This window comes from Kitasatospora sp. NPDC059408 (genome assembly GCF_042751525.1).
In the GTDB taxonomy this organism is placed as follows: domain Bacteria; phylum Actinomycetota; class Actinomycetes; order Streptomycetales; family Streptomycetaceae; genus Kitasatospora.
Genome location: NZ_JBHYWI010000002.1, coordinates 57,672 through 115,342, shown reverse-complemented (window position 1 = coordinate 115,342; position 57,671 = coordinate 57,672). Strand labels below are relative to the sequence as shown.

42 protein-coding genes and 1 pseudogene (2 of these 43 cut by a window edge) are annotated in these 57,671 nt (G+C 71.8%); 22 read left to right on the top strand and 21 right to left on the bottom strand.

Features of this window, described 5'->3' with window-relative positions:
• Positions 1-154, top strand: the end of a protein-coding gene (locus ACFXDE_RS02980; RefSeq protein WP_380490261.1) for a LacI family DNA-binding transcriptional regulator. The gene continues 881 nt to the left of window position 1, outside the view; 154 of the gene's 1,035 nt are visible here — the last part of the coding sequence; the start codon falls outside the window, past its left edge; its stop codon occupies positions 152-154.
• Here the strand turns inward: ACFXDE_RS02980 and ACFXDE_RS02975 are convergent, their stop codons facing one another.
• Positions 155-1,663 carry a cellulase family glycosylhydrolase gene (locus tag ACFXDE_RS02975; protein ID WP_380490259.1) on the bottom strand — a complete coding sequence of 503 codons (1,509 nt, stop codon included), beginning with the start codon at positions 1,661-1,663 and terminating at the stop codon, positions 155-157.
• Between the two features lie 57 nt (positions 1,664-1,720).
• Entirely contained in the window at positions 1,721-3,748 is a 2,028-nt protein-coding gene (locus ACFXDE_RS02970) for a glycoside hydrolase family 6 protein (RefSeq protein WP_380490257.1), read from the bottom strand.
• 371 nt (positions 3,749-4,119) lie between these two features.
• On the opposite strand from ACFXDE_RS02970, the gene ACFXDE_RS02965 reads away from it, so the two are divergent.
• The 3 genes from ACFXDE_RS02965 (at position 4,120) to ACFXDE_RS02955 (ending at position 9,957) form a co-directional block, all read left to right on the top strand.
• Positions 4,120-7,104, top strand: coding sequence for a glycoside hydrolase family 48 protein (locus tag ACFXDE_RS02965; RefSeq protein ID WP_380490255.1), 2,985 nt, complete (start codon positions 4,120-4,122; stop codon positions 7,102-7,104).
• Positions 7,105-7,408: 304 nt separating this feature from the next.
• Positions 7,409-8,881, top strand: coding sequence for an endo-1,4-beta-xylanase (locus tag ACFXDE_RS02960; RefSeq protein WP_380490253.1), 1,473 nt, complete (start codon positions 7,409-7,411; stop codon positions 8,879-8,881).
• Between the two features lie 101 nt (positions 8,882-8,982).
• Positions 8,983-9,957: a glycoside hydrolase family 6 protein gene (locus ACFXDE_RS02955; RefSeq protein ID WP_380490251.1), complete on the top strand. Its 975-nt coding sequence runs from the start codon at positions 8,983-8,985 to the stop codon at positions 9,955-9,957.
• 64 nt (positions 9,958-10,021) lie between these two features.
• Here ACFXDE_RS02955 and ACFXDE_RS02950 read toward each other — a convergent pair whose 3' ends face one another.
• Entirely contained in the window at positions 10,022-10,822 is an 801-nt protein-coding gene (locus tag ACFXDE_RS02950; protein WP_380490249.1) for a FadR/GntR family transcriptional regulator, read from the bottom strand.
• A 365-nt stretch (positions 10,823-11,187) separates the two neighbouring features.
• Here ACFXDE_RS02950 and ACFXDE_RS02945 point away from each other — a divergent pair, with 365 nt between their 5' ends.
• The 11 genes from ACFXDE_RS02945 to ACFXDE_RS02895 all read left to right on the top strand — a co-directional run bounded on the left by ACFXDE_RS02945 (position 11,188) and on the right by ACFXDE_RS02895 (position 22,336).
• On the top strand, positions 11,188-12,549 hold the full coding sequence (locus ACFXDE_RS02945) for an ABC transporter substrate-binding protein (RefSeq protein ID WP_380490247.1): 1,362 nt from the start codon (positions 11,188-11,190) through the stop codon (positions 12,547-12,549).
• Positions 12,550-12,592: 43 nt separating this feature from the next.
• Positions 12,593-13,423: a carbohydrate ABC transporter permease gene (locus ACFXDE_RS02940; RefSeq protein ID WP_380490245.1), complete on the top strand. Its 831-nt coding sequence runs from the start codon at positions 12,593-12,595 to the stop codon at positions 13,421-13,423.
• Between the two features lie 55 nt (positions 13,424-13,478).
• Complete coding sequence (locus ACFXDE_RS02935) at positions 13,479-14,387, top strand: carbohydrate ABC transporter permease (RefSeq protein ID WP_380490243.1); 909 nt, start codon at positions 13,479-13,481, stop codon at positions 14,385-14,387.
• A gap of 35 nt (positions 14,388-14,422) precedes the next feature.
• Entirely contained in the window at positions 14,423-16,423 is a 2,001-nt protein-coding gene (locus tag ACFXDE_RS02930) for a hypothetical protein (RefSeq protein ID WP_380438384.1), read from the top strand.
• Positions 16,420-16,767: an L-rhamnose mutarotase gene (locus ACFXDE_RS02925; RefSeq protein WP_380438386.1), complete on the top strand. Its 348-nt coding sequence runs from the start codon at positions 16,420-16,422 to the stop codon at positions 16,765-16,767. Before ACFXDE_RS02930 ends, ACFXDE_RS02925 begins: the two co-directional genes overlap by 4 nt.
• Before the next feature lie 37 nt (positions 16,768-16,804).
• Complete coding sequence (locus ACFXDE_RS02920; RefSeq protein WP_380490241.1) at positions 16,805-17,689, top strand: amidohydrolase family protein; 885 nt, start codon at positions 16,805-16,807, stop codon at positions 17,687-17,689.
• Positions 17,690-17,717: 28 nt separating this feature from the next.
• Positions 17,718-18,761, top strand: a complete 1,044-nt coding sequence (locus ACFXDE_RS02915; RefSeq protein ID WP_380438390.1) for a zinc-binding dehydrogenase — start codon at positions 17,718-17,720, stop codon at positions 18,759-18,761.
• Complete coding sequence (locus ACFXDE_RS02910) at positions 18,758-19,519, top strand: SDR family oxidoreductase (RefSeq protein WP_380438392.1); 762 nt, start codon at positions 18,758-18,760, stop codon at positions 19,517-19,519. The genes ACFXDE_RS02915 and ACFXDE_RS02910 overlap by 4 nt, the downstream gene beginning before the upstream one ends.
• Positions 19,520-19,644: 125 nt before the next feature.
• Entirely contained in the window at positions 19,645-20,274 is a 630-nt protein-coding gene (locus ACFXDE_RS02905; protein WP_380490238.1) for a bifunctional 4-hydroxy-2-oxoglutarate aldolase/2-dehydro-3-deoxy-phosphogluconate aldolase, read from the top strand.
• Positions 20,271-21,308, top strand: a complete 1,038-nt coding sequence (locus ACFXDE_RS02900) for a sugar kinase (protein ID WP_380490236.1) — start codon at positions 20,271-20,273, stop codon at positions 21,306-21,308. The genes ACFXDE_RS02905 and ACFXDE_RS02900 overlap by 4 nt, the downstream gene beginning before the upstream one ends.
• Positions 21,309-21,343: 35 nt before the next feature.
• Positions 21,344-22,336, top strand: coding sequence for an aldo/keto reductase (locus ACFXDE_RS02895; protein WP_380490234.1), 993 nt, complete (start codon positions 21,344-21,346; stop codon positions 22,334-22,336).
• Positions 22,337-22,435: 99 nt separating this feature from the next.
• On the opposite strand, the gene ACFXDE_RS02890 is transcribed toward ACFXDE_RS02895, so the two are convergent.
• Complete coding sequence (locus ACFXDE_RS02890; protein WP_380490232.1) at positions 22,436-25,126, bottom strand: RICIN domain-containing protein; 2,691 nt, start codon at positions 25,124-25,126, stop codon at positions 22,436-22,438.
• Between the two features lie 542 nt (positions 25,127-25,668).
• On the opposite strand from ACFXDE_RS02890, the gene ACFXDE_RS02885 reads away from it, so the two are divergent.
• A complete protein-coding gene (locus tag ACFXDE_RS02885; protein ID WP_380490230.1) occupies positions 25,669-27,198 on the top strand; it encodes an alginate lyase family protein in 1,530 nt (509 codons plus the stop codon).
• Between the two features lie 209 nt (positions 27,199-27,407).
• Here the strand turns inward: ACFXDE_RS02885 and ACFXDE_RS02880 are convergent, their stop codons facing one another.
• On the bottom strand, positions 27,408-27,896 hold the full coding sequence (locus tag ACFXDE_RS02880; protein WP_380490228.1) for a hypothetical protein: 489 nt from the start codon (positions 27,894-27,896) through the stop codon (positions 27,408-27,410).
• Positions 27,897-28,576: 680 nt separating this feature from the next.
• Between ACFXDE_RS02880 and ACFXDE_RS02875 the strand changes: the two are divergent.
• Both ACFXDE_RS02875 and ACFXDE_RS02870 read left to right on the top strand, forming a co-directional pair.
• Positions 28,577-29,992, top strand: a pseudogene (locus ACFXDE_RS02875) (endo-1,4-beta-xylanase); the annotation flags it as partial.
• Between the two features lie 99 nt (positions 29,993-30,091).
• Positions 30,092-31,516 carry a non-reducing end alpha-L-arabinofuranosidase family hydrolase gene (locus tag ACFXDE_RS02870; RefSeq protein ID WP_380490226.1) on the top strand — a complete coding sequence of 475 codons (1,425 nt, stop codon included), beginning with the start codon at positions 30,092-30,094 and terminating at the stop codon, positions 31,514-31,516.
• Between the two features lie 50 nt (positions 31,517-31,566).
• Here the strand turns inward: ACFXDE_RS02870 and ACFXDE_RS02865 are convergent, their stop codons facing one another.
• The 4 genes from ACFXDE_RS02865 to ACFXDE_RS02850 form a co-directional block, all read right to left on the bottom strand.
• Positions 31,567-33,219 carry a hypothetical protein gene (locus ACFXDE_RS02865; protein ID WP_380490224.1) on the bottom strand — a complete coding sequence of 551 codons (1,653 nt, stop codon included), beginning with the start codon at positions 33,217-33,219 and terminating at the stop codon, positions 31,567-31,569.
• 216 nt (positions 33,220-33,435) lie between these two features.
• The gene (locus ACFXDE_RS02860; protein ID WP_380490222.1) at positions 33,436-34,686 is read right to left on the bottom strand and encodes an FAD-binding protein; all 1,251 of its coding nucleotides are present in this window, start codon (positions 34,684-34,686) and stop codon (positions 33,436-33,438) included.
• A 96-nt stretch (positions 34,687-34,782) separates the two neighbouring features.
• Positions 34,783-36,711: a phosphatase PAP2 family protein gene (locus ACFXDE_RS02855; protein WP_380490220.1), complete on the bottom strand. Its 1,929-nt coding sequence runs from the start codon at positions 36,709-36,711 to the stop codon at positions 34,783-34,785.
• 104 nt (positions 36,712-36,815) lie between these two features.
• Positions 36,816-38,177 carry a jacalin-like lectin gene (locus ACFXDE_RS02850; protein WP_380490218.1) on the bottom strand — a complete coding sequence of 454 codons (1,362 nt, stop codon included), beginning with the start codon at positions 38,175-38,177 and terminating at the stop codon, positions 36,816-36,818.
• 320 nt (positions 38,178-38,497) lie between these two features.
• Here ACFXDE_RS02850 and ACFXDE_RS02845 point away from each other — a divergent pair, with 320 nt between their 5' ends.
• The 4 genes from ACFXDE_RS02845 to ACFXDE_RS02830 are packed head-to-tail and all read left to right on the top strand — an operon-like array spanning position 38,498 to position 41,892.
• The gene (locus ACFXDE_RS02845; protein ID WP_380490216.1) at positions 38,498-39,427 is read left to right on the top strand and encodes an ABC transporter ATP-binding protein; all 930 of its coding nucleotides are present in this window, start codon (positions 38,498-38,500) and stop codon (positions 39,425-39,427) included.
• 5 nt (positions 39,428-39,432) lie between these two features.
• Complete coding sequence (locus tag ACFXDE_RS02840) at positions 39,433-40,170, top strand: ABC transporter permease (protein ID WP_380490449.1); 738 nt, start codon at positions 39,433-39,435, stop codon at positions 40,168-40,170.
• A 1-nt stretch (position 40,171) separates the two neighbouring features.
• Entirely contained in the window at positions 40,172-41,293 is a 1,122-nt protein-coding gene (locus tag ACFXDE_RS02835) for a sensor histidine kinase (protein WP_380490214.1), read from the top strand.
• On the top strand, positions 41,290-41,892 hold the full coding sequence (locus tag ACFXDE_RS02830; protein ID WP_380490212.1) for a response regulator transcription factor: 603 nt from the start codon (positions 41,290-41,292) through the stop codon (positions 41,890-41,892). The genes ACFXDE_RS02835 and ACFXDE_RS02830 overlap by 4 nt, the downstream gene beginning before the upstream one ends.
• A gap of 10 nt (positions 41,893-41,902) precedes the next feature.
• Here ACFXDE_RS02830 and ACFXDE_RS02825 read toward each other — a convergent pair whose 3' ends face one another.
• The 12 genes in view from ACFXDE_RS02825 to ACFXDE_RS02770 are tightly spaced (at most 55 nt apart) and all read right to left on the bottom strand, a layout consistent with a single transcriptional unit that may run on beyond the window.
• Positions 41,903-42,076: a hypothetical protein gene (locus ACFXDE_RS02825; RefSeq protein WP_380490210.1), complete on the bottom strand. Its 174-nt coding sequence runs from the start codon at positions 42,074-42,076 to the stop codon at positions 41,903-41,905.
• Positions 42,077-42,131: 55 nt separating this feature from the next.
• The gene (locus ACFXDE_RS02820) at positions 42,132-43,025 is read right to left on the bottom strand and encodes an ABC transporter permease (RefSeq protein WP_380490208.1); all 894 of its coding nucleotides are present in this window, start codon (positions 43,023-43,025) and stop codon (positions 42,132-42,134) included.
• Entirely contained in the window at positions 43,022-43,996 is a 975-nt protein-coding gene (locus ACFXDE_RS02815; protein ID WP_380490206.1) for an ATP-binding cassette domain-containing protein, read from the bottom strand. The genes ACFXDE_RS02820 and ACFXDE_RS02815 overlap by 4 nt, the downstream gene beginning before the upstream one ends.
• A 31-nt stretch (positions 43,997-44,027) precedes the next feature.
• Complete coding sequence (locus tag ACFXDE_RS02810; protein WP_380490204.1) at positions 44,028-45,134, bottom strand: thiopeptide maturation pyridine synthase; 1,107 nt, start codon at positions 45,132-45,134, stop codon at positions 44,028-44,030.
• Positions 45,131-47,533 (bottom strand): lantibiotic dehydratase, encoded by a 2,403-nt coding sequence (locus tag ACFXDE_RS02805; protein ID WP_380490202.1) that lies wholly within the window; start codon positions 47,531-47,533, stop codon positions 45,131-45,133. Before ACFXDE_RS02805 ends, ACFXDE_RS02810 begins: the two co-directional genes overlap by 4 nt.
• Positions 47,530-49,383 carry a TOMM precursor leader peptide-binding protein gene (locus ACFXDE_RS02800; protein ID WP_380490200.1) on the bottom strand — a complete coding sequence of 618 codons (1,854 nt, stop codon included), beginning with the start codon at positions 49,381-49,383 and terminating at the stop codon, positions 47,530-47,532. The genes ACFXDE_RS02805 and ACFXDE_RS02800 overlap by 4 nt, the downstream gene beginning before the upstream one ends.
• 11 nt (positions 49,384-49,394) lie before the next feature.
• Positions 49,395-50,810 carry a nitroreductase family protein gene (locus ACFXDE_RS02795; protein WP_380490198.1) on the bottom strand — a complete coding sequence of 472 codons (1,416 nt, stop codon included), beginning with the start codon at positions 50,808-50,810 and terminating at the stop codon, positions 49,395-49,397.
• Between the two features lie 3 nt (positions 50,811-50,813).
• Complete coding sequence (locus ACFXDE_RS02790) at positions 50,814-51,788, bottom strand: lantibiotic dehydratase C-terminal domain-containing protein (RefSeq protein WP_380490196.1); 975 nt, start codon at positions 51,786-51,788, stop codon at positions 50,814-50,816.
• Complete coding sequence (locus tag ACFXDE_RS02785) at positions 51,781-54,438, bottom strand: lantibiotic dehydratase (RefSeq protein WP_380490194.1); 2,658 nt, start codon at positions 54,436-54,438, stop codon at positions 51,781-51,783. Before ACFXDE_RS02785 ends, ACFXDE_RS02790 begins: the two co-directional genes overlap by 8 nt.
• Entirely contained in the window at positions 54,438-55,988 is a 1,551-nt protein-coding gene (locus tag ACFXDE_RS02780; protein ID WP_380490192.1) for a SagB family peptide dehydrogenase, read from the bottom strand. The genes ACFXDE_RS02785 and ACFXDE_RS02780 overlap by 1 nt, the downstream gene beginning before the upstream one ends.
• Before the next feature lie 11 nt (positions 55,989-55,999).
• Positions 56,000-57,649 carry a TOMM precursor leader peptide-binding protein gene (locus ACFXDE_RS02775; protein ID WP_380490190.1) on the bottom strand — a complete coding sequence of 550 codons (1,650 nt, stop codon included), beginning with the start codon at positions 57,647-57,649 and terminating at the stop codon, positions 56,000-56,002.
• A protein-coding gene (locus ACFXDE_RS02770; RefSeq protein ID WP_380490188.1) for a hypothetical protein crosses the window boundary here: on the bottom strand, positions 57,642-57,671 show its 3' portion. Its footprint extends 1,953 nt past the window's final position; 30 of the gene's 1,983 nt are visible here — the last part of the coding sequence; its start codon lies beyond the right edge, outside the window; the stop codon is at positions 57,642-57,644. The genes ACFXDE_RS02775 and ACFXDE_RS02770 overlap by 8 nt, the downstream gene beginning before the upstream one ends.

Genomic DNA, 57,671 nt, shown 5'->3' with positions numbered 1-57,671 from the left:
GCACACCGAGCCTCCGCTCACCAGCGTTCGCCAACCGACCGAGGAAATGGGCCGGTTGATGGTTCGGCTGTTGCTCAAGGAGATCGCCGAGCCGGGCCGGTTCCGCCGGCAGACGGTCCTGCCGACGGAACTGGTGGTGCGGGAGTCGGCCTGACTACGGGCCGGCCAGGTGGGTGCGGTAGCCGGCGCCGAAGGCCGTCGGAGTGCCGTCGTAGGCGCTGATCAGCGCCGGTCCGCTGCTGCAGTCCCAGGTGTTCCAGGCCCAGGCGAGGTAGGAGACGCCGTGCTGGTCCAGCCACGGCAGCAGGGCGTCCAGGTAGCCGTGCGCGCAGTCGTTCTCGCCCAGCTCTCCGGTCACGACGGGGACGCGGGCCGCCAGCGGGCCGATCTGCGCGTCCCAGCAGGAACTGCTGGCGCAGGCGTTGAAGTTGTACGAGTGCCAGGACGCGGCCAGGTTGTGCAGGGGATCGGTCGGCTGGTGGGCGGCCCACTGGGTGAGGTCGTTGGCGTACTCCTGGCCGCCCAGCATCAGGACGTTGTCCGCGCCGGCCGAGCGCACCGCGTCGACCATCGCCTGCATGCCGGCGACCTGGAAGCCGATCCCGGGGCAGCTGCCGCCGTCCCGCCAGCAGGCCCAGCCACTGGCCTCGCTCCCGGTGGCACGGGACGGGTACGGCTCGTTGAACAGGTCGAAGACGGTCGCGTCGTCGCCCTTGAAGGTCTGCGCCACCGAGGTCCAGAACGGGAGCGCACCGGCGGCGTCCGGCATCGGCTTCTGGCAGGTGGCGTTGGCGTCGGAGCAGCCGGCGGACGGTCCGGTGTACGCCCCGTCGGTCCAGTGCAGGTCCAGGATCGCCACCAGGCCGTTCCGGTGCAGGAGGTCGACGTAGCTTCGCACCGCGCCGATGTAGGCCGGGCCGGCGTAGGCGGGGTCGACGTTGGGACGGCCCAGCCAGCAGTCCTCGTTGAGCGGCACGCGGACGGCGTTGACGCGCCACGACTTCATCGCGGTGACGGACGCCTGGTCGGCCGGGCCGTCGAAGATGCCGTGGCCCTGGACGCACATGAACTCGGCCCCGGAGCGGTTGACCCCGTGCAGGGCGATCGGGGTGCCGTCGGCCTTCGCCAGCGTGCTGCCCGACACGTGTACGGCCGGGGCCGCCCCGCCCGGCGGCGGAGTAGTGGTCGTGGTGGGAGTCGGTGTCGGTGTGGGGGTGGGGCTCGGTGACGGGCTCGACTGCGGCCCGCAGGGGGTGCCGTTGAGGGTGAAGGTGGTGGGGGCGGTGTTGGGGCCGTTGTCGGTGAAGTTGGCGCTGGTGGTGTAGGTGGCGCCGGGGTTGATGGTGGGGGCGTAGGCGGGGTTGGTGGCGGTGACGGTCTGTCCGGTCTGGGTCCAGGTGCCGTTCCAGCCGTTCTGGAGGGTCTGGTTGCCGGTGTAGGCGTAGGCGAGGGTCCAGCCGTTGATGGGGGTGGTGCCGGTGTCGGTGATGGTGAGGTTGGCGGTGAACCCGCTGCCCCAGTCGTTGACGACGGCGTAACTCACACCGCAGGAAAGGCCGGCGGTGGGGGCGGCCGTTGCGGTGAGGGGGAGTACGGCCAGGGCGGCGCACGCGGCGGTGGCGGCCGCGAGGGCGGTGGTGCGGGGCGGGACGGTCCGGGGCATGCCGAGCTCCTCGGGGGTGGGGGCCGGGGCCGCCGCTGCGGCCCCGGCCGGCGGAGGTCAGCTCGCGGTGCAGGTCAGGGACGGGGCGGTGTTGCCGCCCGAGTAGGTCGCCTGGAAGCCGAAGCTGGTGGTGGCGTTCGGTGCCAGCGCGCCGTTGTAGGCCTGGCTGGCGGCCGTCACCGCGGTGCCGCTCTGGGCGGTGGTGGCGTTCCAGCTGTTGGTGACCTGCTGGGTGCCGCCCCAGCTCCACGTGACGGTCCAGGACTTGGTTGCCGTGGCGCCCGTGTTGGTAACGCTCACATTCGCCGTGAAGCCGCTGCCCCAGTCGTTGCCGACCGCGTAGGCGGCGGAGCAGCCGCTGCTGCCACCGCCGCCGCCCGACGCCGTCGTGGTGGCGCTCACCGCGGCGGAGGCGGGGGAGACGTTCCCGGCGGCGTCCTGCGCGGTGACGGTGTACTGGTAGGCGGTGGCGGCGGAGAGTCCGGTGTCGGTGTAGCTGGTGGTCGTCACGGTGGCGACCTTGGTGCCGTTGCGGTACACCGCGTAGCCCGTCACGCCGGCCGGGTCGGTGGAGGCCGTCCAGCTGAGCGACACGCTGCTGCTGGTGGTGCCGGTGACGGTCAGCCCGCTCGGCGCGGTCGGGCCGGTGTTGCCGCCGGTGCTGCCGAACGCCGGGTAGGCGTTCTGCACGAGCTGCCGGAACTGGACGGGGAACCACTGCCCGGCCGGGATGTTGGAACCGGGGATGGCGTCGGTGGGGTAGGTGTTGCTGTTCCCGTCGCTCTGGGTGCCGTTCGGGTCGCAGTGCGGGTCGCCGTGGGGGTGGGCGGCGTCCGGGTAGTCGCCGTCCGACTCACCCGGCGGCTTGACCCAGAGGAACGCGATGATCGGGTTGCCCGCGCCGTACGGCAGGGACTGCGGACGGGCGCCGATGCCCGCGCCGTTGATGTTGCACCAGTCGCCGCGGAAGGGCTTCTGGTCGACCTTGTTGGCCGCGACGTACGCGTCCACCGTGGTGGGGCTGGAGTTGAGCGCCGTGGGCCGGGCGGAGCCGCCCCAGCCGTTGCGCGAGGTGTCGACCAGCATGCCGATGCTGTTCGGGAACCCGTTGGACACCAGGGTGGAGTACATCGCGGTGTCGTAGTGGTACTCGTCGAACGCGGGGTTGTACTGGTAGAAGTCGGCCGACTTGAGCGGCTGCCCGCCGACGGTGAGGTCGGGGTTGGTCAGGAACGGCTCGGCCAGCGGCGTGGTGTTGGCGGTGTCGCTGATGAAGCCGTCGACGCTCGCGAACCCGGCGGTGGTGGCCTGGGCGACCTTCGCGTACTCCTTGCCCGCCGGCACCATGTTGTTGGACCAGCCGAGCCAGCCCGCGTGGCCGATGTCCAGGTAGTTGTACACGTTGGGGATCGCGTGCAGCTTGTCGAGCGTGTACTCGACGCCCGATTCGTAGAACGGGGTGGCCGTGGCGCAGGCCGGCTTGGACTGGTTGGTCACGGCGTTGGGCAGCGAGTCCGGCTCGATGACGGCCGCGATCCGGAGGCCGGCGTACTTCGGGTTGGCCAGGACGGCCGCGATCGGGTCGACGTACTGCGTCTCGTACGTGGTCAACCCGGCTGCGCTGGCGGGGAGTTCGCCGTTGGAGGCGATGGCGGCGCAGTCCCGTCCCGGCAGGTCGTAGACGACGACCTGGAAGACGACCGGCGTGGTGCCGCCCTGCTGCTGGGCCAGTGCGTGGTCCAGGTGGGCCTGGAGGCCGAGGTGGGTGGCGTCGCCGGCGATCGCGCCGATGTGGTCCATCCAGACGGCGGTGGGGTTGGCGGCGACCTGGGATTCCAGAGCGCCCAGGGAGCCGCCGTCGGCGGAGGCCTGGGCCTTGACCTCGGCCGCGAAGTCGGGGTTGAGGTAGCCGGTCGCACCGGCGAACGGGTTGGCGACGTGGACGGCGGCAGCGCGCGCGGGGGTGGCTGGAGCGGGGGTGGCGTGCGCGGAGGTGGCGGCTCCGATGCTCGGCAGCAGGCCGGTGGCGCCGAGCAGCGTGGCGGCCGCTGCCGTGCGCAGGCGACGCAGGACGGGATGGGGCACGTCCGGGTCCTTTCGGATGGGTGGGGAGTCCTGACGGGATCGCTGAAATCGGGTGGGAACGCGTCCACTTGGGGCCGCGGCGATCCCCTCCACATCAAGCCAGGGACCGAGAAACGGCGTCAATAGGCGCGGGAGCGCTCCCATAAGCCGCTGTAACTTACATGCCGTCGGGCCGGGCGGCCCGCTGCCCCCGGCCCGCGTTCCGCGCTGGTCGCCGCCCTGCTCCCGCCCCGCCGGGCCCGCCGGTCCGTGCCGCCGAGCCCGGCGGGCGCTTCCCAAGCCGAGCACACCACCCCACGATGACGCCACACCTCCGTCCGCCGCGCAGCCCCCACCCGCGCGGCGGTACCCCACCCAGCTGGAGGACGTACATGCGACGCAAAGCCCTGCGCTTCAGGGGCAACCGGCTCACCATCACCGCGACGGCCACCGCACTCGCCCTGATCGCCGCGGCGGGCGGCTCCCTCACCGTACCCACCGCAGCGGCGGCCACCGGCCTTTCCTGCAACGTGAGTTACGCCGTCGGCAACGACTGGGGCAGCGGCTTCACCGCCAACGTCACCATCACCGACACCGGCACCACCGCCATCAACGGCTGGACCCTCGGCTACTCCTACTCCGGCAACCAGACCCTCCAGAACGGCTGGAACGGCAACTGGACCCAGAGCGGGCAGGCCGTCACCGTCACCAACCCCTCCTACGCCACCATCATCAACCCCGGCGGCGCCTACACCACCAGCGCCAACTTCTCCTACAGCGGCACCAACACCGCCCCCACCGCCTTCACCGTCAACGGCACCCCCTGCCGCGGTGCCAACCAGCCACCGACCGTCTCGCTCACCTCCCCCACCGCCGGGCAGACCTTCACCCCGGGCTCCACCGTGACGGTGTCCGCCACTGCGGCCGACGCCGACGGCACCGTGGCGAAGGTCGACTTCTACGCCTCGACCTCGGCCGGCTCCAACACCCTGATCGGCACGGCCACCACCGCGCCGTACAGCATCGACTGGGCGAACGTGGCGGCGGGCGACTACTCCGTCACCGCCGTGGCCACCGACGACGCCGACGCCACCACGACCTCCACGCCGGTCGCGATCAAGGTGGCCGGTCCGAGCGTCCTGGTCAGCCCGGCCTCGCTCGCCGTCCAGCAGGGCGGCACCGGCACCTTCACCGTCGCGCTCTCCCAGGCGCCGAGCGCCAACACCACGGTGACGGCCGCCCGTTCGGGCAGCGACTCGGACCTCAGCGTCACGTCCGGGGCCTCCCTCACCTTCACCCCCGCCAACTGGAACGTCCCGCAGACCGTCACCGTCGCGGCCGGCACCGACGCCGCGCAGGTCGGCGGCACCGCCACCTTCACCGCCTCCGCGACCGGCTTCGGCTCGGGCGCCGTCACGGTGACCGAGGCGGCCAAGACCTCCGGCTACGACCGGTACTTCCTGGACCTCTACAGCAAGATCAAGAATCCGGCGAACGGGTACTTCAGCCCGCAGGGCATCCCGTACCACGCGGTGGAGACCCTGATCGTCGAGGCCCCCGACTACGGCCACGAGACCACCTCCGAGACGTACAGCTACTGGCTGTGGTTGGAGGCGGACTACGGCCGCGTCACCGGCGACTGGACGGGCTTCAACAACGCCTGGACGAGCCTGGAGACCAACCTGATCCCCAGCCACGCCCAGCAGCCGGGCCAGAGCACCTACAACCCGGCCAAGCCCGCCCAGTACGGCCCCGAGAAAGCCCAGCCGGACCAGTACCCGGCCAAGCTGAACGCCGGCGTGCCGGTCGGCAGCGACCCGCTCTCCGCCGAGCTGAACAGCGCCTACGGCAGCGCGGACGTGTACGCCCCGGCTTGGCTGCTGGACGCCGACAACAAGTACGGCTTCGGCCAGTGCGAGGACGGCACCAGCAAGCCCAGCCTGATCAACACCTTCCAGCGCGGCCCGGAGGAGTCGGTCTGGGAGACGGTGCCGCAGCCCGACTGCGACCTCTTCAAGTACGGCAACAGCAGCTCCGGCTTCCTCAGCCTGTTCAACGACGGCGGCGGCAACTACAGCAAGCAGTACAAGTACACCGACGCGCCCGACGCCGACGCCCGGCTGGTCCAGGCCGCCTACTGGGCCGAGCAGTTCGCCAAGTCGCAGGGCAAGAGCGCGGCCATCACCACGACCCTGGCCAAGGCCGCCAAGCTCGGCGACTACCTGCGCTACTCGCTCTACGACAAGTACTTCAAGCAGGCGGGCAACTGCCTCGGCTCCACCGCCTGCCCGGCCGGCACCTCCAAGGCGAACGAGCAACTCGGGCTGCTCACCTGGTACTTCGCCTGGGGCGGGGCGGCCGACGGCGGCTGGTCGTGGCGGATCTCCGGCTCCGCCGCCCACCAGGGCTACCAGAACCCGATGGCCGCCTGGGTGCTCGCCAACGACCCCGGCCTGAAGCCGCTCTCGCCGAGCGGCGCCACCGACTGGGCCGGCAGCCTGGACAAGCAGCTCCAGTTCTTCCAGTGGCTGCAGTCCACCGAGGGCGGCATCGCCGGCGGCGCCACCAACAGCTGGGGCGGGAACTACGGTGACGACGCGGCGCCGCCGGCCGGCAACCCGACCTTCTACGGCCTGTACTACGACTGGCAGCCCGAGTACCACGACCCGGCCTCCAACCAGTGGTTCGGGTTCCAGACCTGGTCGATGGAGCGGTTCGCCGAGTACTACTACACCACCGGTGACACCCGGGCGAAGGCCATCCTCGACAAGTGGGTCCCGTGGGCGATGTCCGTCGCCAAGGCCGACCCGGCCACCGGCACCCTCACCACCCCCGACAAGCTCTCCTGGACGGGCGCGCCCGACACCTGGAGCGCCACCAGCCCCGGCGGCAACGCCGGCCTGCACGTTACCGCGAGCGGCACCGCCACCGACGTCGGCGTGGCCGGCTCGCTCGCCAAGACCCTCTCGTACTACGCGGCCAAGTCCGGCAGCAGCAGCGCCCGGAAGTTCGCCCAGAACATCCTGGACACCCTCCACGCGAAGTACACCGACGGTCTGGGTTACTCGGCGGCCGAGACCCGCACCGACTACAGCCGCTTCACCCAGGCGTACTCGCCGACCACCCACCAGGGCCTCTACGTCCCGCCCGGCTGGACCGGCACCTACCCGGACGGCACCAAGATCAGCTCGTCCAGCACCTTCCTGTCCATCCGGCCCTGGTACACCAACGACCCGCAGTGGTCGAAGGTGCAGAGCTACCTCGACGGCGGTGCCGCGCCGGTGTTCACCTACCACCGGTTCTGGGCCGAGGCGGACATCGCCACCGCCTTCGACACCTTCGCCCAGCTGTTCCCGACGGTGAACCCGGGCAGTTGAGCAGACCCCGGCCCCGGCTCCGGCTCCGCGTGCGTGTGCGGAGCCGGGGCACGACCGTGCCGACTGCCTGGCCGCCGATTTTCCGAAACATCGTCGAAACTTTCAACCACGTATTGACGGGTCCCGCACACACCGAGTTATCTGGCCACGGGAGCGCATCCCCACCGGGCGCCGTTCTGCCGGACGGCCGCCGCAGCGCTCCTGTTCCCGAACCGACGGTGCCACCGCCGTCATCGCTCGTGCGCCACGACCCGCCGGTATCGCGGGTGTGCGCCTCCCCCTGGAGCGACATTGGAGGGCGACCATGCCTCTCGGAAAGATCCTGATCAGGATTCACCACGCCTGGGCCGCCGTGGTGGTCCTGGCGCTGGTGCTCGCGGTCGGCGTGACGGCCGCGACGCCCCCGGCCACGGCGGCCGGCGGCACGTTGAAGGCGGCGGCGCAGGCGGACGGCCGGTACTTCGGCACCGCCCTGACGGACGGCGACCTCGGGGTCGGCGGTGAAACCGCCGTCGCCGGCGCGCAGTTCGACATGCTGACCCCGGGCAACGAGATGAAGTGGGACACCACCGAGCCGGCTGCCGGCTCGTACGATTTCGGGCCCGGTGACCAGCTCGTGCAGTTCGCCCGGGCACACGGCATGCGGGTGCGCGGCCACAACCTGGTGTGGCAGAACCAACTTCCCTCCTGGGTGTCGAACCTGCCGCTGAGCCAGGTGCGCTCCGCCATGGAGGCGCACATCACCACCGAGGCCACCCACTACAAGGGACAGGTCTACGCCTGGGACGTGATCAACGAGCCGTTCAACGGCGACGGCTCCCTCGTCCCCGACGTGTTCTACCGGGCGATGGGAACGGACTACCTCGCCGACGCGCTGCGTACCGCGCACGCCGCCGATCCCGGGGCGAAGCTCTACATCAACGACTACAACATCGAGGGCGAGAACGCGAAGAGCATCGCCCTGTACAGCCTCGCCCAGTCGCTGCTCGCCCAGGGTGTGCCGCTGGGCGGCATCGGGTTGGAGAGCCACTTCATCCTCGGTCGGATCCCCGCCGACATGCAGGCCACCATGCAGCGGTTCGCGAACCTCGGCCTGGACGTGGCCGTCACCGAACTGGACGACCGGATCCAGCTCCCGGCGTCCGGAGCGGCCCTCCAGCAGCAGGGCAGCGACTTCGCCGCCGTGGTGCGGGACTGCCTGGCGGTCTCCCGCTGCGTGGGCGTGAGCCAGTGGGGCGTGGACGACGCGCATTCGTGGATCCCCGGCACCTTTCCCGGATACGGCGCCGCCACCATGTACGACGACAACGACCAGCCCAAGCCGGCCTACTCCGCGACGCTCTCCGCCCTCGGCGGTTCGAGCACCGGCGGTGGTGGCGGCACGACGGGAGAGTTGCACGCGGTCGGTGCCGGCAAATGCCTGGACGTGCCGAACAGTTCGACCGCGGCGGGCACCCAGGTGCAGATCTACAGCTGCTGGGGCGGCACCAACCAGATCTGGACGCACACCTCCGCCGACCAGCTGAGCGTCTACGGCGGCGCCGGCCGGATGTGCCTGGACGCCTCCGCGCAGGGCACGGGCTCCGGCACGAAGGTGGTCGTCTGGCCGTGCAACGGCCAGGCGAACCAGCAGTGGTACGTGAACACGGACGGCACCGTCACCGGTGTCCAGTCCGGCCTGTGCCTGGACGTGTCCGGCGCCTCCACCGCCGACGGCACCCTGGCCCAGCTGTGGAGCTGCAGCGGCCGCAGCAACCAGCAGTGGACGCTCGGCTGACACCGAACGGGTGCGGCCGGACGGCACCGGGGCTCCGGGACCGTCCGGCCGCACTGCGCCCGCGACTAATCCCCCCGCCCCCACCGAGGGAAGGAAGCACCATGCGCCGTGCGCTCCCCAAGCTGTCCCTGCTCCTGGCCCCCGCACTCGCCGGCCTGTTGGTTGCGGTCCACCCCGGCACCGCGTACGCCGCCGACCTCACCACCATGACCGGCGGCTTCTACGTCGACCCGGACTCCAGCGCGCAGCAGTGGCTCAACGCCAACCCCGGCGACGGCCGCGCCCCCGCCATCCGGTCGTCGATCGCCGACGTGCCGACGGCGCGTTGGTTCGGCAACTGGAGCGGCACCATCGGGACGGCGACCGGGTCCTTCGTCGGAGCCGCGGCCGCCCGCGGCAAACTGCCGATCCTGGTGGCGTACAACATCCCCGACCGGGACATCTGCGCCGGGCAGTCCGGCGGCGGCGCGGGCTCCGGCGCCGCCTATGCCAGCTGGATCGCGGCGTTCGCCGACGGCATCGGCAACCGGCCGGCGGTGGTCGTCCTCGAACCCGACTCGCTGGGAGACGAGAGCTGCATGACACAGACTCAGATCTCCGAGCGCAACGCCCTGCTGCGCAACGCCATCGCGCAGTTCAACGCCAAGGCCCGGAACACCTGGGTCTACCTCGACGCCGGCAACCCCGCCTGGCTGAGCGCCGAGACCATGGCCGAGCACCTGGCCGCGGCCGGTGTGCGCGGCGCCCACGGGTTCTCCCTCAACGTGTCCAACGTCTACCCCACCGCGCAGAACACGGCGTACGGCGACGCCGTCAACGCGGTCCTCGGGGCGACGAAGGGGTTCACCAAGCCGTACGTGATCGACACCAGCCGCAACGGCAACGGATCCGACGGCACCTGGTGCAACCCGGCGGGGCGCAGGATCGGCACACCCACGCGGGCCGGCGGCGGCGCCGAGATGCTGCTGTGGATCAAGGCGCCCGGCGAATCCGACGGCAACTGCGGCACCGGCACCGGATCGACCGCCGGACAGTTCCTGCCGCAGGTCGCCTACAACCTGGTCTACGGCTACTGAGGCGAGGAACCGACACGACGACGATGGAGGGGAAGCCGCCCCGCCGGGGCTTCCCCTCACGCCGTTATCCGAACAGGCGTCGCTGGATCTCCCGGCGGTAGTCCTCCAGCGTCCGGTCGAGGTGCACCGCCGTGGCGGCGGCCGCCTCGTCGGGTCGGCCGTCGCGGATGGCCCGGTAGATCGCCTCGTGCTCCTCGACCGCGGCCTTGGTGCCTTCGCTGAGCACGTCGTGGATGCCGATGGCGCTGGACTGGCGCTGCAGCCGACGTGCATCGCGCACGGCGCTGAGCAGGAAGGTGTTGTGCGCGGCGGTGGCCACGGCCGTGTGGAAGTCGTCGTCCGCCTGGTTGAACACGTCGACCTGGCCGTGGACGAACCCGTGCCGGCACTGCTGCATGGCGACCTCGATGGTGCGCAGCTCGGCGGGTGTGGCCCGGGTGGCCGCCAGGCTGCTCGCGGCCGTCTCCTGGACCTTGCGGAACTCGAAGAGCATGAGGACGTGGTCGAGGTCGACGGGGCGGAAGAAGCCGCCCCAGCGGCTGGTGATGAGCATGCCCTCGTCGTCCGCGACGAACAGGCCGCGCCCCTTGTGCGCCCGGACGCGGCCGAGGGCCGAGAGGATCTTCACGGCTTCCCGCACCACGGCCCTGCTGGTGTTCAGCGTCTTGGCGAGATCGTGCTCCGTGGGCAGCCGGTCGCCCGCCACCAGGCGCGCCTCGGCGATGTACTCGAGGATCTGCTCCGACACGATCTCGTACCCGGGCCGGTAGTCCCGGCGCTCCTCGCCCGCGCCGTTCGCCGCTGCCGCGACAGCGGGGGAGGCCTGCGCGGGCATGGCCGTTCCGGTCGTGGGCGTGTCGTTCATCTGTCCTGCCTCCGTGTGACTGGCGCGAGGGGCGACTGATCGCGGTGGAGCCGACTCATCGTAGCGCAGACAATCATAAGTCGTACTCATTTGGCGAGGGGGGCTGACGAGGACCTGCGGATAAAAACGGATAAATACGGGCTCTCTTCGCACGAGTAAGCCCTGGCAGTGCACCGGCGGTCCGAAATTGCCGCGAATAAGGCTGCGTGAACCCTTGACGGTCGTCTCGATAGGGCGGCTAATTTATCCGGCGAGGGCGGCAACGGAACGGCGGCCCTCGCGGTACCGACGCCCGAGCCGCACGGCCCGGCGTCGCCCCACCCCCACCTCCCGACCTGTTCGGGGCCTCTGCAGTGGAGTCGCTCATGACCGTCAACAAGCCTCCGGTCGGCCGGGAAGCAGTGTCCGGCAAGAGACGAGCGGTGCTGCTCGCAGCCTGCGCGGCGACCCTGGTGATGACCGTGGCCGCCTGCGACAGCAGCTCTCCCGCGAAGACCACCAAGGACGGCTTCGCCCAGGCGGCGCAGACCGACGGAGCGCTGACCGTCTGGGTCGACGCGACCCGGGTGGCCGCCGCGAAGCAGTACCAGGAGCTGCACCCCGAGGTGAAGCTGGACATCGTCACCTACGACGGCGATGCCAACGGCTCGAACTACCTCCAGACCAAGGTCCAGCTCTTCAACCGGACCGGCAAGGGCTGGCCCGACGTCGTCTTCAGCTCCCAGAACAACGAGGCGACCTGGGCGGTCGACGCGGGCTTCGCGGCGCCGCTCGACAAGGGCCTGGTCCCGGCGGACACCCTGAGCGGCTTCGCCAAGGGCGCCAACGACGTGTGTACGGTCAACGGCACCGTCTACTGCCTGCGCAACGACCTCTCGCAGGCGGTGCTCTGGTACAACGCTCCGCTGATGCAGCAGTTCGGCTACACCGTCCCCAAGACCTGGGAGGAGTACCAGCAGCTGGGCGAGAAGGTGGCCGCCGAACACCCCGGCTACCTGGTGGGCGACGCGGGCGACTCCTTCACCCCCGAGATCTACCTCTGGGCGAGCAAGTGCGGGGCCAACCACATCACCGGTCCCAAGGCCGTCTCGGTGAACACCACCGGTGAGAACTGCACCAGGATGGCCACGCTCATGGACGGGCTGATCAAGAACAAGTCCATGTCCATCAGCGGCGTCTTCAGCACCGACTTCGCCAAGAATGAGGCCGACAAGGTGCTGCTCATGCCCGGCCCGGCGTGGTTCGGCGGCGCGGTGTTCAAGGACACCCTCAAGACCCCGGACAAGACGATCGGGGTGGCCCCGATCCCCCAGTGGCAGGGCGACTCCGAGCCGGCCACCGGCAACGTCGGCGGCGGCACCTGGCTGGTGTCCCAGCACTCCACCCACCTCAAGGCGGCCACCGACTTCCTGAAGTGGGTCACCACCGACAACGCCTACCAGGGCGAGAAGTCCCCGGGCTTCCCGGCCTACGCGCCCGCCGCCGAGGACTGGCTGAAGGCGCAGGCCGCCTCGGGCTACCTCGTCGGGGACCTCGGCGCCCTCAAGGAGGCCTCCTCCCAGGTGTGGCCGGGCTGGGGCTCGGGCCAGTTCAGCCAGGAGGGGATCTGGGCCGCCACGGTCAAGCCCGGCCTGACCCAGGGGCAGACCATCACCTCCCTGCTGCCCGCCTGGCAGGACTCGATCGTCAAGCACGCCGAGTCGTACGGATACAAGGTCTCGTCGTGACCGTCACCTCCTCCCCGGCCGGAACCGGGCTGGCCTGGCCTTCGTGGCCGGCTACGCTGTCCTGCTGATCGCCTTCGGTGTCCTGCCGATCGGCTACGCGGTCTACTTCGCCTTCACCGACGCGGGGGGCACGTTCACCGGCTTCTCGAACTTCGTCACCACGGCGCAGGACTTCCGGTTCGTGGACGCGATCGGCCACGTGGCGCTCTACCTCCTGTTCTGGCTCGTCTCGCTGGTGGTGTTCGTGGTGGCGCTGGCGCTGCTGCTGCACCGCCTGGCGGCGGGGCCGATCGGCCGGACGCTCCGCTTCCTCTACTACATCCCCGGGGCACTGGCGGGTGCCGCGAGCGTGCTGGTGTGGCTGTTCATGCTCGACCCGACGGTCAGTCCGGTCAGCTCCCTGCTGGAGGCGCTCGGGTTCGGCACCTTCGGCGAGGTCATCGCGCCGGGCAACCTGCCGGTGCTGTTCACGGTCATCGCGTTCTGGACCGGGGCGGGCGGCTGGATCGTGGTCATGTACGGCGCGCTCAACAACATCCCGCAGGACATCCTGGAAGCCGCGCGGATCGACGGCGCCGGCGCCTGGCAGACCGCCTGGCACGTGCAGATCCCCATGCTGCGCAAGTGGATCGTCTACATGGTGATCCTCGCGTTCGCGGGCGGCGCCCAGCTCTTCGTCGAGCCGCAGCTGCTCTCGCTCGCCAGCGTGGGCGTGGCCGGCCGTGACTACTCCCTCAACCAGCTGACCTACGACTTCGCCTTCCAGATGAACGACATCAACGGCGCCGCCGCGGTCTCGATGGAGCTCCTGGTCGTCAGCGTCTCGGCCGCCGGCTTCTTCGTCGCACGGTCGGGATTCTTCGATGCCGACTGAGACCCCCGCCACTCGAGTCGCCGCCACGCCACGCACGGAACGGGAACCACGCGTCATGAGCCGAGCTCCACACCGGGCATCCCGGCGGGCACAGAGGCCCCTGCGGCACACGTCGTACCGGCTGCTGGCCGGCGCCGTCCTGGCGGTCTTCGCGGTGTTCTTCGTGCTGCCGGTGCTCTGGCTCGTCCTCGCGGCGACCAAGACGGACCAGCAACTGGTCCACGGCCACCCGCTCTCCTTCGGCTCCTGGCAGGCGCTCAAGGCCAACTGGGACGCGCTGACGGCGTTCCAGGACGGGGCGATCCTCCAGTGGCTGGGCAACTCCGCCGTGTACGCGGTGATCTCCCTGGTCATCACGCTCTGCGTCTCGGTGCCGGCGGGATACGCGCTGGCCATGACCGAGTTCCGCGGCCGGCGCGTCCTGCTCGTCTCGACCCTCGTCGTGATGCTGATGCCGAGCGCCACGCTCGTGGTGCCGCTGTTCCTGGAGGTCAACGCGGCACACCTGATCGGCACCATGTGGTCGATCATCCTGCCGTACTCGTTCTACCCGTTCGGCGTGTACCTGACGTACATCTACTTCACCACCGCCGTGCCGAAGGACCTGCTGGCGGCCGCACGGATGGACGGCTGCTCCGAGTTCGGCGTCTTCCGGCACGTGGCACTGCCGCTGGCGACACCGGTCGTCGCGCTCGTGGGCTTCTTCAGCTTCGTCGCCAACTGGACCAACTACTTCCTGCCCTACGTGATGCTCCCCCAGGACGACCAGATGCCGATCCAGGTGGGCGTCGGCAACCTGCTCAGCAGCGTGCCGCAGTTCAACCCGACCGCCGGATCGCTCGCGATCGAGCGCCCGCAGCTGGCCCTCGCGACCCTCGTGGCCATCACCCCGGTCCTGGTCGTCTTCCTCTTCGCCCAGCGCTTCCTGGTCAGCGGGATGCTCGCCGGCGCCACCAAGGAATGACGCCCGTGCCGTCACCCCGATCGGAGATCCTCCCCATGTCCCCCAGCTCCACCGACCGTTCCCCGGGCGAGGACGCCGCAGCGTCCCCCGCCGAGATCCGGGCCGGGGTACCACTGCTCGAACCGCCCGGCTGGGCGGTGGCGCAGCGTGACCTGTTCGACCTGCTCGACCACGGCTGGCGCCGCTTCGCCCGCGACTTCACCGGCCCCGACGGCCGGCTGAACTACACCGGCCGGCTGACCACCCGGGACGGCGTCGACGACTTCTACGAGGTCTTCTTCAACTGGCCGCAGCTGTACCTCCTCGGCGGTGCCGACGACCTCCTGGCCGCCAGCGCGAAGCACTGGGAGGGAGTGACCAGGCACCTCACCGAACTGGACATGCTCCGCGACGAGTACGAGCGCGGCTACGACTGGTTCCACCAGGGCGAGAGCCTGCTCCTGCTCTACTTCCTGTGCATGGCCGACCCCGAGCGCTGGTCCGAGCGCGCCCTGCGGTTCGCCGACCTGTACGTCGACCCGGTCCACGGCAACTACGACCCCTCCCACCGCATCGTCACCCGTCCGCACAACGGCAGTGACCCGGACCGGCAGGGCGTGACCGACGGCGACGTCTACCCGTGGCTGCCGAAGGAGGCCGAGACCTACGGCTTCCCGCTCGAATGGCTCCCCGAGGCGCAGGACGGCCCGTACCCGCTCTCGGCGGACCCGCGGCTCGGGGCGCAGATGCGCGAGCGGATGGGCGTTGGCGACACCGCGGTCAACCTCGCCGTGGCCGGGCTGGTCCTCAACGCCTGGGTCCTCTCCGGCGAGCAGCGCTACCGCGACTGGATCGTCGACTACGTCGGCGCCTGGCGGGAGCGCACCGAGGCGAACGGCGGCCTCATCCCGGACAACGTCGCTCCGGACGGGGCGGTCGGCGGCCTGCTGGAAGGCCGCTGGTACGGCGGCCACTACGGCTGGTCCTGGCCGCACGGCTGGCACAGCGTGGGCCACGCGGCCTGCGTGGCGGCGCTGGCCGCGGCGGTGAGCACCGGGGACGACGACTACCTCTCGATGGTCGGCACCTCGCTCGACGCCGTGATCGCCCGGGCCAAGGTGATGCCGTTCAGCGAGTCGGACTCCAGCCTGCGGTCCAAGTGGGTGGTCGAGCTCGGCCCGGACGTCGACTCGCCGACGCCCCACCTCCCGTTCCGGCACAACGACTCGGGCTGGTTCGACTACAACCCGGTCACCCTGCCCGTGCCGATGGCGCTGTGGCACCACACGGCCTCGGACGCCGACCGCGCCCGGCTGGAGAAGCTGCGCGAGGCGGACGGCCTGGACTGGCGCACCGTGCGGCCGTTCCGGGCCAAGGAGGAGTCCGGGCACGAGAAGGCGTGGTTCGCCTTCCTCGCCGGTGACGACCCGGACTACCCCGAGCGGATCCTCGCCGCCGCCCAGGCGCAGGTCCGCCACCGCCTGCGGCGGATGGAGCGCTACCGCGACCTGGAGGTGGACGAGGCCGACATCCACGTGTGGCAGCAGTGCAACCCGGTCGCCACCGAGGCCCTCGTCCAACTGACCTGGGGCGGCCCCCAGGTGCTCTACAACGGCGGCCTCCAGCAGGCCCGGCTGCGCTACCACGACGCCCGGGCCCGCCGCGCCGGCCTGCCGGCGGACGTGGCCGCCCTGGTCACCTCCATCGACCCCGGGGCGACCACCGTCGAACTGGTGAACCTCTCGCCCGAGGCGGAGCGGACGGTGATCGTCCAGGCGGGCGCGCTCGCCGAGCACACCATCGCCTCGGTCCGGTACACGACCTGCGCGGACGAGGGCTGGATCGGCGACATGTACGACTACGGCCACACGGAGCCGGTGGTCGGCGAGTCGGAAGCGGCCTGCGACGGCGCGTTCCTGACCGTCCGGCTGCCCGCGTCCACGCGCATACGGATGACGCTCCGGCTCGAACTCCGCACCCGTACCCCCAGTTACCGCTCGCCGTTCGCCACCCCGGGCGACGCGTCGCACCCCGGTGGCGAGGAGGAATCCGCATGAAGCGCTTCGCCCAGACCATCAGGCTCCGGCCCGAGCACCGCGAGGAGTACCTCGAACTCCACTCCGCCGTCTGGCCCGGAGTCGAGGCGGCCCTCCACCGGGCGCGGATCCGCAACTTCGGCATCTTCCTCCACGGTGACGTGCTGTTCTCCTACTTCGAGTACCACGGCGAGGACTTCGAGGCCGACATGGCGGGCCTGGAGGCCGACCCCGTGACCCAGGAGTGGTGGCTGCTCACCGACCCCTGCCAGGAGCCCTGGCCCGATCGGGGCGACTCCCGCCAGTGGACGGAGCTCGCCGAGGTCTGGCACCTGAGCGAGCCCGGCGAGCACTCCGCCGAGTGACCCGCTCCACGCCCGACCGACCAGACCGGAGCCCCCAGTGACCTCCACCCCGCCGCCCGCGCTCATCGACTCCCACCACCACCTGTGGGACCTCGCCCAGCGGCCGCAAGCCTGGCTCGACGAGCCCGCCCTGACGTCGATCCGCCGCACGTTCACCCCCGACGATCTGCGCGCCACCGCCACCAGTACGGTGGCGGGCCGCAGGCTGCACCGCACGGTGGTCGTGCAGTGCGTGCCGGACGTCCCCGAGACCGAGGACCTGCTCGCGCTCGCCGCCCGGGAGCCGCTGATCGCGGCCGTGGTCGGCTGGGTGGACCTCACGTCCCCCGCGGTCGGTCACGAGCTCGACCGGCTGCTCGCCGGGCCGGGCGGCGGCTACCTCCGGTCGCTGCGCAGCCTGGTGCAGGGCGAGACGGACCCGGAATGGCTGCAACGCCCCGACGTCGAACGCGGGTTGGCGGCGGTCCGGGACCGCGGGCTCGGCTACGACGTGCTCGTCCGCAGCCACCAGCTCGACCAGGCGAGCCGGCTCGCCGAACGCCTCCCGGACCTGCCCCTGGTGCTCGACCACGCGGGCAAGCCGGACCTCGCCGGCCGCGAACTGGAGGACTGGGAGCGCCGGTTGCGCCGGCTGGCCGGGCATCCCCAGGTGGTCTGCAAGGTGTCGGGACTGATCACCGAGGCCGACCACGAGGCCTGGACCACCGCCGACATCCGCCCGGCGTGGGACGTCCTGCTGAGCGCCCTCGGCCCCGACCGGCTGATGTTCGGCTCGGACTGGCCGGTGGCGAACCTCGCCGGAGGCTGGAACCGCTGGGCCGAGACCGTGGACGAACTGCTCGACGGATGTTCCGCCGACGAGACCTCGGCGATCCTCGCGGGCACCGCGACCGCCTTCTACCGCCTCGCCCCCCACTCGTAACCCGTACCGAAGAGACCTTGGAATCACCATGACGCTTGCTGTCCGATATACAGCCGCCCGCACGCTGGACACGGCTCCGTCCGAGCCGTCCGAGCCCGGTCCCGGAGAGGTGCTGCTGGCGCCCGCCTACGTGGGGATCTGCGGTACCGACCTCCACATCTTCCACGGCGACATGGACGCCCGCGTCGCCGCGCCGGCCGTCCTGGGCCACGAGATGTCCGGCCGGGTGGTGCGGGTCGGTGCCGGCGTGGAGGGCTGGCAGGCCGGGGACGCGGTGACGGTGATGCCGCTGCGCTGGGACGACACCTGCCCGGCCTGCCTGAGTGGCCATCAGCACGTGTGCCAGAACCTGGACTTCATCGGCATCGACTCGCCGGGTGCGATGCAGCAACGCTGGACGGTCCCCGCCGACACGCTGATCCGGCTGCCGGGCTCTCTCGCTCTGGACCGGGCCGCGCTGGTGGAGCCCACCGCGGTGGCCGTGCACGACGTCGGCCGGGCCCAGGTGCAGGCCGGTGAGCGGGTCGTCGTCGTGGGCGGCGGGCCGGTCGGCATCCTGATAGCGCTGGTGGCCCGGGCGGCCGGGGCCGAGGTCCGGGTGGTGGAGCTGAGCGCCCACCGGCGGAAGCTGGCCGAGGAGTTGGGGCTCGTCACGCTGGACCCGGCCGCCGAGGACGTGGCCGGGGCCGTGCAGGAGTGGACCGGGGGCGCGGGCGCGGAGGTCGCCTTCGAGGTGTCCGGTGCGGCGGGCGGGGTCGACACCGCGGTCGAGGTGCTGGGCGTGCGCGGCCGGCTGTGCCTGGTGGCGATCCACCCCCGGCCCCGCGAGGTGAACCTGCACCGCTTCTTCTGGCGTGAACTCACCCTGGTGGGCGCCCGGTTGTACGACCGCTCCGACTTCGAGCGGGCGGTGGCGCTGGTCGCCGACGGCACGATCCCGGCCGAGAAGCTGATCAGCAAGGTCGTGCCGCTCACCGAGGCCCCCGCGGCGTTCGAGGCCCTGGAGGGCGGCGGCGACGTGATGAAGATCCTCGTGGACTGCACCGACGACACCCGGGGGGTCGCCGAATGAACGCCTTCGATCTGACCGGCAGGCTCGCCGTCGTCACGGGAGCCCGGCGCGGCATCGGCCGGGCCATGGCCCGCGCACTCGCCGAAGCCGGCGCGGACGTCATCGGCGTCAGCGCCAACCTGGAGGAGTCCGGCAGCGAGGTCGAGAAGGACGTCCTGGCCGCGGGCCGCAGTTTCGAGGCGATCCGCACCGACTTCGCCGACCCGGACGCGGTGCGGGCCCTGGGTGAGGACCTCGCGGACCGCGAGCGTCCGGTGGACATCCTGGTCAACAACGCCGGCACCATCCGCCGCGCCCCGGCCGCCGAACACCCGGAGGCGGACTGGGACCTGGTGCTCCAGGTCAACCTGACCGCGCAGTTCGCGCTGACCCGCGCGGTGGGCGCGGCGATGGTGGCCCGCGGCCGGGGGAAGGTCATCTTCACGGCGTCCCTGCTGAGCTTCCAGGGCGGCATCACCGTCCCCGGCTACACCGCCGCCAAGCACGGCGTCGCCGGTCTGACCAAGGCGCTGGCCAACGAGTGGGCCGGGCGCGGCGTCAACGTCAACGCCATCGCGCCGGGCTACATCGCCACGGACAACACCCAGGCGCTGCAGGACGATCCGGTGCGCAGCAGGGCGATCCTGGAGCGGATCCCGGCCGGACGCTGGGGACAGGCCGACGACCTGGCCGGCGCCACCGTCTTCCTGGCCTCGGACGCCGCCGCCTACGTCCACGGCACGATCCTTCCCGTCGACGGCGGATGGCTGGGCCGATGAGCGAGCGAAGCGAGATGGGCACATGAGCGAACGAAATGAGGTGGGCGCATGAGCGAGCGAAGCGAGCTCAGCATCAAGAGCAGCGCGTGGGCGAATGCCCCCGTCGAGCGAAGCGAGATGGGCGCATGAGCGAGGATCTGGTCACCGTGCTGGACGGCGCACGCATCATGCCGGTACTGACCGTGCGCGACCCGGCCACGGCCGCCCCGCTGGCCGACGCGCTCGCGTCGGGCGGCGCCCGGTGCGCCGAGGTCACCTTCCGCACCCCGGACGCCGAGCAGGTGCTCAAGGTGATGGCGGCCCACGGAGGCCTGGCCGTGGGTGCGGGCACCGTGGTCACCCCGGGGCAGGCGGAGCGGGCCGTGGCGGCCGGGGCCCGCTTCGTGGTGTCCCCGGGCTACGACGAGGAGGTCGTGGCGAAGTGCCGGGAGCTGGGGGTCCCCGTGGTGCCCGGCATCGCCACCGCCACCGAGTTGATGCGCGCCCTGCGGGACGGCCTCGACACCGTCAAGGTCTTCCCCGTCGAATCCATCGGCGGCCTGCGCACGCTCCGCGCGCTCGCGGCGCCCTTCCCACGCGTGCGCTTCGTGCCGACTGGCGGGATCGGTGCCGACCAGTTGCCCGGATACCTCGCCGAGCGCGCGGTCCTCGCCGTCGGCGGCAGCTGGATGGCGACGCCCGCGCACCTGGACCGCGGGGACTACCCGGAGATCCGCCGCCTGACGGCCGAGGCCGTGCGGGTGGGTGCGCCGTGACCGATGTGGTGGCGCTCGGCGAGGTCATGCTGCGCCTCGACCCGGGGGAGGGGCGGATCAGCACCGCCCGTACCTTCCGAGTGTGGGAAGGGGGCGGCGAGTACAACGTCGTGCGCGGGCTGCGCCGGTGCTTCGGCCTTCGGACGGCCGTCGTCACCTCGCTCGCCGACAACGCGGTGGGCCGGCTCGTCGAGGACCTGGTCCTGCAGGGCGGGGTCGACACCTCGCTGATCCGCTGGGTGCCCGACGACGGCATCGGGCGCAGCGCGCACAACGGCCTGAACTTCGTCGAGCGGGGCTTCGGCATCCGTGGCGCACTCGGCGTCAGCGACCGCGCCCACACGGCCGCGTCCCAGCTGCGCAAGGGGGACGTCGACTGGGACGCGGTCTTCGCGGCGGGGGTGCGCTGGTTCCACACCGGCGGCATCTTCGCCGGCCTGTCCGACACCACCGTCGACGTCGCCGAGGAGGCGATGACGGCCGCCCGCCGCCACGGTGTCACCGTCTCGTACGACCCCAATTACCGCCCGAGCCTCTGGGCCGGCCGCGGGGGGCCGGAGCGGGCCCGGGAGACCGACCTGCGGCTCGCCCGGCAGGCCGACGTCGTCGTGGGCGCGCTGGGGATGGCGGGCCGGCACCCCGGCGCCGAGCGCTTCGGCGCCGACGAGGTGCCGGACGCGCTCGCCTCGGTGGCCAGGCTGCTCCCCGGGGCGCGGGTGCTGGCGACGACCCTCCGCGAGGTCCCGTCGGCCGGGGTGAACGACTGGGGCTCGGCGGCGTGGTCGGCGGAGACCGGTCACGTCGCCGGCCCCCGGATGCCCGGCCTGCACGTCCTGGACCGCATCGGCTCCGGGGACGGCTTCGCGGCAGGTCTGATCCACGGCCTGCTCGCCGGTGCCCCGCTGGAGCGCGCCCTCGCCTACGGCACAGCCCTCGGCGCCCTCACCATGACGACGCCCGGTGACGTCGCCATGGCCTCGCTCGCCGAGGTCGAGGCGCTGGTCGCGGGAGCCTCCGCCGCCGTCCGCCGCTGACCGGCGTCCCCACCCGCACCGACAGGGAGCAGCTCTTGCGCCTCCGGAAGATCCGGCACACACCGGTCGCCGTCACCGAACTCGGTTTCGGCGGCGCGGTGATCGGCAACCTGTACGACGTCACCCCGGAATCCGACGCCCGGGCCGCGATCGACGCGGCCTGGGCGTCGGGCATCCGGTACTTCGACACCGCACCCCACTACGGCCTCGGCCTCTCCGAACGGCGCCTCGGCGCCGCTCTGCGGGACCGTCCCCGGGAGGAGTACGTCGTCTCCTCGAAGGTGGGCCGGCTGCTGGTCCCCAACGGGCAGCCGCGCGGGGCCGATACCGAGGGCTTCGCCGTTCGCGACGACCTGCGCCGCCAGTGGGACTTCAGCCGCGACGGGGTGCTCCGCTCCATCGGGGACACGCTCCGGCGCACGGGCCTGGACCGGTTGGACGTCGTCTACCTGCATGACCCCGACGACCACTGGGAGCAGGCCGCCCAGGAGGCCGTGCCTGCGCTCGTCGACCTGCGCGACCAGGGGGTGATCGGCGCCGTCGGGGTCGGCATGAACCAGTCGGCGATGCCGGCCCGCTTCCTGCGCGAGACCGACCTGGACGTCGTGATGCTCGCCGGGCGCTACACCCTGCTCGACCAGTCGGGGCTGGACGACGTCCTTCCCGCGGCGCGGGACCTGGGCCGGAGCGTCGTCGCGGTCGGCGTGTTCAACTCCGGCCTGCTCGCCCGGGACAGGCCCGCGCTCGGCATGAAGTACGACTACCGGGACGCCCCGGCGGGCCTCGTCCGCCGGGCTTCGGCCATCGCCGAGGTCTGCGAGCAGCACGGCACCACCCTGCCCGCCGCCGCGATCGCCTTCCCGTACACCCATCCCGCCGTCGTCAACGTCACCCTGGGCATGCGGGACCGCGCACAGGTCGAACGCAACGCGGAGCTCCACCGCCGGCCCGTCCCCGCGGCTCTCTGGGAGCACCTCCGGGCCGAGGGCCTGATCCGGCCGGACGTCCCGGTCCCGGCTGCGGGCTGATCCCGCGAATCCGGCCGATGCGGAAGCCCGTCCCCTTCGTGAAGGGGACGGGCTTCCGCCTTACCGTGGTGCCCGGCGGGGCGTCACGCTGTCACCGCGTCACTGGACCGTCCAGGCCTGGTTGGACTGGTTCAGGGGCATCCACTGGTCGACGGCGGCTCCGTTGGTCGTCGATCCGCTGCTCACCTCCAGGACCTGCCGGCTCTCGTAGTTGCGGATGAGGTAGCCGCCGCCGGTCGGCTCGAAGTACCAGAGCTGGTTGTTGCCGCCGCCGTACGTGTACTGCTGGAGCGTGGTTCCCCTCCAGTGGCTGCCCGCGTTGATGTCGAGGACCTTGCCGCTGTTCCGGTTCACGATCTCGAAGAGCTGGCCGCTGACCGGTACGAAGCTCCACTGCTGGTTGGCGCCGCCGGTGCTCGGCCACTGGGCGACGGCCCCGCCGTCGGCGGTGGACCAGCCGCTCACGTCCAGCACCTGGCCGCTGTTGACGTTCTTGATCGTGTAGAACGCCGACGGGCTGACGGTCGGCGTGCCGGTCGACGCGGCGGGTGACCCGCTCGCCTGCTGCACGCTGAAGTCCGTGATGAAGAAGTACCCGCCGTCGGTCTTGGCGACCCGCACGTAGCGGAACGCCTGGCGGACGTCGATGTCGCCGGTGAGCGTCGAGGCGAACGGCAGGGTGGACGTCTGGCGGCCCAGGACGGTGTAGCTGCCGAAGTTCGGGTCGTTGGAACCCCGGACCTCGAAGTTGCCGCGGGTGGCCGCCTGGTCCACGTCCTGGCGGGTGGTCAGCGAGAACTGGCCGAGCTGGTAGGCCTGGCCCAGGTCGACCTGCCACCAGGCCGAGGTGTCGCCGCCGGTCGGCGACCAGCCGGTCGAGCCATTGTTGTCGACGGCCTTCGAGGGCTCCCAGCCGGTACCGAAGACCGAGGAGGAGGACGTCGACTTGTTGAAGGCGAGGTTGGGCAGCAGGGTCATCCACTGGTAGCCGGATTCGAGACCGGAGGCCTTGATCACCGCGTCGCCGGACGTCGTGTTGTTGGTGAGGGTGACGTTGGAGCCGTTGCGGTTCTGGTTGATGAACCCGTCGGTGTGCGACAACACGTTGTTCGAGACGGTCATGTTGTCCGACCCCTCGTCCAGGTAGAGGCCGTGCACGGGCGAGCCGCAGGCCGCGGGGCCGCGGACCACGTCGTGGATGTAGTTGCCGTTGACGACCGTGCCGGGGTCGTTCGACAGGTGGTAGATGCCGGCGGAGTCGCACAGCCGGTTCATCACGTTGCCGATCCGGTTGAAGCTGATGCTGTTGTTGCCTTCGGCGTTGGCCGCCGACTGCCAGCCCCAGCCGAGCGAGATGCCGGCCCACGGAGTGTCGGAGATGTCGTTGTGGTCGATGGTGGTGCTGTTGACGAAGCCGGCGTTGATGCCCGCGGTTCCGAGGTAGTCCTCACCGATCCGGGTGATCAGGTTGTCCTTGACGGTGACGTTCTTGACCACCTCCCGGGCGTCCTCACCGGCCGGCGTGGCCGGCGGGTTGTAGATGGAGTGGTACTCCACGGTCGGGTCGGAGAACTTGCCGACCATGATCCCGTTGGCGGCGATGTCGTAGACGTAGTTGCCGGTCGCGCTGCTGTCGTGGACGCCGTGGGAGAGGTCGAGGGCGGTGGAGCCCATCTGCTTGAAGGTGTTGTAGGTGAAGGAGACCCGGTCGGCGTCCGCGGCCTGGACGCCGGCCGGCGGACGGCCGACGTACTGGTTGTTGGAGGTGTCGGCCGAGATGTTGTAGTTGCCGCCCTGGGCGTTGAGGTAACCGTTGTTGCTGGCTTCCATCCAGGTGGTCTGGGCGAAGGTGATCCCGGAGAAGCGCAGGTCGTGGGCGGGAGCGTCGAGGCTGGTGCCCTTGATGTCGAAGAGCGTCTGGAGGGTCGGCGCCTGCACGGTGGCCGTGGACATGTCCTCGCCGGGGCGGGGCTTGTAGTAGACGGTCTGCGCGGCGGTGTCGACGTAGAACTCGCCCGGCTCGTTGAGGAACTCGTGGGCGTTCTCGAAGTGCAGCGGGGAGCCGTTGGCGAGCTGCGGCCACGGGCGCTGGAACAGGATGCCCGCCTCGTGGTCCTGGATGGAGATGTTGGCGGTGCCATTGGCGGAGCTGATCGACTTCAGCCGCAGGTAGCTCTCGCCCCATTGCGTCTCCAGCACCATCTCGACCTGGTTGGGATTAGCCCAGGTGGAGACCTGCGAGCTCAGGACCTTCAGCAGCTTGTTGGTGCTGTCGCTGCCCTGCAACTGGAAGTCGCTGCCGATGTCCGGGTAGCGGGCCCGGGTGGCGCGGACCCCGTTGACGTACAGCTGGCGGAAGTTGAGCGCGCCCACGGACGCCTTGTACTCGCCGTTGGTGGCCGGGGCCCAGCCGGTGACCGCCGTGCCGCCGGTGATCACGGGCGTCTCGCCGTTGTACGACTGATAGACGACCGTGTGCCCGTTGGTGCCCGAGTCCGCGGTGCCGAAGGTGACCGGGGCGGTGAGGGGGTAGGTGCCTCCGCGCAGGTTCACGACGATGTCGTCGGACATGTTCGCGTTAACATTTCGGACCGCCGCCTGGGCGGCCTGGACGGTCTTGAAGGCCGAGGCGGTGCTGGTCCCCGGGTTGCCGTCACTGCCGTTGACCGGGTCGACGTAGAAGTTCGTCGTGGCCGCGTAGGCGGGTTGGGCGGGCAGCGCGGCCGCGAACGCGACGAGTGCCGCCGCGAGGGCCCTGGCCGCCCCGGCGCCGATGCGTAGGGGTCTCATTCTGGGGTGTCCCTCCTGCAAGTCCTGCCTTATGAGTTGCATTTATCGAGGCGGGTCGGCGCCTCTGTCAAGACGATTGACATGCTTATTTTTGCGCCGATGCAACACCGATGACACGCGGATGTATCACGCTCGGCGTCGCGAGAACCCTGTGTTTCGGAGGGATTGCGCAGGTGGTGGCAGGGTTGGCGATGTCGGGAGCCGCCCTGCGGGCGCCTGGGCGGGCCCCTCGGCGAAGGCTGCTGCCATCTAAATGAGTCGTACTTATTTGGGGCGCCATATGGCCGTCGATCGCTGCTGACTTTGACGGGCTCGGCGGCCGCCGGCGGCCGTGTCGTCGCGTGTGTCCGAGGCCGATGGGAACGGCGGGGGCCTTCGAGCCTTCGCCCGCCCCCGGCCTCGTTCGGCCGGCTTAACTGGCCCTGGCCGCACGGCCGTAGGGGTGGTCGGGCGCCTGCGGGTGACCCGTCGAGGATTTCTGTTATCGTTCACAATCCCGGACGTCTCCTGATGGGAAGCGTCGATGATCGGGAGACACCCCAGTGACTCAGTACCACAGCAATCAGCGTCCGAGCCGCCGCAGCCTGCTGAAGCTCGCCGGTACCGTCGGACTCGCGGCCGGCGCCGCTGCGGTGAGCGGTACGACCCGTGCCGCGGCGGCCCCCGCTCCCGCGTTCGCGCACCCGGGCCTGCTGCACGCGCAGGCGGACCTCGACCGGATAACCGCCAAGGTCAACGCCGGTGCCCAGCCGTACCTGGCGGGGTGGCAGCGGCTGACGGCCAACCGGCATGCGCAGAGCGGCTGGAAGGCGAACCCCCAGGCCGTGGTCTACCGGGGAGGCGACGCCTCCCAGAACTTCCCGACCCTCTACAACGACGTCCACGCCGCCTACCAGAACGCCCTGCGCTGGCGCGTCAGTGGCGACCGGGCCCACGGTGATGCCGCCCGGGACATCCTCAACGCCTGGTCGGGCACACTGAAGCAGGTCACCGGCAGCGCCGACCGGTTCCTCGCCGCCGGCATCCAGGGCTACCAGTTCGCCAACGCGGCCGAACTGATGCGCGGCTACCCCGGGTTCGACCTCGACCGGTTCAAGACCATGATGCTCCAGGTCTTCTACCCGGTCTGCGACGACTTCCTCCGTCACCACAACGGCGCGTTCATCACCAACTACTACGCCAGTTGGGACCTGCTCGCCCTCTGCTGCGTCTTCGCCACCGGCGTCCTGTGCGACGACCGGGCCAAGGTCGACCAGGCCGTCGAGTACTACCGGAACGGCGCGGGCAACGGCTCGCTCCGGCACGCCATCCCGTACGTCCACCCCGGCGGCCTGGCCCAGTTCCAGGAGTCCGGCCGCGACCAGGGGCACTGCACACTCTCCGTCGGCCTGATGGGCGCCCTGTGCGAGATGGCCTGGAACCAGGGCATCGACCTCTACGGCGAGGACGACAACCGCTTCCTCAAGGGCGCCGAGTACGTCGCCAAGTACAACCTCGGCGAGGACGTCCCGTTCACCCGCCTCACGTTCCAGCAGGGCGCACCCGGCGTCTGGTCGAAGACGGTGGATGACACCGCGCCCTCCGCCGACGGCCGGGGCGATCTGCGCCCGATCTGGGCGATGATCCAGAACCACTACGTCAACCGCCGCGGCCTCGCCGCGCCCTACGGCACCGCCATGGCGGCGAAGGTCGGGGCCGAGGGCGGCGGTGGCGACTACGGTCCGAACAGTGGCGGCTTCGACCAACTCGGCTTCGGCACGCTGGCGTTCACGCGTGACAGCGCCGCGGCGCAGATGCCCCCGTCCGCGCCGGCCGGGTCGGCGGCGGGATCGGCGGCAGGCCCGTCGGAAGGCCCGTCGACGTCGGCCGGAGCACCGGCCGCAACGCCGGGGGGCGCCGCAGGCACCTCCGCACCGGCTCGGCCGAGCCCGGCCGGGGCTCCGGCCGAGGGCCTCGCCGCCAGTGGCTCCCACGACCTGATCCCGCTCACCGGCGTGGGTCTGCTCGCCGTCGGCGGTGGCGTACTGGCGCTGCGCGCCCGGGCCCGTCGCAAGGGCACACATCGCGCATGACCCTGCGCCGATGGGCGCAGCGTCCGGCGGGGTCCGGGGGGACCCCGACCCTCCGCCACCTTCTTGGTGGCCCCGCAACGGGGCTCCCGGCGAGCAACCTTTCCGCGGGGGCGTGGAGCAGCTGAGTCGGGCGTTCGTCCTGGCCGCGTTCGCCTTCTTCGCCCTGCCGGGCGACGGGACTCTCGACGAGTCCCGGCCGGCCGCGGCAGTCATCGGAAGTTCGGGTCCGCCATCAACACCACGCGGTCCACGGCGGGGTCGAACCCGAGAACCGGGTGTCCGTAGTCGCCCTCGGCCGTCATGGCCACCGGCCTGCCCAGCCGCCGGCCCACCGTGGCCAGCACCCCGCACAGGACGTCCACCCCGTGTTGGCCCTGCAACTCGCGCAGGTCGACATCGAAGTCGATCCCCTCGGCGGACCACGGGCGGAAGATCGCCAGTACGCCCGGAACCGGCCACACCCGCAGATCGACCGAGTCCGCGCCGGCCGGCCGCGAAAGCACCTCAACGGCAGCAGGAAGCGGTCCGGCGACGCCACCCTCCAGGAACTCCCATGCCCAGCCACTCGATTGGACCAGATCGAACACCGCCTGCCAGTCCTCCACCGACGAGGTGCCCTCCACGAACACATCAGGCAGAGCACCCATCACGGCAGGGTCGAGGAAGTTCCTGACGTCATCCCACAGCAGATCCGGCATCCCGCCATCGTGCCTGGTCACGGCTCCGGACGCAGCCCGATTTCCTTGACGAACCACATGGACGAACCACATAGCGGCACCCCGGGATGCCACGTGCTCCGAAGCGCGCGAAGTTCCTGCTGAGGTGAGGAGTCCCACGGCGCAGGCTGCGGTCTGCCGATGAGTGCGGCTCGTTCACGGGGGCCGGTCTTGCCCCGGCCCCGCCGCCGCATACCTGCCCGTGCCGGCGATGCGCGGCGGCGGTCGGAGCTAGGGATCGACGACCCGTATGTGTCCTCCGGCTCCCGGGCCGCCCAGGGGCTGCCGCCTGCGCACGAGGAGTTGCCGCCCATCCCGGAGTCGGAGTGGGACCGAACCGTGGCCGCCGGTCCGCTGCTGCGCGGAGTATTGACAACTCGCAGCGACTGAAGGAGATTTCACCTGAACATGTCAGGCGGTTCGAGTGTCTTCACTGCCAATTGTTAGCGTTAACGGGCAGGGGCTCGGCCGCCGGGGCACACACCAGCCCGCTGTGCCCGGCAGGACCGGCTCGGCCGACGTGCGCGCTCGCACGACGGTCAGGACGAGGCGCCGGTTCCCGATCGGTGTGCAGGAAATCCCCCACCCAAGGAGAACGATCCGTCATGCCACGGCTCAAGAAGAGGCTTCGGCTCCGCAAGGTCCTGACGGCTGCCGCATGCATGGTCGTCGGCTCGGCCACGGCCGTCGCCGCCAGCCCCGCGGCTCAGGGCGCCGGGGCGACCACGCTGGGTGCGGCGGCGGCCGGCAGCGGCCGCTACTTCGGCACGGCGGTGGCCGCGGGCAGGCTCGGCGACCCGGCGTACTCCACCATCCTCGACCGGGAGTTCAACACGATCACCCCGGAGAACGAGATGAAGTGGGACACCACCGAACCCTCCCGCGGGTCGTTCGACTTCGGCCCCGCCGACTCGATCGTCGGACACGCCGCCGCGCACGGCCAGAAGATGCGCGGGCACACCCTGGTCTGGCACTCCCAACTGCCCGGCTGGGTCGGCTCCATCAACGACGCCAACACCCTGCGCAGCGTGATGAACAACCACATCACCACCGAGATGAGCCACTACAAGGGCAAGATCTACGCCTGGGACGTGGTCAACGAGGCCTTCGCCGACGACGGCAGCGGCCGGCACCGGGGCTCGGTGTTCCAGAACGTGCTGGGCGACGGCTTCATCGAGGAGGCCTTCCGCACCGCCCGGAACGTCGACCCCTCGGCCAAGCTCTGCTACAACGACTACAGCATCGAGAACTGGTCCGACGCCAAGACCCAGGGCGTCTACGGCATGGTCAGGGACTTCAAGTCCCGCGGCGTGCCGATCGACTGCGTCGGCTTCCAGAGCCACTTCGGTGCCGGCGGCCCTCCGCCGAGTTTCCGGACCACCCTGTCCAACTTCGCCGCGCTCGGCGTGGACGTCCAGATCACCGAACTCGACATCGCCCAGGCGCCCGCCGGCGCGTACGCCGACACCGTCCGGGACTGCCTCGGCGTCGCCCGCTGCACGGGCATCACCGTGTGGGGCATCCGCGACGGCGACTCCTGGCGCACCGGCGAGAACCCGCTGCTGTTCGACAACAACGGCAACAAGAAGTCCGCCTACGGTGCGGTGCTCGCCGCCCTGGGCGGCGCCAGCGGCGGCACACCCAGTGGGGGCATCACCTCCGGAGCCGCCTACAGCCTGTCCGACGTGGCCGCCGGACGCGTGCTCGACGAGCCCGCGGGACAGAACGGCAACGGCACCCCCCTCCAGATCTGGGACGCCAACGGCGGCGCCGCCAACCAGCAGTGGCGGGCCGACCAGAACGGCGACGGCTCCTACACCTTCACCAACGTCGCCAGCGGCCGGGTCCTGGACGAGCCGGGCGGCCAGACGGGCAACGGGACGAAGCCGCAGGTGTGGGACGCCAACGGCGGCGCCAACCAGCACTGGAGGGCCGGCCAGAACGGCGACGGTTCCTACACCCTGACCAACGTCGCCAGCGGCCGGGCACTGGAGATCCCCGCCGGTCAGACCGCCAACGGCACCGCCGTCCAGATCTGGGACGCCAACGGCGGCGCCAATCAGCACTGGAACTTCCGGTGATCTGAGCCGCGGGGGCGCGCCCGTGCCACCGCCAGGCCCCTGCACCTCGCCCGCACAGCCGTGTGACAGCTCCATCCGTCGACAAAGGAGGTCCCCATGCGCAGACGAAGGTCCAGCCGCAGGCATCCGTCCGTGGTGCTCACCGCCGTGGTCGCGGCCGTGGCGGCGTTGGCGGCCATGCTCGTCGCCGGCACCGCCCACGCGGCCACCACCGGCGCCTTGCGCGGTGCGGGTTCCGGTCGGTGTCTCGATGTGCAGAACGCGGGCCGGGGCGACGGCACGTCCCTGCAGATCTACGACTGCTCGAACGGGACCAACCAGCTGTGGACGTCGACGTCCGGCAGCCGGCTGACCGTGTACGGCGACAAGTGCCTGGACGTCCCGGGCCACGCCACCACGCCCGGCACCCGGGTGCAGATCTGGGCCTGCACCGGCGCCGCGAACCAACAGTGGCAGGTGAAGGCCGACGGCACGGTGGTCGGAGTGGAGTCCGGGCTGTGCCTGGACGTCACGGGCGCCGGGACGGCCAACGGCACGGCGGTGGAGATCTGGACCTGCAACGGCGGCGGCAACCAGAGCTGGACCGGCCTGTCCGCGTCGACCCCGCCGGGCGGCAACTGCGCCCTGCCGACGACGTACCGCTGGTCGTCGACGGGCGCGTTGGCGCAGCCGGCGAACGGGTGGGCGTCGGTGAAGGACTTCACCGACGTCGTGTACAAGGGCAAGCACCTGGTCTACGCGTCGAACGTGTCGGGTTCGTCGTACGGCTCGATGATGTTCAGTCCGTTCGCGAACTGGTCGGACATGGCCTCGGCCGGCCAGATCGGGATGGGCCAGGCCGCGGTGGCTCCCACGCTGTTCTACTTCGCGCCGAAGAACATCTGGGTGCTCGCCTACCAGTGGGGTCCGTGGCCGTTCATCTACCGCACGTCGAGCGAGCCGACCGACCCCAACGGCTGGTCGTCGCCCCAGCCGCTCTTCACCGGCAGCATCCCCAACTCCGGCACCGGTCCGATCGATCAGACCCTGATCGCCGACGGCCAGAACATGTACCTGTTCTTCGCCGGTGACAACGGCAGCATCTACCGGGCGAGCATGCCGATCGGGAACTTCCCGGGCAACTTCGGATCCTCCTACACGACGGTCATGAGCGACACGCAGAGCAACCTCTTCGAGGCGCCGCAGGTCTACAAGGTCCAGGGCCAGAACCAGTACCTCATGATCGTCGAGGCGATGGGGGCGAACGGGCGCTACTTCCGCTCGTTCACGGCCACCAGCCTCAGCGGTTCGTGGACCCCGCAGGCCGCGAGCGAGAACAACCCCTTCGCGGGCAAGGCCAACAGCGGCGCCGGCTGGACCAACGACATCAGCCACGGTGACCTGGTCCGCAACAACCCCGACCAGACCATGACCATCGACCCCTGCAACCTGCAGTTCCTCTACCAGGGCAAGTCCCCCACCGCGACCGGCCCCTATGACCAGCTCCCGTGGCGCCCGGGCCTTCTCACCCTCCAGCGCTGACCCGCCCGACCCCGGGGACCCCGGCCGGCTCGCGGCCGGGGTCCCCGCGATCAGCGACCGGCTCTGCAGGCCCGCAGCGTGGCGGAGAGGGCGGGACGGATCGGGACGAGGAGCTCGACGTTCCGGTCCCGGACGGTGCCCGCCGACTCCGGACCACCGACGCGGGTCGCTTCGTTGGCGCAGATCTCGCGATGGGCGGAGGCCAGGTCCCACAGGCCGAGACCGGCGCCGGGTTCGAGCGGTGCGGCGTGGTCGATCATCGTGGAGCGGACCACCAGGACGTCCGTGCCGACGAGGAGCTCCAGCATCCGCGCCTGGGACGGCCACTCGCACAGGCCGGACGTGATGACGTGCCAGAAGCCGCCGCCACCCGAACGCCTCCTGGGCGTCACCGAGTTGAGGTGCTGGTGACCCGCCAGCCAGAGTGCCACGTTGCCGAAGCGGTGCAGGAGCGCCTCGACCTCGCCGCCGAGTACGCGCGGCAGGTCCGCATCCGGGTGCGCCGCCTCGTCCGGCCGTTCGGTGGTGTTGTCGAGCACGCCCAGCCCGTGGTGCGCCGCCAGGACGACCACCCGGTCCTGGAAGCCCGTGCGGACCTCGGCGCCGGCCGCGTCCCGGTGGGAGGAGTGCACCTCGATCAGGCACTGCTCCAGCCAGTCGCGCTGGCGCCGTCCGATGCTACCGGTGACGTGGCCGGCGGGGTTGGTGGTGTCGAGGACGATCACCCGGACTCCGGGGACCTCGTCGTAGCAGTAGTAGGTGCGGCCCTCGGCGAGGTCGGACTCGCCGAACCCGTGTCCGCGGGGTGTGCCGGGGCTGTCCAGGTGCGCCCGGATGTACTCCGTCTTGTCGATGATCCGCCGGTCCGCTCGCGGCCGGATCGTCATCGTCGGTCCGCCGGCCAGCACCGCCGGGTCCATGAGGTAGGCGTCGGCCGGCGCCCGGGGCAGTGCGGCGGGTGCGGCGACCGGCCGTCGGTCGCCGGTGAGCACGCCCTGGAAGCCCGGCGTGACCGGTGCGCGCCCCTGCGCGAGACAGTCGTGGTTGCCGAAGCAGGCCAGCCAGTCGACGCCGAAGCCCCGGGTGGGGAACGGCTCGGCCGCCGAGGCCAGCAGGCCCGGCCGGTCCGGGAAGCCGTATCTCTGTTTGTACCGGTCACGCGACTTCGGCTCCGGGTTGTAGTAGTCGCCGGACACGGTGTACGACGGGATCGCCGCGGTGTCGCCGCTCCCGCCGGCGCCGAATGTCGGGTCCACGCTCCCGCCGCCGTGCATCAGCGTCAGGAACTGACGGAGCTCGTTGCGTTGGGCGTTGTCGGTGTTGTCCCCGGTGGTGAGCACGAACCGGACGGGTGTGCCCGGATCCCTCGCCAGCCTCGCCACGGTGCGGGCCATCGCCTCGAACGCGTGGGTGGAGACGATCTCCTGCGGACGGTACGCCGGTACCATCCTGGACCAGCCACGCCGGTCGGCGTACCGCTGGACGAAGTCGATCCGGCCGGGCGAGGCGATGTCCGCGAGCTGGTAGTCGGTGACGTGCACGAACCGCAGAAGGGAAAGGAGCGGTCCCGTCCGGCGCCCGGTCAGGTCGTCTCGCGTGACGTGCGGTTCACCGGGCGCCAGGGCGAGCTTGCGGTACGCCCGCTCACTGCCGCGGCCGACCACTGCGCCCGGGACGATGGTGGCGTCGAGCGTGGTCACCACGACATCGGTTGTTTCCGGCAAGGGAGTTCGGGCTTCGTGATTGGCCTGGGACTCGCCATGGCGGATGAAGTGCGGGGGCAACTGGGCGTCCTCTGTGCTGGGCGGCGATGCACCGAAACGTGAGGTGCCCAAGTCAATCCCGATGAAGTTGAACCGTCAAGCAAATGTTAGCGTTAACGCCCGCGGTCGCCGCAAGGCCCCCCTTGAGCGCAGGTGCTACGTGGCAGGGAAGTGGCGGGCGATGAACTCGTTGCGGAACGTGCCCGCCGGATCGAACTCGCCGAGCAGCGTCCGGAAGTCGTCCCAGCGCGGGTACGACTCCCGGATCACCTCGGGCGCAGTGGTGAAGACCTTGCCCCAGTGCGGCCGGGCCGCGAAGGGGGACAGGGCCTCCTCGACCGTCCTGACCGCCTCCGCCACGGCCGCCGCGTCGGGGTGCCAGGTGAAGTGGTAGGCGACGCAGTCGCGTTCGTACGCGGGGCTGAGCCACAGGGCGTCCGCCGCGACCGTGCGGATCTCGCCGATCTGCAGGGCAGGTGAGATCCGGTCCCTGACGGCGTCCAGCGCGTCGAACGCGGCGACGGCGTCGGCGCGGGCGACGAAGTACTCGGACTGCAGCTCGTCGCCGCTGCTCGGCGTGAAGTCCGGTCGGAAGTGGGGGAGCCGGGCGTGCCACCGGCCCGGAACGCCCAGCTGCGGCGTGCAGGGTTCGGGCGGACACCCCGGCACGGGATGGCGCGGACCGTCGGCGAGCACCGCGCCGAGCCAGGTCCCGGGGGCGTCGGGGCCGCCCCGCTGCTTGAGCCAGACCTGATCGATGCGGTCCGTCCGCCAGCCCGTGAAGAGGCTGACGCTGTACGCGGCCGCCATGATCTCGTCGAACCGCTCGCGCAGCACGGCGGTCGGCAGCCCCTCGTAGACCCACTGCCGGACCTCGAACGCCGGGACCACGTCCAGGGTCAGCCGGGTGACCGCGCCGAGGGCGCCCAGGGCCACGACCGCGCCGGGGAACTCCGCCGCGTCCCGGTCGATCGTCACCAGGGCGCCGTCCGCCGTGACCAGCTCGACGGCTCGGACCGCCGTGGCGAGGCAGCCGTTGGCGACCCCCGAGCCGTGCGTCCCGGTGGCGCACGCGCCGGCGACCGAGATGTGCGGCAGCGACCCGAGGTTGTGCAGCGCGAATCCCGCCCGGTCCAGTACCCCGGCGAGCTCACCGAACCGCATCCCGGCGCTCACCGTGACCGTGCCGGCCCGTTCGTCCGGCTCGATCACCCGGGGCAGGCCGGCGACGGACACCAAGTCGCCCGTGGTGTCGGCGATTGCGTTGAACGAGTGCCCGGTCCCGAGGATCCGCACGGACCGGCTGCCCGCGACGATCCGCCGCAACTCGTCCACGGAGCCCGGCTCGTGGAACCGCTCGGCGCCGAACGTGATGTTCCCGGCCCAGTTGGTCGCGGCCACGGTCATGGGCGTTGCCTCCTCGGGTCTCGCGAGCGCACAGGTTGTTGGCGTGCCGGTGTGAGCGCGAACAGAGCCGCGCACCGGCGGGCTCGGCAACGGGGCTCAGCAGCGGGTCAACCGCACCGCGAGGCCGTCGTGGGTGTAGAGCGGCGTCGCCCGGTACCCGTCCGCGTCGACGGTGACGCTGCCGAACCCGCCTTGCAGCGTACGCCCGTTGAGCACCGGCAGCACCACGTCGTCGTCCGGTTCGAGGGAGTCCGGCAGCCGCAGGACGAGCTGCGCGTCACCACCGAGCGTCACCCGGCCCGCGACCGTCAGGGCCGGGGCGTCGCAGTGGTGGAGCGCCAGCTCCAGGCGCGTGCCGGCGGCCTGCAGGTAGTCGCCGCGCAGCCGGACGGGTCCCTGTTCGACATCCACCCGCAGGGTGCCGCCGCGGACCTGCACGTCGCCGCGCCCCAGGGCGTCGCGAGAGCCGGCCGCGAGGACTCCGGCGGCCACCACGGTGGGGCCCGTGTAACGGTTGGTGCCGGTCAGGGTCAGCGTCCCGGTGCCGCGCTTGGTGAGGCCGCCGGGTCCGCCGATGTCGTTGCGCCAGGAGTCGGCCGCGCAGAACCCGCCGTCGGCGGCGTTCAGCTCCGCGGTCACGTCCCGCTCGAACGAGCCGTAACCGTCGGCCGCGGCGAACAGGTCGAGCCGGCCCCACATCTCCGGTCCGTCCAGCAGGACGTAGCCGGAGGGCAGGGCGGTGGTGCGCAGCACTTCGCGGCGCTGGGCGGCGTCGAGGTAGGGCAGGCGAGTCTCCAGCAGGACCTCGGCGCCCTTGGGCACGCTCATCGGGACGTTCGGGCCGCTACGGCGCAGGACGTACGTCAGCCGCGGGGTGACCTGCTCGGCGTTCGCCTCGCGGTCGGCGTACGGGTCCTCGGCCGGATCGGCTCCGTGGGCGAACGCGTACAGGGTGTCGGCCGTGGTGCCGGTCTTCGACCGGAAGTACGCGGCCGCCTGGCTCCGGGCGGCGGCCTTGAGGGCGGCGTTGCGCGGGTCGGCGAGGGTGGCGGCGGCGAGCGCCGTGGCGAGCGTCCGGCCGCCGATGACGTCGAGCGGGGAGTGCATGCCGGCGGTGATCCGGGTGTGGCTGAGCTCGAACGCCCGGGTGACGAGCTCCTGGAAGCGCTCGGGCACCGCGTACGCGAGGGCCAGCGCGGCCAGGTGGAAGGCGTTGGTGTGACCGCTCACAAAGCCGCCGTCGTCGACCGCGGAGGTGCCGCGCTGGCGCAGCAGTTGCGGGGCGACGACGACGTCCGTGTCGTAGACCGGGTAGCCGAGGGCGTCGGTGGCGCCGGTGTCGACCACTGCGCTGTCCTCGTTCAGGCGCCAGGGACGCGGGTACCGGTACGCGTACTTGGCGGGGTTGCCCGAGGCGTACGGTCCGCGAACCGTGTTGACCAGGGTGACCACCTGCCCCAGCTCCGAGTCGACGGCCCCGGGGCCGAGTGCGGAGCCGGCGGGCGCGTCGGCGGGGACGGCGTCGTCGACCTTCGCGGGCGGGGTGGAGTCGGGCGCCGTGGTGATCGAGGTGACGGCGCGGGCGCCCGTCCGGTACAGGTCGGCGAGCGGGCCGAGGCCGGCGATGACGGCGTAACTCTGGTGCTGGCGGTCGTAGATGAAGGCCTCGCGGGCCTCCGCGTCGGTCCGCTCGGTGGTGACCTGCACGCAGTAGCGCACATTGGCGCGCAGGACGTCGGCGAGCAGCGGTGAGCCGTCGTTCCAGGAAGCGCCGGTGTGCCAGACCCGGTTCATCCCGGTGAGGATGCGTACGGCCGCGTTCCCCTCCGGGGTGAGGTCGGCCATGGTGTTGGTCGCGTAGGAGTCGACGAAGGCGGCGCCCTGGGCGGGGCCGGCCGGCGCGGCGGCGGCCTGCTGTGGGGTGACCAGCAGGCTCAAGGCGGTGGGCCCGGCGAGAATGCCGACCGAGGTGCCGGCGGAGTTCCGCAGGAAGCGGCGGCGGTCCAGGGTGCGGTGATCGTTCACGTTGGTCTTCCTGCGGTGGTGGGCCCGGCGGGCGGAACGGTGCTCGGGAACGACGGGGGTTCCCCGGCCCGGGTGGCGGCCCGGGCCGGGGAAGTGCGGGGTGGTCAGCGGCGGGTGAACAGGAAGCCGAGCTTGTCGACCTCGTCGCCGGCGCGTCCGTGGAACCCGGCGATCTGCCAGCCGGCGGGCGCGGTGCGGGTCACGCAGTCCGCGGTGGTGGTGCCGCCGGCCAGGGACCTGCCCAGGTTGGTGCTGAACGAGGCGTAGAAGATGCGGGTGTGACCGTCGCGCGAGCCCTGGCAGAGGGTGGCAGCGCTCACATACTCGCCGCTGCCCAGGGTGAGCGAGGAGGCGGTGCCGCCGGAGCCGCCGTGCGTGAGCGTGGTGCCGTCGGCGAGGGTCAGCCCGACCTGGTCGACCCGGGCGCCGGAGCGCAGGCCGACCGCGGTGACCCGGGCAGCGGGCGCGACGCGGTCGACGTCGTCGTAGAAGTCGCCGTGCGGGCCGCCGAACTGATCGCTCGCCAGGTAGGCGGGGTTCCGGCTCCAGGTGAAGCCCACGGCGACCGGGTCGTGGTCGGAGAGCATCTTGCCGGCGCCGTCCAGGAAGTCGGTGTGCTTGTTGGCGTACGAGGTCGCGGTGAGCGAGACGAGCGCGCTGCTGCGGTACAGGACCTTGTCGACGATCTCGCAGGTGTCGGTGGGCGCGTTCTGGTCGCACAGCAGCGGGTCGGCGCCACGGGTCGGCGCCACGCCGCCGCGTTCCAGCTGTACCCACGCGTCGGTCAGCCGGTTGTCGGCGGCGAAGGCGGCGATGGTGTCGTCGGCGCGCGTGTAGCGCGTGTTGGTGTCGCCCATCACCACGACGGCGTTCCCGGCCGAGTGGGTCCTGATGTAGCCGGTGAGCTGCGCCAGGTTGGCGGCGCGGGCGGTCTCGTCGCCGGGGTTCGTGCCCGCGTTCGCGTGGAGGTTGTAGAAGTCCACGTACACGCCCTCGGCCAGCCGGGTCCGCATGAAGGTGAAGCCCTTGGGGGTGAGGCAGTCACCGGAGTCCAGCTGGCAGTCGTTCCACTTGACGCGCTCGAAGTCGTCGGTGTCGTAGGCGAGTCCGGACAGGGTGTTGAGGCCGCTGCCGATGCCCGCCCCGCCGCTGGTGGCCGTGCGGTACGGGTGGGTGTCGGCGGCGTACAGCGCGGCGTGGTAGTTGAAGTCCTCCTCGACGTGCACGACGTCGTACGGCCCGAGCCGCTGCCCGATGGCGGTGGTGCTGCTCTGCCGTTCCGTCGGGGCGCTGTTCACCGGCTGCGGAAGCCCGGCGACGTTGTACGTCAGCACGGAGAACGACCCGCCCCCGGTGTCCGCGTGCGCGGCCGGCGCGCCGGTCAGGCCGCCGAGCGCGGCGGCCGTGCCGAGCGCGCTCACGAGGAGGGAGCGGACGAGGGTGTGGCGGAGGCGGGACTTCGACATCGGTGTGCTCCGATCGGAGTACGGCGACGGGATCCGGTGCCCCGGAGCGTATGAGCGAACCATGAGCGCGTCAACCCGGCCAGGACACCCCTAAATTGCCTCTGACCTGCACATTTAAGTTGCCATGCCAAGTCTCCCGAGAAAGTTCTGTTAGCGTTAACAAAGTGTTCTTGCCGGTTCACGCCTCCCGGCTATAGTTCGAGCACCCAAGATCCCGCCTCCCCGGGTTTCCCGGGTGTGCAGAAGTTGACTTTTGTCATCTCGGGCTGGTGACAGGGCATCACTGCCGCGCACGGTCACCGGACAGGAGCCTGGTAGCCATGGCAACGACACAGACGGTGCTGACGGCCGAAGGCCTGCGGTACCGGTACGGAGAGACGGTCGCGCTGGACGGCGTGGACCTGCGGGTCGGCCCGGGGGAGTGCGTCGCGCTGCTCGGGCCCAACGGGGCCGGGAAGTCGACACTGGTGGCGCTCGCGGTCGGCATGCTCGCGCCGCAGCAGGGGACCGTGCGGATCCTGGGCGGCGATCCGCGCCGCGCGGCGACCCGCCGGCGGCTGGGCGTGGCACTGCAGACCCTGGGATTCCCCAACACGCTGACCGTGGACGAGCTGGTGAAGGGTGCAGCCGTCCGCGGTGGGCTGTGGGCGGCCGCGGCCGCCCCGATCCTGGAGGAACTCGGGCTGACCGAGCTGGCACGCCGACGGGTTTCGAAGCTCTCCGGCGGCCAGAAGCAGCGCGTGCAGCTGGCGATGGCCCTGGTCACCGAGCCGGCTCTGCTGGTGCTGGACGAACCGACGGTCGGCCTGGACACGCGGGCCCGGCGGCACTTCTGGGAGATCCTGGCGCGGCGCCGGGCGCAGGGCGCCGCGGTGCTGGTGACGACGCACCTGATCGAGGAGTCGGCCGCGGTCGCGGACCGCGTCGTGGTGCTCGACCGCGGTCGGATCCTGGCGGACGCGCCGCCCGAGGACCTCGTGTCCCGGCTACCGGACCGCACGGTGACCGTCCGGACCGGCCTCGACCGGGACGCACTGGAACGGCTGCCGGGCGTGCTCCGGGTCGGGCGGGAGCGCGACCTGGTGACGATCCAGACGCGCTCGCCTGAGGATCTGCTGCGCGTCCTGCTGGACCGGGATCCAGGGTTGTCGGATCTGCGGGTGCAGGACGCCGGCCTGGAGGAGGCCGTGGTAGCGCTCACAGGCGACCGTGGACCATCGGAGTGCGCACAGGAAGGACCCGCGGCGTGAACGTGATGGTGGGACGAGTCTTCTGGGCCGAACTGCGGGACGAACTCCGGGCGATCGTGCGGGAACCCACCTCGCTGTTCTTCGGCATCCTCATGCCGGTCGGGTTCTTCGTGCTGTTCAACCTGCTGTACGGCCACGACACCGTGCAGGGCCTCTCGGCCGGTACGGCGATGGTGGCCACCTTCGGCACCTACGGCGTGATCACGGTGGCCTCGGTGCAGCCGGGGATCGGAGTCGCCCAGGACCGGGACCTCGGCTGGCTGCGCATGAAGCGGGTGTCCGCGGTGCCGGTGTGGATCGGCCTGGCCGCGAAGGCCACCGCCGCGCTCCTCTACGGCATCGGCGTGCTGGTGCTGATGGGGGTGGCGGCCGCGGCCTTCGGCACGTTGCACGCCTCGCCCTGGGCACTGGCGCGGGTGGCCGCCGCCCTGCTGCTGGGCAGCGTCCCGTTCACGCTGTTCAGCGTCGCGATCGGCTTCCGGCTCCGCACGGGAGCGGCGATCGCGCTGCTGAACGCGGTGCTGTTCCCGCTCGCGGTGCTGTCCGGGCTGTGGATCCCGATCCGTTTCCTGCCCTCGGTGGTGCGGCGGATCGCGGAATTCCTGCCCACGTACCACCTCGCCCAGCTCGGGCTCGCCCAACTCGGCGACGGCTCCTCCGCGATCCACGTGCTCGCCCTGGTGGTCACCACGGTCGTGGCGGCCGGCGCGGCTGCGGTGTCCTACCGCCACGCACGGATCTGACATGGTGACGACCGGCTTCGACGGCGCTGCTCCCCGGTCCGTGGCCGAGCGGCTGTGGACCTGGGAGTGGGTCCACCTCGGGTACCTGCTGTTCATGCCGGCGCAGCCGTACTTCTCACCGGATCCGGCGTGGTGGGAGTGGCCGCTGGCGGTCGCGGTGTGCGCGCTCACCGTCGTGCTGTACGCGATGGCGCTGCTGCGGAGCCCGTCCGCGTGGAGCGTGTGGGCGTCGGCGGTCCCGATGGCCGCGATCGGCGCGCTGGCCACGCCGTTCAACGCCGCCGCGAGCGTGCTGTACATCTACGCCGCGGCCGCCGTGGCCAACACGCTGCCGTGGCCGGTCGCGCGGCGGTGGTTCGCGGGCCTGACCGTGCTGGACTGCGCCACGGCCCTGCTGTCGCAGGTGCCGATGTCCTACCGGCTGCTGGGCTTCGCGTCGGCGCTCGTCATGATCTGGGTGGTCGGGCTGCTCGAACTGGGGCAGCGCGACCGGCAGCAGGAGCTCGACAATCAGCGGTTGCGCAACGCGCAGGTCGAACTGCTCGCGACCCTGGCCGAACGCGAACGGATCGCGCGCGACCTGCACGACCTGCTCGGGCACTCGCTGACCGCGGTGGTGATGCGCGCCCAGCTGACCAAGGAGCTGGTGCTCGCCGATCCGCAGCGGGCACGCGCCGAGTCCGAGGAGATCGAACGCAACGCGCGGGAGGCGCTGGCCGCAGTGCGCAGCACCGTCACCGGCTGGCGGCGGACCAGCATCCGCGTGGAGCTGGAGGTGGCGCGGCGTACGCTGGCCGGGACCGGGGTGGCGTTGCAGGTGAGCTGTGACGACGAGCCGGTCCTGCCCGCGGCGACCGATCACGAGCTGGGGCTGGCGCTGCGCGAGGCGGTGACGAACGTGGCCCGGCACGCACGGGCCTCCACCTGCCGCATCGGACTGGACACGGACGGGGAACGGGTGCGCCTGGTGATCGCGGACGACGGGGTCGGCGGCAGCGCCCCGGAGGGCACCGGGCTGACCGGCCTCCGGGAGCGGATCGGGAAGCTCGGCGGCGCCGTGCAGCGCTCCGGCTCGGCCGGCACGACGCTGGTCATCACGGTGCCGACGGAGGCGGGCAGATGATCCGGGTGGTGCTGGCCGAGGACCAGGGCATGGTGCTGGGCGCGTTCGCGTCGCTGCTGGACCTGCAGGCGGACATCACGGTGGTGGCGACCGCGACCAACGGCGACGACGCGTTGGCCGCGGTGCGCGAGCACCGGCCGGACGTGCTGGTGACAGACATCGAGATGCCCGGCCGCACCGGTCTCGACCTGGCCGTGGAGCTGAACCGCCTCGGCGATCGCACCCGTGTGTTGATCGTGACCACGTTCGCGCGCAGCGGCTACCTTCGGCGGGCGGTCGACGCCGGGGTGGCCGGGTACCTGCTCAAGGACGCGCCGATCGGCGAGTTGGCGGCCGCGTTGCGCCGGGTGCACGCGGGTGAGCGGGTGGTCTCGCCGGAGCTGGCGGTGGCCGCGTGGGACGCGGCCGATCCGCTGACGGGGCGGGAACGCGAGCTGCTGCGGGCGGTCGCGGAAGGGGCCGGCAACGCCGAGATCGCGGCGCGGCTGTGCCTGGCCGAGGGGACCGTCCGCAACTACCTCTCCAGTGCCATGGCCAAGTTGGGCGCGCGCAACCGGACCGAGGCGGCCAGGATCGCGCGCACCCGCGGCTGGCTCTGAACGGTGCCCGTCAGCGGTCGTGGTCCCGGTCGCGGCGGCCGCCGTTGGTGGTCGCGTACAGGGCGCCGAGCAGCATCCCGCCCACCACGCAGACGCCGACACCGATCGACGAGTCGATCATGAAGCCGCCGACCACGAGCGCCGCGTAGACCATGGGTGCGGCGGTCCTGAGGTTCCTGTTCATTCGTCCTCCTCTTTTCCGGACTCTTTTCCGGGTCGGGCGCTTCCGGTGAGCGCTCTCAACCGATCGCCCTGGACATGAATCCCCTGATGCCGATCACGGCGGTGACCGCCAAGGCCGACAGCAGCACCAGTGCGTCCAGCCACAGCGGGATCGACGACGGCGGACCGGACAGCGTCGCGGCTCGCAGGCCCTCGCTGACGTAGGTCAGCGGGTTGATCGCGGAGATCACCTGGAACCACCGCAGGTGGCCGAGGGACGACCACGGGTACTGGACGGATCCGGTGAACGTCACGGGGGCCATGACGATCGCGAAGGTGACGCCGATCCGGTCCGGCGAGACGATCGTGCCGAGCATCAGGCCGAGGGCGGCGCCGGTCGCCGCGCCGAGGACCAGGATCAGCAGCACGCCCGGCCAGGCCGTGAGCGGCCAGCCGGTGGTGCCGAGCACCAGGAACCCGACCGGTGCCATGACCAGCCCGGCGAACAGGCCGCACAGCGTCCCGTAGGCCGACTTGGCGACGGCGACCAGCTCGCCGGGTATCGGTGCGAGCAGCCGGTCCTCGATCTCGCCGGACCACGAGAGGTCCATGATCAGCGGCATCGCGGTGTTCTCCAGGGCGACGAGGAACGCGTTGAGCGCCATGACGCCGGGCAGCAGCGTCGCGCCGAAGTCGCCCTTGGTGAAGCCGGCTTCGCCGAGCACCTTGCCGAAGACGAAGAACAGCAGCAGTGGTTGGACGATCACCTGGAGGAGGAAGGCGGTCGGCCGTCGGGTGGTGGTGTAGAGGTCGCGCCAGAGCACCGCCAGGAAGGTCCGCGTCATGGGCCCGAGGTCGTGCCGCGCCCCCGGGTCGGCGGCTTCGGCGGTCTCAACGGCTTCGGCGGTCTTCACGGCTTCGGCGCTCTCCACGGCTTCGGTGGTACCGGCGCCTTGGGTCGGAGTGGTCACCGCAGTTCCCTTCCGGTCAGATCGATGAACACGTCCTGGAGGCTCGGCCGGGCGATCGACAGGTCGACCAGTTGCACCCCCCGGTCGACGATGGCGCGCAGCACGTCCGGCAGCAGGACCGACGGGTCCTTCTCGGTCCGCACCCGGAAGCACTGGCTGCCCCCGGTGGCCTGCGGCCCGTCGTGCTCGACGGCACCGGCACCAGGCAGCTCCGTCAGCGCGGCCAGGATCTCGGAGCTCGGCACCTGCGCACCGCGGACCCGGGCGCTGATCGTGGTGCCGCCCGGGAGGGCCCCGGTCAGCGCGCGCGGGGTGTCCAGCGCGAGGAGCCTGCCGTGGTCGACGATGCCGATGCGGTCGGACAGGCTTTCGGCCTCGTCCATGTCGTGGGTGGTGAGCACGACGGTGACGCCGTGCTCGCGCAGTTCGCGGATGCGCTCGTGCAGGAAGAGCCGGGACTGCGGGTCCAGGCCGGTCGACGGCTCGTCCAGGAACAGCACCTTGGGTGCGTGCATCAGCGCCCGGGCGATGACGACCCGCTGGGCCTGCCCGCCGGAGAGCCGCTCGACCCGCTGGCCGGCCTGCGCGGTGAGCCCCATCAGGTCGAGCAACTCGTCGGCGCGGCCGAGCCGTTCGTCCCGACCGACGCCGTGGTAGCGGGCGTGGAAGAGCAGATTCTGCCGCACGTCGAGGGAGCGGTCCAGGTTCTGGCGTTGCGGCACGACGGCGAGCAGCCGCTTCGCGGCGGCCGGTCGGGCCACCACGTCGGTGTCGAAGACCAGGCACCGGCCGGAGGTCGGCCGCATCCGGGTGGTCAGCACGCCGACGGTGGTGGACTTCCCGGCCCCGTTCGGGCCGAGCAGTCCGAAGACCTCACCCGGCTCGACGGTGAAGCTCAGGTCGTCCACGGCCGCCGGGGCGTGCGGGTGGTAGCGCTTGACGAGTTCGCTGACGGTGACAGCGTGAGTCATGGGTTCGTCCTTCCTCGGGCGGGTGAGCCGGTCACAGGCGGCCGCCGCCGTCGACGAACTCGATCAGGTCCTCGATCCGGCTCATCGCGGTCACCCCGTGTACGTCCTCGACGGCCCGGGAGACCACGTGGCAGATCAGGTTGCGTTCCAGCTCGCCGATGCCGATCCGGTACATGTTGAGGTAGAGCCAGTTGAGTACCACCCGGTACTGCTGGAAGACGTTCCAGCCGCCGAGCTGGTCGGCCGCCCCCCGGTGGCCGCCGAGCACCTGGTGGAACGGGCTGCGGTCCGACCATGCGCTCCAGGTCGAGCCCCAGGCCTCCGGCTCGCCCTGCTCGTCCGCGTTGATCGCCAGCTCACCGGTCGCGATCAGCCCGTTGGCCTGGTTGCGGTAATGCAGCAGCGCGTCGAGCAGGGCGGCGTAGCGGACGGTGTCGTGGTAGTCCGCGGCTGCGGTGATCTCGACGACGCGCTGCCGGAAGGTCTCGGCGTTGGCCTCGTAGACGTGGTCGAAGCGCGCGCGCAGGCCGTCGGGCATCTTCGCCAGGAAGGCGTCGGCGTGTCCGCGGAAGGACATGTAGCCGTAGGTCACCGGCGGCAGGAACCGGTGCGCGGCCGCGATGAACAGGTCCACCGCGAGCGCCATCTTCGAACCGCCGCCGCGGACCCGGTCGAGGATGTCGAAGACGATGCCGTTGGTGTCGACGTAGTAGTCGGCGAGCAGGTCCGCGGCGGCCGGTCCGCCGAGCACGTGCTCGCGCCGGTCGTAGGGCCCGACCTCGACGGTGTTGTTGGCCGCCCAGCGGGTCAGCGGCCCGCGTTCGCTCTCCAGCGCGGCCAGCCGGAGGTGCTCCGCGTGCGCCGCCTGCTGGTCGAGGACGACCGTCGAAGGGTGCGCCCGCAGGTACGGATCGAGCACGCCGGCCACGGCCGGGGCGACGACCTCCTCGAAGGCCTCGGCGCTCGCCTGGATCGGGATGCGCACGTGCGGCCCGCGCCGCCAGTGCGGCTGGTAGTACACCCGGAGCGCCGAAGGGGCCACCGCCGTGATGAACGGGCGGACCGCGTCGAGCAGCAGGTCGGTGCGGTCGGTGTCATGGTGGAACACGTTCACCGTGCGCCACAGGGGCTCTGTCACTTGCGGTCTCCTCGGCAGTTGAGCTCGATCACGTATTCGGTCACTCTCGGCACCCCCTGGTGATCGAGGAGCGCGGTCTCCGGCCCGGGCGCGACCTCGGAGAACACCGCCGCACCGGCCGGGTCCCTGGCGAGCCGCTCGAAGGCCAGCACGAGGTGCGGTGCGCCGATGTCGACGTACAGCGGCTTTCGGCTGCGGTCGCCCGTGGTCGAACCGACCGAGATCGCGCGCATCCGCAGCACGGACACGAAGAACCGGGTCGGGAGGCCGTACTCGGCCAGCCAGTCGGTCAGCGCGAGCAGGAAGTCCGCGTCGGACTGACCGGGCGCGCGGCGTGGCAGGGTGCCGGGCTGCGCCACCCAGGTGGCCCGCCGGAGCACCACGCGCCCGATGCTCAGCCTCGGCGCGTGCAGGACGCGGCCCTGCCCGTTCCCGGCGCTCGCGTCGTGCCGGAGCGGCTGGTCGGGGCGCAGCAGCAGGGGGTTCTCGCCGAACGCCTCGACCAGCAGCGCCATGACCGGAGGGAACTGCCGCTCGTAGGACAGTCCGCCGTGGACCGGGCGGACGACCGATCCGTCGTCGGACAGGACCGGCAGCCCGTCGCCGTCCACGCCGACCGTCAGCCCGGCGGGCGGCGGGTAGTCGAGCCGGTCCGGCAGGGCGAGCTCGCGCTGGTTGAGCGAGGTGGCGAGGGTGTGGGGGAACTCCGCGTACGCCGGCGCGTCCGGGTACACCGCGTCGACCGGGAGCGGGTCGTCCACGATGTGGCACAGCAGTCGGCGCACCTGTGAACGGGCCCGGCCGAAGCCGGAGTTCACCGCGTTGACGATCACCTCGTCGCCGTCGCGCTGGACGTATACGGCGGCCGAGCCGACCGGGCGCACCCAGGCCGGCAGCGCGTCGAGGACGTCCTCGATCCGCTGCCGGTCCGGCAGCGCGCGCCGGACCTCGGCGATCAGGTCCACCAGGTGGCGGACCTCCGCGACCGGGCTGGCCGCCAGGGTGCCGGTCAGCCCGGTCATGTCGAAGGCGACTGCGGCGGGGTGCAGCCGCCTGGCCTCGTGACCGTCGCGGACGAGTTCGGCGTAGAACCGGTCGAACGGCACCGGCGTCTCCGTGCCGAAGCGCTCCCGGATGAACGCGGCGACCGCCAGTTTGTAGGGCAGCGTGGAGTCGAAGACCGCGAGCAGCCGGCAAGCCGTCGCCAGGTCGTCCAGTGCGTCCCGCCAGGACGGCAGGCCCGCCTCGGCCACGACGCCCGGGATGACCGACTGCTCGGTCAGCACGTCCCGAAGCTTGCCGGTGATGCCGAGGTCCCGTAGCTGCTCGTGGAGCAGCGCCCCGAGCGCGATCCGGTCGGCCCCGTTAGCGCTCCCATACGCGCGCAGCCCCTCGTGGACCGGGACCAGCGCGGGAACCCGCTCGGTCACCTGCTGCATCGGATCGATGCCGTGGTCGTCGAAGTCCGGCTGGAGCAGGAGCAGTCCGCTCGTCACGAGGGAGCGCAGGTACCCGGCCGTCTGCTCCGGCGGCGCGGGAAAGGCCGCCGTCAGCTCGGCGAGCGTCGGCCGGCCGGCCGCGGCGCGCAGGCAGTGCCGCAGCGGGGCGGTGAGCGGCAGGGCGAGGAGGTCCTCCGCCGGCGCGGGGCCGAGGAAGCGGACGGTGCCGGCCTCCAGGCGCGCGCTGGGACTGACCCGGACCGTCGGTTCGGCCGAGCCGGCGGCCAGCGGGGTGAGGACCGAAAGGTCGAGTTCGACGATCGACCGCGCCGGCCCGGTCGCGGCCCACCGCAGGGCCGGCCCGTCCGGGACGAACCGGCCGAGGCCGCTCGCGGTGAACGTGCTGAACGGGCTGGTCTTGACGGCGGCGCGGGCGGCGTAGACGGCCAGCCGGATCAGTTCCTGCCGCCCGGGTCTGCGTCCGAGCACCTCGTACAGGGTGGGGCTGGCATGGGCGAGGCCCTGGTCGAACCGGGGATCCGCGCCGATCTCGCGCAGACGGCCGTCGATGGACCGGGCGGCTTCGGCCAGCACGCCCGGCAACCGCGCACGGTCGGCGCGGTACTGGCCCAGCCTGCGGCCGAACTCCGCGATGTCCTCGGTGAGTTCGGGGCCCAGTGCCGAGGCGACCGGCGGCTCGGCGAGCAGTCGCCGGGGATCGCGAAGCCGGTGCACGGCCCGGCGCAGCGCCACCAGCTTGGGTTTGGCCGAGGGCTCGGACAGCGCGCCGATCACGTCGTGGCAGCGGTCGGACAGCGTCGCGGCGTCGGCCGTCAGGCCTGCGGCCGTACGGGACAGCGCGACCAGCTCGTGACGCAGCCGGTCGTCGGCGAGCCGGTCGGCCACGTCGGCGGACAGGCCCGCGACGCGTACTCCGAAGGTGGTGGCGTGGCTGCTCATGGGAACGGGTGGGGGTGGGGGTTGAGGTCGGCCTCGGCCAGCGGGCGCGGCGCGTGACCGAGCCGGTGAGGTACCTCCCGCAACCGGGTCAGCCCGTCGGTCCGCCGGTTGCGGTGGCCGAAGGTCATGGACAGGGCGCCGGGCGCGATCACTTTGACGCAGTGCAGGCCGGCGGCCTCGTGCAGCGGCGAGGTCTGGTCGACGACCACGACGTCCATGCCGCCCGCCAGCATCCGGCCGACGGCCTCGGCGAGGTCGTCCCGCAGGTCGGCGTGGAGCGGCCACGGGCTGCGGGTGACCACCTCGTCCCAGCCGATCACGCGGTCGCCGTCGAGCAGGAACGAGAAGCGGTCGAAGGCCTCCGGCGTCGCGCTGCACACCGCGTGGTCGGTCATGATCCGCACCAGTTCGGGATCGGCGGCCATCCGCCTGGCCCGCTCGGCCTCGGCCGGGTACCTGACCTGCTCCTGTTCGATGATCGGCGCCAGTTCGCCCAGCGCGGTGAGCACGGCGGCGACCGGGTCCAGCGCGGAGCCGCTGGTGCAGACGACCTTCGGCCGGCTGTCGTCACCGGTGGTGTCCTGTGCGAGGACCCAGAACGAACGGATCCCCTCCGTCAGGGTGGTGTCGAAGGCCCGGACCCGGCAGCCGGTGCGCTCGATGCGCTCCACCAGGAGCCCGATCCGCGGATCCGGCGCCCGGGCGAGGTCCACCTCCGGCACGGACATCCGGGCGTACCAGGTCATCAGGAACGCGTCGCGCTCGACGACCTCCAGGATCCCGTGCAGGATCGCCTCCTCCAGGCAGCCGCCGAGCGCGCAGCCGTTGGAGATCTCGAAGGTGAACGGCTTGTCCGCGAGGGTCCCCGGCTGGAACGGCATCCGGTAGTAGGCGTGGGTCTCGGGCACCAGGACCGGCCGGGCCTGCCCGAACGAGTACCCCCACACCCAGGACACCACGGCGTCCTCGGTGAACGGCTGGTACTGGCAGTCCGGCTCCAGGTAGCGTTCCGGGGAGAGCAGGCCGAACGAGCGCGGGTCCAGCGCGTGCCCGGCCAGGTCCGCGTAGCTGCCGCGCACGGTGGTGCGCTTGCCCCAGGGCCACTGGCCGCCGAGCCGTTCCAGCGCCTCCGCGACCGCGGTGGCCCGGCTGGAGGCGAAGTCGAGGGTGCGCCCGAACCCCGCCTCCCCCTGGTAGCCGTACTCGGTCAGGACCGATTCGGTCAGCGGCACGAGCGAGTCGCGCATGCCGCGCGGCGGGGCGACCACACCGGTCTCGGCGTCCACGTAGAGCGCGGTCAGCCGGGATTCGGAGAGCTCGCCGATCCGGCTGGAGCGGGCCCGGGGCTTGAGCCGGGACCGGGGCTCGATCGCGGCCGCCGCCGCGGTGTCCTCGGGCAGCGCGCCGCAGACCGCGCACAGCGGGTCCGGGAGGAACGTGTGCCGGCTCAGCGACAGGTCGCGCAGGTCGAGGAACCAGCAGCAGTCCTCGGCGGCGCCCGCGTGCAGGAGTTCGGAGACGGCCTCGGCGGCGAAGCCGGACAGCCAGTCCGACGGCCGACTCGCGATCCGGTCGTCCGCGCGCAGCCGGCTGCTCCACGGCGCCCGGGCGGGCGCGCCGGCCCGCCACTTCTGCAGGCACCAGACGCAGCCGGGCTCGCCGGGCCGCACCAGCGGGCCGACCACGACCCGGTCGAGCTCGGTCCACACCGGCAACCAGGGCTCGCCCCGGTCGTGCACCGCCGCCCAGTCGCCGGTGTCCCAGCCGTCGTGCGCCACCACCAGGGCCGCCGGCGGACGCCGGGCGATGGCAGCGGCCAGGAGGCCCTTGCCGAGTACGGTGTCTGTCACGTCCGTTCCCCTCACCAGGTCAGCCGGAACTCGGGGCGCAGGCCGGCGGGGTGCTCGGTGCCGAACTGCGCCACCAGCAGGCTCCGTTTGCGCCCCTCCAGGCCGAACCAGGTGTCCAGCAGATGGGTGAGCACGTCGTTCTGGATCCGGCTCGCCACGCCGATGGCCGCGGCGGCGAGGCAGGCCCGGTGCAGTGCGGCACCGGCGGCCGCCTGCTGCACGCGGTACCAACGGGTGCCGAACCGCTCCTCCAGGGCCGCGCCGTCCCCCACCGGCAGCAGCCACACGTTCGCCGTGCGGGCGCCCTGTTGGGGCAGCGCGGCCAGCGCGGCCTCGCGCAGCCGCTGCCGGGGATCGCCCTCGGCCACGAGCTCCAGTTGGTGCTCGTCGGGAAGGTAGCGGTACGCACCGGACGGGATGCCCGTCACGTCGGCGATGACGCAGTGGAACTCGACCAGGTTGGCCGGCACGTCCCAGCCCTCCTGCCGGCCGTAGCCGGCGAGGATCGTGGCCAGTGTGCCCATCGACATGGTTTCGCCGTTGAAGCCGCGCATGGCCGCGTGACGGGTCCGGGTGCCGGCCGGCAGGTCCGGTTCCGCATGCGGCAGGCTGATCCGCGTGCCTTCCCCCACGGGTGCGGCCGGCAGCGGTTCCGGGCGGGGGCGGCTTCGGGCGAGCACCGCCGAGTGCGCGCCGGAGGCGAGCGGGTAGGAGGCCAGCGACGGGCCGCCGTAGGTGGCGGGCACCGGCGGGACCAGCTCGATCACCGCGTGCACCCCCTCCTTCCTCGGGTCGAGCCCCAGCAGCTCGGTCACGTCGGCGTCGGGGAAGCACAGCCGGGCCGTGGCGTCCTGGTCGCCCGCGACCACCAGCGCCTGCGCCACCTGGATCCCGGCCTCCAGGCAGACCAGCCGGTAGTACATCTCGCCGTACTTGGCGGCCAGCCGCCAGAACACGTTGGTCTGCACCAGGACGGTCGCGGCCGGCCGGGACGCGACCCAGCTCCGGTAGTCGCCCGAGCGCAGCAGCACCAGGGCGTGCCGGGCCGGGTCGTAGTAGTAGACGCCCGGCGGCACCTCCGAGTCGGGACCGGCGATCACGTACCACTCCGCGCTGTACCGGGCGCCCCCTGACGGGGTCGGGCGCCGGGTCACCAGCCATTGCAGCGGATCGGAGTCCGGGATGGCCTCGAAGCTGTCGGTGAAGGGCAGCTTGTCCAGCGGGGTCAGCCACTGCGACCGGGTGATGCCCCCGAGGTCGGCGAGCATCCTGCCGAGCCGGTGCTCGGAGCTCTCCGGCGGCCACGGCAGCGGGTGGCGCGGTGCGCCCGGGTAGGTCTTGACCACCAGGGGCCGGAACGCCGTCTGGTTCACCACCTCGGTGGGGGTGTGCACGTTCTCCACGTAGTGCGTGGCGTCGTTGCTCATGGCTCACACCGCGCACAGGTCGAAGGCGGTCCTGGTCAGCAGCAGCCGCAGGTGGGACTCCTGGGCCAGGTTGATGCCGAGCCGGTTGCACATCAGGTGCGTGAACCGCTCCACGATCAGCTGCGGGACCAGGTGGTTGATGTGCTGCAGCACGTCGGCCGGAGCCTCGAAGTCGGAGTAGGCGTCCAGCTTGCCCAGCAGCTCCAGTTCGACCAGGGTGTCGTTGGCCTCCCGCACGGTGGCCAGCCACCTGCTCTCCACGGACGCGTCCGGCAGTGCCACGCCCCTCGTCGACGCGAACACCGCCTCCAGGCTGGTGCGCAGCCGGGCCTTGTTCGCGTCGAAGTACCGCTCGAACGCCGCCGACTGCAGCAGCTCCGCCGCGGCGCCGCCGCTCTCGACCATGAACCGTGCCTGGTAGGCGAGTTCGGGCAGGATGCCGGTGAAGACCGTGCGGTTGGCGGCCAGCATGGCGAAGGCGTCCATGGCGCGCTGACCCGGGGTGCGACCGCGGGCGATCAGTTCGACCGCCAGCACGCTGGCCGCCATGAACTGCTTCTCGACGGCGGCCAGGGAGCGGCCGGTGCCGTACACGTCGGTCTCGGGCACGTAGTCGATGAACGCGATCGAGTTGTCCGGGTGCAACGAGTCGTAGTGGTCCATCCGCTCCAGCCCGGCGAGCTCGGCCGCGGACTCGGCGTAGGCCTGCTCGGTCAGCGCGGACTGCGACGGCGAGGTGCGGTAGAACTCCGCGGCCGTCTCCTCGATGACCGAGCGGACCTCCTCGACGTGCTCCGGCCAGGTGCGCACCCGCAGCCGGACGTGCGGGCCGCCCTCCCAGTAGCGGAGGAAGAAGAAGCCGTCGACCAGTCCGGCCCGGCCCAGCCGTTCGACGGCGGGCCTGACGACACCGACGATCACGGCGTCCTGGTCGCCGTGGTAGAAGAGGTGGGCGCTGACCCAGCTGTACTCAGACATAGGTGACTCCGGGCTCGTTCAGTTCCACGATGTACTCCGCCACGTGCTCACCGCGGACGTGGCCGGGATCCGGCAGCATCTCGCTGATCTGCACGATCGCGTCCGGCGCGGTGAGCCGGCGTTCCAGACCGAGCAGCAGCAGCGTGCTGGCGAAGTCCACGTAGGTGGGTTTGGTGTCGTTGCTCGGCCCCTGACCGTTCTCGCCCTGGTTCAGTGACGCCGGGTCGAGGACGGTGACGAAGCAGCGCTCGGGGATGCCGTGTTCGGCCAGCCAGCCGACGATCCTCAGCACCCAGGCCTCGCCGGTCGGGGCGTCGGCCCGCCGGGGCACCTGGTCGGCGTGGGTCAGCCACATGGCGCGGCGCAGCACCACGTTGCCCACCATCAGCCGGGGCAGGTGGCGCACTCCGCTGTCCGCGCGCGGGTCCGAGGTCATCCGGAGCTCGGTGGACGCGTCGAACCAGGTGTTGGACTCGCCGAACGCCTCGATCATGAAGCGTGCGGCGTGCGGCAGCAGCCGGTCGGCGCCCAGGCCCGGGTGCACCGGGCAGATCCGCTTGCCCAGCCGGCGCGACACCAGCGTGAGCAACCCGTCCTCGCCGTACTGCACATGGAGGTCGTTGACCGTCACCCGGTCCTCGTCCTCGCGCGTGCTGCGGACGCCGGGGTAGTCGACGACCAGCCGGACGCTCGGCTTCCTGACGTTGACGGCGGAGCGGGCCACGGCCTCGAACTCGGCGAACAGCACGTCGTCGCGGCCCGCGGCCAGCCCCGCTTCGTCCGGGACGCCGGCGGGCAGGTCGAGCACGTCCAGGATGTGCCGCACCCGGTTGCGGCCGCGGCCGAAGCCGCCGCCGATGCTGTTGACGACCAGTTCCGGGCCGTGCGCGGCATGGGCGAGCTGGCAGTAGACCGCGAGCGACGTCGGTGTGCGGACCCAGTCCGGCCACTGTGCGGCCAGCTTGCGCACCTCGTCGGGGTCGATGCGGACCACGCCGTCCCGGTCGGGCGTGCGCTCGCCCAGCAGGCGCTTGCCGGCGGTGCGCAGGCGGTGCAGCTCGCGCACCGTTTCGACCGGGCTGTCCGCACTGGCGAACCGGCTGTGCGCCAGGCGCGGCCCGCGCCCGGCCGGGCCCGACGCGGCGCCGGCGGACTGTTCGGCCAGGACGTCCCGGTAGAACACCATCAGCGGGACCTGCGCCCCGACCGGGTAGCGGCTCCAGAACAGCGAGGCGAGCGTCAGCTTGAACGGCAGGTCGGGCCCGATCAGGCCGAGCAGGGTGCGCACCGCGTCGAGGTCGTCCAGCAGCGGTCGCCAGCTCGCCCGGTCCAGCACGGCACTCGTGCCGGGGTGCACCGCGTTCTCGTAGAAGCTGTACCGGGCGAACTCCTGGGCCATCTTCGGGCTGCCGGCGTGGGCGTGGTCGCCCACCTCGCGCAGTGCCGCGTCCAGCCCGTGGACCACGGCCTCGCGGACGGCGACCCGGTCGCCGGGTTCGGTGATGGTCGGGTAGCTCGACAGCGCCTCGGCCAGCCCGTGCAGGGTCCGGTCCAGCCGTTCCAGGCCCGGCTGCCGGCGCAGCCAGGCGCGCAGGTCGCCGACCGGGTCCGCGGACTGGTCGGCGAGCGGCGGGACCGGCTCCAGCAGGCCCAGCGTCACCAGTCGGCGCAGGAACAGGTCGACCTTGCGCCCGTCGGGCGCGACGGCCAGCAGCGCGTCCCGCAGCTCGTCGAAGGTGCACTGATCGGAAGTGCGTCGGGGGGTGGTCAGTTCCAGCACCCGGCGCAGGGTCGGGGTGAGCGCGAGGCTGTGCACGTGCTCGACCGGCCGACGGCCGAGGAACAGCAGCGCGTCGTCGACGGCCGTGGCGCTGGGGTTGATCCGGATCGGGCAGCCGCCGACCAGCTCCGGGCGTTCGCAGACGGCGCGCGCGATCCGGTGCAGCGATCCGACGCTGACCTCGGTCGCGGTCGCCGCGGCGGGCCGCCCCGCGGCCGGCTCGACGATGTCCTCGGCCTCGCCCCAGGCGGCCAGGCCGCTGCTGGTGAACGTGGAGTACGGGCTGGTCTTCGCGGCGGAGCGGGCCAGGTACTGCGCCAGGCGCAGCACGGTCTGGCGCTGCGGCGCGTGTCCGGTCTCCACCCACTTCCGCAGGGCCAGGAACAGGTCCGGGTTGGCGTGCACGAGACCGAGCTGGAACGCGGGCAGCCCGGCCGCGGCGAGCAGCGACTCGTAGCTCTCCGCCCGGTCCTGTTCGAGTTCCTGGGGGAGTGCCGCGACCAGGCGGTCGCGTTCGGCGAGCCGCTCCTCCCACTCCCGCAGCGGGGCGACCAGCTCGGCGGGGACGTCGGCCGATCGCGCCGGATGGACGTGGCGGCCGCGGTGCACTGCCCGGCGCACCGCGACGAGCCCGGCCTTGAGCTCGCCGTCGCCCGTGGCGCCGATCACCGTGTGCAGCAGGTCCGACAGCTCGCCGGCCGCCGTGGTGATCTCGCCGCGCAGCCGCACCAGCTCGCCGGCCGTGTGCCAGCTCCGCGCGCAGCGCAGTCCGTCCAGCGCGGCGACCGGGCTGCCGGCGAGGCGGACCACGGCGGACGACCCCGGCACGTACCGCTGCGGGGCGGGGCCGGCTTCTCGCAGCCTGTCCATCACTCCACCCCCTCCGGCTCGACAGGGACGATCATGCGTCCGCCCGGGCCGGTCCTGGCCAGCATGATCTGGAAGACCGGGGCGTGCCGTTGCTCGGCCAGTCCGAGGGCCGCGCGGACCCCTTCGGCGTGGTAGGCGTTGACGATCCGGCCGGACATGCCCTGTGCCGCGGCCGCGACGCACACGCGGTGCGCGAGCAGCCCGGCCTCCTGGTTGAGCACGCGGTAGCCGCGGTCACCGAAGGTGTCGAACGCCCAGTCGCCGTCGCCGACGAGATGGACGATGGCGTTCATGTTCCGGAAGACCGGTCCGGGGATGGTGACCCGCTCGATCGCCGTGACGGCGTCGGTGTCGGCGTCCGCGCGGACGATCGGATGCAGCGCGCCGGTGTTCTGGTCGAGCCGGTAGGAACCCGCCGGAATTCCGATGAGATCGCCGACGGTCAGGTAGATCTCCAACGGGACCGGCGCGCCGGCCGGGACGGCGTCGCTGGCGACCCCGGCCCGGATCCGGGCCAGCCGCGCCCACAGCTCGACCCCGTCGACCTGCGAGGCGACCGGCTTGAAGAGCCCGGGGCCCGAATCACGCACCCGCAGCACCTGCGCCAGGTCGATCTCCCCGGCCTCGGCCCGGGGCAGGGGCAGCGGTTCGGTGTCGGGCACGGTGGGCGCGACCGGTTCGGCCGCTGCGAAGCTCGCGGTGTCGGTGCGCAAGGACGCGCGGTTGACCTTCGTCAGCGCCGGGCAGGCTTGAGCAGCCTTCAGTCCGCCGGGGAGCACGGTCGGACTGATCGGGTCGATGGTCGCGGCGAGCGCCGCGGCCGTCCGCGGGACCGGGTCGCGCCGCGGGCCGGCGCCGGCGTCGGCGAGGTGCAGCGGCAGGACCACCAGGGCCGGCTCCTCGTCGGGGTCGAGTCCGAGCAGCTTGTTGACCGGCTCGTCGACGAACTGGTGGTGCACGTGCGCCCGCAGGCCCATGGACCGGGCGACCAGGTCGAGGTTCCCGGTGAGCAGTCCGGCCTCCTGGGTGCACAGGCGGTAGGCGTAGTCGCGGTAGATGTACGCGACCTTGGAGAACAGCCCGGAGAGCACGAACACGGCCTGGGGCGAATCACCCGCGGTGCCGGTCGCGCCGGCCAGCAGCCGCCGGTGGTCTCCGTCGCGCAGCAGCACCAACGCGTGGTGCGGAACGTCGTAGTGGTAGACGCCCTCGGGCAGCACCACGTACAGCTGGACACCGAACAGGCAGCGCGCGGACGCGACCGTCCGGTGGTAGGGCCAGGTCCCGTTGGTGTCGAACTCCTGCCGGGAGAGGCCGTAGCCGTAGCGCAGCAGCGTCGACAGCGCCGCTTCGTCGAACGCCTCGACCTCGCGCAACTCCTGCGGGACCCTGGTCGTCAGCGGGCGTCGGGGCCGGCCCCGGTAGATCTTGAACTTCAGCGGCTCGTCCGGGTTGGCGTACTCCGACTGCCGGGCCTCCATCGCCTCGGCGAGGTCCTCCAGGCTGACCCGCAGGAACTCCCGGCCGACAGCGCCCCCGCGCTCGGTCACGGCACCCCCGGTCACGGGAAGGGATGCGGGTGCGGGTTGCGTACCTCGGACAGCCTGGGCAGTCCGGTCACCCGCCGGGCCGCGTGTCCGAAGGTCATCGGCACCGAGCCCGGTGCTATCACCTTGACGCATGTGAAGCCTCCGGCTGTCTGTTCTGTGGAAGTGGTGTCGACGGCGACGACGTCCATGCCGGCCGTGGCGAAGCGCCGGACGGCCTCGTCGAGGTCCGCGCCGATGTCGGTGGTGCTCGGCCAGTGCCAGCGTCCGAGCCGCTGCTCCCAGGTCGAGGTCGCCGGGTCGTCGAGCAGGAAGGAGTACCGGTCGAAGGTGGCCGGATTGGCGGCGCAGAGCAGGTGGTCGGCCATCGAGACGACCTCGTCCGGATGGTCGGCCAGGTGCCGGGCACGGTCGTGCCAGTCCGGATCGAGCGCCAGGATGGCCAGGTACTCGACGGTCTGGCTCAGTTCGTGCAGCGCGGCCAGGATCGCCTCGGCCGGGCGCAGCCCGCTGCCGCCGGTCGAAACGGCCCTGGGCCGCGCGGCGCCGGTGACGTCCTCGGCGAGCGTCCAGAACGACGGGATCCCGTGTTCCCGCGTGCTGTCGAAGACGTGCACCCGGTAGCCCTGCCGCTCGATCCGCTCGGCCACCAGCGGGATCCGGCGGTCGGGCACCGTGGCCGGGTCGATCTCGGGCAGCGGGGTCTGCTGGTACCAGGCCATCAGGAACGCGTCGCGCTCGGCGACTTCGAGGATGCCGTGCAGCACGGCCTCCTCGTAGCAGCCCCCGAGCGCGTTGCCGCTGGAGATCTCGCCGGCGAACCTGGGCTCGCCGGCGGGCATCGGCAGGCGGTAGTAGACGAAGCTCTCCGGCACCAGAACCGGCCGGCCCTGGCCGAAGGAGTAGCCCCACACCCAGTTGGTCACCGCGTCCTCGGTGAACTTCCGGTACGGGAAGTCCGGGATCAGGAACCGGTCGTCGGGATAGAGCCCGAGCGTGCGGGGGTCGATCGCGGCACCGGCCACCTCGGCGTAACCGGCCCGGACGGCGGTGCGCTTGGCCGGCGCGTACGCCGTGAGCCGTTCCAGCGACTCGGCCACCGCGATGGACCACGCGGAGGTGAAGTCCCGGGTGCGGCCGTAGCCGGCCGGCTCCGCCGGGGCACCGGGTGCGGCCAGGACGGCCCCGCTGAACGGGAACGCGTGCCCCGGGTAGGAGGTGACCGTGGGGATCAGGCCGGCCTGCCCGTCGACGTAGGTCGCCGCGAGTGCGCCCCGGTCGAGCCGCCGGACGCGGCTGGATTCGGGCGACAGCTTGCGCCGCGCCTCCCGGACCACCCGTGCGCCCTGCTCGCTGTCCTCCGGCACCTCCGAACACCTCTGACAGTGCGGGTCGTCGAGGAAGGCGTGCCGGGACAGCTCCAGCGTGGCGGTGTCGACGACCCAGAACCGCCGGGCGCCGGGCCGCGCCGCGGCCAATCCGTCGACGGTGTCGGCCAGGAAGCTCGGCAGCTCCCGGTCCGACGCCCCGGCGGCCATCTCGGCGGCGCGTTCGGCGGACGCCGCCGCGAGGCGACGCGTGTGCAGGCACTCCGGGCAGCCCGGCGCCGACGGCCCCACGACCACCTGGTGCGGTTCGAGGAGCACCTGCGGCTGGTCAGCCATGGAGGACCACGACACGCACCAC

Bases quoted from the DNA above. Each gene is read 5' to 3' on its own strand.
- ACFXDE_RS02975 (WP_380490259.1), bottom strand. From the start codon at position 1,663: ATGCCCCGGACCGTCCCGCCCCGCACCACCGCCCTCGCGGCCGCCACC.
- ACFXDE_RS02965 (WP_380490255.1), top strand. From the start codon at position 4,120: ATGCGACGCAAAGCCCTGCGCTTCAGGGGCAACCGGCTCACCATCACC.
- ACFXDE_RS02960 (WP_380490253.1), top strand. From the start codon at position 7,409: ATGCCTCTCGGAAAGATCCTGATCAGGATTCACCACGCCTGGGCCGCC.
- ACFXDE_RS02955 (WP_380490251.1), top strand. From the start codon at position 8,983: ATGCGCCGTGCGCTCCCCAAGCTGTCCCTGCTCCTGGCCCCCGCACTC.
- ACFXDE_RS02950 (WP_380490249.1), bottom strand. From the start codon at position 10,822: ATGAACGACACGCCCACGACCGGAACGGCCATGCCCGCGCAGGCCTCC.
- ACFXDE_RS02945 (WP_380490247.1), top strand. From the start codon at position 11,188: ATGACCGTCAACAAGCCTCCGGTCGGCCGGGAAGCAGTGTCCGGCAAG.
- ACFXDE_RS02935 (WP_380490243.1), top strand. From the start codon at position 13,479: ATGAGCCGAGCTCCACACCGGGCATCCCGGCGGGCACAGAGGCCCCTG.
- ACFXDE_RS02930 (WP_380438384.1), top strand. From the start codon at position 14,423: ATGTCCCCCAGCTCCACCGACCGTTCCCCGGGCGAGGACGCCGCAGCG.
- ACFXDE_RS02925 (WP_380438386.1), top strand. From the start codon at position 16,420: ATGAAGCGCTTCGCCCAGACCATCAGGCTCCGGCCCGAGCACCGCGAG.
- ACFXDE_RS02915 (WP_380438390.1), top strand. From the start codon at position 17,718: ATGACGCTTGCTGTCCGATATACAGCCGCCCGCACGCTGGACACGGCT.
- ACFXDE_RS02910 (WP_380438392.1), top strand. From the start codon at position 18,758: ATGAACGCCTTCGATCTGACCGGCAGGCTCGCCGTCGTCACGGGAGCC.
- ACFXDE_RS02905 (WP_380490238.1), top strand. From the start codon at position 19,645: ATGAGCGAGGATCTGGTCACCGTGCTGGACGGCGCACGCATCATGCCG.
- ACFXDE_RS02890 (WP_380490232.1), bottom strand. From the start codon at position 25,126: ATGAGACCCCTACGCATCGGCGCCGGGGCGGCCAGGGCCCTCGCGGCG.
- ACFXDE_RS02880 (WP_380490228.1), bottom strand. From the start codon at position 27,896: ATGCCGGATCTGCTGTGGGATGACGTCAGGAACTTCCTCGACCCTGCC.
- ACFXDE_RS02870 (WP_380490226.1), top strand. From the start codon at position 30,092: ATGCGCAGACGAAGGTCCAGCCGCAGGCATCCGTCCGTGGTGCTCACC.
- ACFXDE_RS02860 (WP_380490222.1), bottom strand. From the start codon at position 34,686: ATGACCGTGGCCGCGACCAACTGGGCCGGGAACATCACGTTCGGCGCC.
- ACFXDE_RS02850 (WP_380490218.1), bottom strand. From the start codon at position 38,177: ATGTCGAAGTCCCGCCTCCGCCACACCCTCGTCCGCTCCCTCCTCGTG.
- ACFXDE_RS02845 (WP_380490216.1), top strand. From the start codon at position 38,498: ATGGCAACGACACAGACGGTGCTGACGGCCGAAGGCCTGCGGTACCGG.
- ACFXDE_RS02840 (WP_380490449.1), top strand. From the start codon at position 39,433: ATGGTGGGACGAGTCTTCTGGGCCGAACTGCGGGACGAACTCCGGGCG.
- ACFXDE_RS02835 (WP_380490214.1), top strand. From the start codon at position 40,172: ATGGTGACGACCGGCTTCGACGGCGCTGCTCCCCGGTCCGTGGCCGAG.
- ACFXDE_RS02830 (WP_380490212.1), top strand. From the start codon at position 41,290: ATGATCCGGGTGGTGCTGGCCGAGGACCAGGGCATGGTGCTGGGCGCG.
- ACFXDE_RS02825 (WP_380490210.1), bottom strand. From the start codon at position 42,076: ATGAACAGGAACCTCAGGACCGCCGCACCCATGGTCTACGCGGCGCTC.
- ACFXDE_RS02815 (WP_380490206.1), bottom strand. From the start codon at position 43,996: ATGACTCACGCTGTCACCGTCAGCGAACTCGTCAAGCGCTACCACCCG.
- ACFXDE_RS02805 (WP_380490202.1), bottom strand. From the start codon at position 47,533: ATGAGCAGCCACGCCACCACCTTCGGAGTACGCGTCGCGGGCCTGTCC.
- ACFXDE_RS02795 (WP_380490198.1), bottom strand. From the start codon at position 50,810: ATGAGCAACGACGCCACGCACTACGTGGAGAACGTGCACACCCCCACC.
- ACFXDE_RS02790 (WP_380490196.1), bottom strand. From the start codon at position 51,788: ATGTCTGAGTACAGCTGGGTCAGCGCCCACCTCTTCTACCACGGCGAC.
- ACFXDE_RS02785 (WP_380490194.1), bottom strand. From the start codon at position 54,438: ATGGACAGGCTGCGAGAAGCCGGCCCCGCCCCGCAGCGGTACGTGCCG.
- ACFXDE_RS02775 (WP_380490190.1), bottom strand. From the start codon at position 57,649: ATGGCTGACCAGCCGCAGGTGCTCCTCGAACCGCACCAGGTGGTCGTG.